Source organism: Okeania sp. SIO2C9 (assembly GCF_010672455.1).
Classification (GTDB): Bacteria; Cyanobacteriota; Cyanobacteriia; order Cyanobacteriales; family Microcoleaceae; genus Okeania.
The window spans coordinates 1-50189 of the sequence record NZ_JAAHGO010000067.1 but is presented as its reverse complement, the minus strand read 5'-3'; the positions used below and the strand labels follow the sequence as shown (position 1 = coordinate 50189).

General features: G+C 37.5%; 31 protein-coding genes. 9 read left to right on the top strand and 22 right to left on the bottom strand.

From position 1 onward, the window contains the following. Positions 1-299 precede the first annotated feature (299 nt). Complete coding sequence (locus F6K23_RS31665) at positions 300-812, top strand: inorganic diphosphatase (RefSeq protein ID WP_293163481.1); 513 nt, start codon at positions 300-302, stop codon at positions 810-812. 574 nt (positions 813-1386) lie between these two features. On the opposite strand, the gene F6K23_RS31660 is transcribed toward F6K23_RS31665, so the two are convergent. The 3 genes from F6K23_RS31660 to F6K23_RS31650 all read right to left on the bottom strand — a co-directional run bounded on the left by F6K23_RS31660 (position 1387) and on the right by F6K23_RS31650 (position 5627). Further along, the gene (locus F6K23_RS31660) at positions 1387-2673 is read right to left on the bottom strand and encodes a glycosyltransferase family 4 protein (protein ID WP_293163478.1); all 1287 of its coding nucleotides are present in this window, start codon (positions 2671-2673) and stop codon (positions 1387-1389) included. Between the two features lie 906 nt (positions 2674-3579). Beyond that, positions 3580-4584, bottom strand: coding sequence for a sugar transferase (locus tag F6K23_RS31655; RefSeq protein WP_293163476.1), 1005 nt, complete (start codon positions 4582-4584; stop codon positions 3580-3582). A gap of 380 nt (positions 4585-4964) precedes the next feature. Next, on the bottom strand, positions 4965-5627 hold the full coding sequence (locus F6K23_RS31650; RefSeq protein WP_293163473.1) for a DUF3318 domain-containing protein: 663 nt from the start codon (positions 5625-5627) through the stop codon (positions 4965-4967). A 911-nt stretch (positions 5628-6538) separates the two neighbouring features. On the opposite strand from F6K23_RS31650, the gene F6K23_RS42330 reads away from it, so the two are divergent. Further along, positions 6539-6634, top strand: a complete 96-nt coding sequence (locus F6K23_RS42330) for a hypothetical protein (protein ID WP_367267878.1) — start codon at positions 6539-6541, stop codon at positions 6632-6634. A 10-nt stretch (positions 6635-6644) separates the two neighbouring features. On the opposite strand, the gene F6K23_RS31645 is transcribed toward F6K23_RS42330, so the two are convergent. The 5 genes from F6K23_RS31645 to bchL form a co-directional block, all read right to left on the bottom strand. Continuing rightward, positions 6645-7100 (bottom strand): DNA cytosine methyltransferase, encoded by a 456-nt coding sequence (locus tag F6K23_RS31645; RefSeq protein ID WP_293163470.1) that lies wholly within the window; start codon positions 7098-7100, stop codon positions 6645-6647. Positions 7101-8510: 1410 nt separating this feature from the next. Continuing rightward, on the bottom strand, positions 8511-9044 hold the full coding sequence (locus F6K23_RS31640; RefSeq protein ID WP_293163467.1) for a cupin domain-containing protein: 534 nt from the start codon (positions 9042-9044) through the stop codon (positions 8511-8513). A gap of 854 nt (positions 9045-9898) precedes the next feature. Further along, positions 9899-11296: a ferredoxin:protochlorophyllide reductase (ATP-dependent) subunit N gene (locus tag F6K23_RS31635; RefSeq protein ID WP_293163464.1), complete on the bottom strand. Its 1398-nt coding sequence runs from the start codon at positions 11294-11296 to the stop codon at positions 9899-9901. A 369-nt stretch (positions 11297-11665) separates the two neighbouring features. After that, a complete protein-coding gene (locus tag F6K23_RS31630; RefSeq protein WP_293163461.1) occupies positions 11666-13006 on the bottom strand; it encodes a DUF5331 domain-containing protein in 1341 nt (446 codons plus the stop codon). 39 nt (positions 13007-13045) lie between these two features. Next, positions 13046-13912, bottom strand: coding sequence for a ferredoxin:protochlorophyllide reductase (ATP-dependent) iron-sulfur ATP-binding protein (gene bchL, locus F6K23_RS31625; RefSeq protein ID WP_202223414.1), 867 nt, complete (start codon positions 13910-13912; stop codon positions 13046-13048). A gap of 718 nt (positions 13913-14630) precedes the next feature. Here bchL and F6K23_RS31620 point away from each other — a divergent pair. Then, complete coding sequence (locus F6K23_RS31620; RefSeq protein WP_293163458.1) at positions 14631-14777, top strand: hypothetical protein; 147 nt, start codon at positions 14631-14633, stop codon at positions 14775-14777. 745 nt (positions 14778-15522) lie between these two features. On the opposite strand, the gene F6K23_RS31615 is transcribed toward F6K23_RS31620, so the two are convergent. Next, positions 15523-17604 carry a ShlB/FhaC/HecB family hemolysin secretion/activation protein gene (locus tag F6K23_RS31615; protein WP_293163455.1) on the bottom strand — a complete coding sequence of 694 codons (2082 nt, stop codon included), beginning with the start codon at positions 17602-17604 and terminating at the stop codon, positions 15523-15525. 758 nt (positions 17605-18362) lie between these two features. Between F6K23_RS31615 and F6K23_RS31610 the strand changes: the two genes are divergently transcribed. From F6K23_RS31610 to F6K23_RS31590, 5 genes are all read left to right on the top strand, one after another. Then, the gene (locus tag F6K23_RS31610; RefSeq protein WP_293163452.1) at positions 18363-20030 is read left to right on the top strand and encodes a transglutaminase family protein; all 1668 of its coding nucleotides are present in this window, start codon (positions 18363-18365) and stop codon (positions 20028-20030) included. Between the two features lie 996 nt (positions 20031-21026). Further along, on the top strand, positions 21027-21164 hold the full coding sequence (locus tag F6K23_RS31605; protein WP_293163449.1) for a hypothetical protein: 138 nt from the start codon (positions 21027-21029) through the stop codon (positions 21162-21164). 1577 nt (positions 21165-22741) lie between these two features. Continuing rightward, positions 22742-27514 (top strand): PAS domain S-box protein, encoded by a 4773-nt coding sequence (locus F6K23_RS31600; protein ID WP_293163446.1) that lies wholly within the window; start codon positions 22742-22744, stop codon positions 27512-27514. After that, positions 27515-29029 carry a diguanylate cyclase domain-containing protein gene (locus F6K23_RS31595; protein ID WP_293163444.1) on the top strand — a complete coding sequence of 505 codons (1515 nt, stop codon included), beginning with the start codon at positions 27515-27517 and terminating at the stop codon, positions 29027-29029. 1877 nt (positions 29030-30906) lie between these two features. After that, entirely contained in the window at positions 30907-32922 is a 2016-nt protein-coding gene (locus tag F6K23_RS31590; protein ID WP_293163441.1) for an adenylate/guanylate cyclase domain-containing protein, read from the top strand. A gap of 860 nt (positions 32923-33782) precedes the next feature. Here F6K23_RS31590 and F6K23_RS31585 read toward each other — a convergent pair. The 13 genes from F6K23_RS31585 to F6K23_RS31535 form a co-directional block, all read right to left on the bottom strand. Then, complete coding sequence (locus tag F6K23_RS31585; protein ID WP_293163438.1) at positions 33783-34883, bottom strand: PRC-barrel domain-containing protein; 1101 nt, start codon at positions 34881-34883, stop codon at positions 33783-33785. A gap of 359 nt (positions 34884-35242) precedes the next feature. Next, positions 35243-35917, bottom strand: a complete 675-nt coding sequence (locus F6K23_RS31580) for a transposase (protein ID WP_293163435.1) — start codon at positions 35915-35917, stop codon at positions 35243-35245. A 200-nt stretch (positions 35918-36117) separates the two neighbouring features. Next, positions 36118-36366, bottom strand: coding sequence for a hypothetical protein (locus tag F6K23_RS31575; RefSeq protein WP_293163433.1), 249 nt, complete (start codon positions 36364-36366; stop codon positions 36118-36120). A 272-nt stretch (positions 36367-36638) separates the two neighbouring features. Then, a complete protein-coding gene (smc, locus tag F6K23_RS31570) occupies positions 36639-40319 on the bottom strand; it encodes a chromosome segregation protein SMC (protein ID WP_293163431.1) in 3681 nt (1226 codons plus the stop codon). Positions 40320-40829: 510 nt separating this feature from the next. Continuing rightward, entirely contained in the window at positions 40830-41210 is a 381-nt protein-coding gene (locus F6K23_RS31565) for a hypothetical protein (protein WP_293163428.1), read from the bottom strand. A 101-nt stretch (positions 41211-41311) separates the two neighbouring features. Next, a complete protein-coding gene (locus F6K23_RS42325) occupies positions 41312-41728 on the bottom strand; it encodes an RNA-guided endonuclease InsQ/TnpB family protein (RefSeq protein ID WP_367267877.1) in 417 nt (138 codons plus the stop codon). Beyond that, positions 41709-42401: an RNA-guided endonuclease InsQ/TnpB family protein gene (locus F6K23_RS42320; RefSeq protein ID WP_367267876.1), complete on the bottom strand. Its 693-nt coding sequence runs from the start codon at positions 42399-42401 to the stop codon at positions 41709-41711. Before F6K23_RS42320 ends, F6K23_RS42325 begins: the two co-directional genes overlap by 20 nt. Further along, a complete protein-coding gene (locus F6K23_RS42315) occupies positions 42388-42483 on the bottom strand; it encodes a helix-turn-helix domain-containing protein (protein ID WP_293124264.1) in 96 nt (31 codons plus the stop codon). Before F6K23_RS42315 ends, F6K23_RS42320 begins: the two co-directional genes overlap by 14 nt. A 1798-nt stretch (positions 42484-44281) precedes the next feature. After that, the gene (locus F6K23_RS31555; protein ID WP_293163425.1) at positions 44282-44419 is read right to left on the bottom strand and encodes a hypothetical protein; all 138 of its coding nucleotides are present in this window, start codon (positions 44417-44419) and stop codon (positions 44282-44284) included. Positions 44420-44568: 149 nt separating this feature from the next. Next, positions 44569-44694: a hypothetical protein gene (locus tag F6K23_RS31550; protein ID WP_293163422.1), complete on the bottom strand. Its 126-nt coding sequence runs from the start codon at positions 44692-44694 to the stop codon at positions 44569-44571. Positions 44695-45388: 694 nt separating this feature from the next. Further along, a complete protein-coding gene (locus F6K23_RS31545; RefSeq protein WP_293163419.1) occupies positions 45389-45538 on the bottom strand; it encodes a hypothetical protein in 150 nt (49 codons plus the stop codon). Between the two features lie 405 nt (positions 45539-45943). Further along, complete coding sequence (locus F6K23_RS31540; protein WP_293163416.1) at positions 45944-46138, bottom strand: hypothetical protein; 195 nt, start codon at positions 46136-46138, stop codon at positions 45944-45946. Beyond that, positions 46135-46431 (bottom strand): zinc ribbon domain-containing protein, encoded by a 297-nt coding sequence (locus F6K23_RS31535; RefSeq protein ID WP_367267875.1) that lies wholly within the window; start codon positions 46429-46431, stop codon positions 46135-46137. Before F6K23_RS31535 ends, F6K23_RS31540 begins: the two co-directional genes overlap by 4 nt. A 193-nt stretch (positions 46432-46624) precedes the next feature. On the opposite strand from F6K23_RS31535, the gene F6K23_RS31530 reads away from it, so the two are divergent. After that, positions 46625-50189 (top strand): SdrD B-like domain-containing protein (locus F6K23_RS31530; RefSeq protein WP_293163414.1); only part of this gene is annotated, 3565 nt, incomplete at its 3' end.

The following is a 50189-nucleotide window of genomic DNA, read 5'->3' as shown; positions in this document are numbered from 1 at the left end:
TTAAGAAAAGGAAAATCAACAGAAATATAACTGGAGACCAAAAGTAGGATAATCAGTAAGTTTTCCTTGTTATTTTTGGCGCTCTACTATTCCATTTACTAGAGATAACGACCGAATTTATATTTCAATAAATAGGGAAAGCCTCCCTAGGAATAAGTGCCTTTTTTCTTAGGGAGGCAGAACTTCCGTACTCTATCTAAATTAAAACTTCGATCAGCTAAGGCGATCGCTTGACTTTCCTACTTCCTTTTAGTTCAGAGTCCTGATATACTTTTTTTTAGTTAAGATGGAGAAATTTTGTGGATTTATCGCTAATTCCAGCCCAACCAAAACCAGGACTAATAAATGTCCTGATAGAAATTCCCGCAGGAAGTAAAAATAAATACGAGTTTGATAAAGATTTACAAGCTTTTGCCCTTGACCGAGTACTTTATTCTTCCGTACAATATCCTTACGATTATGGTTTTGTCCCTAACACCCTAGCAGATGATGGCGACCCCCTTGATGGAATGGTAATTATGGATGAACCAACATTTCCTGGATGCGTTATTGCAGCAAGACCCATCGGAATGTTAGAGATGATTGATGGAGGGGACAGAGATGAAAAAATTCTCTGTGTCCCGGACAAAGACCCGCGCTACACTGAGGTTAAATCTCTCCAAGATATAGCACCTCATCGATTAGAAGAAATAGCAGAATTTTTTAGAACCTACAAAAACTTACAGAAAAAGGTGACAGAAATACTTGGTTGGAAAGATGTTGAACATGTAATGCCATTAGTAGAAAAATTCGTTAAAGCTGCAAGCAAGTAATATTAATTCTAGTATTTTCGGAATTACAAAAAATTTAGGGGTAGGTTTTCTAGAGATTTTGCTCAAATGGAAACCTACCCCTATTTTTTAAAAAGACCTGTTAACTTTTTAAAAATCCTGAATTTATAGCAAAGGAAGAAGGAAGAAGGAAGAAGGAAGAAGGAAGAAGTAGGAAAAAAAGAAGGGTTTAATTAGGGTTTGCTGAAAAAGTCTTTTTGTCAGGGGAGAATCCAGAATTCAGAATCCAAAATTCAGGAGGAATGGGAATTATAGAGGAGGTAGTTGAAAGAATCGTCCCTTAATTTTTCTGTCCTTATCTACCCAAAATACGCTCCTTTTTGAAGCTGTTTTAGGAATGTGAATAAACAAAAATTTTCTTTGTATAGAAAGCATCTTTAAAATTGACTGGGTAAATATTTTTTCCTTGTTTCCTATCCAGAAAAGAGGGAATAGGCAATAGGGAGAAGTAATTCATAACTTATGGATCGGAATAGATTTGATTTTTAATTTTTGGAAATGTCTATAATAATCAACCTTTTTCCTCCTTCCTTCTTCCTTCAAATTTAAAATTTCATCAACCTTCTTCCTCCTTCCTTTTTCCTTCTTCCTTCTTCCTTCCTCCTTCTTCCTTCAAATTTAAAATTTCAGTAAACAAAGCTTCATAACTATTCAAAGCATTTTTTGAACCAAAATTTTCTTCAGCATATTTTCTTCCTTGCTGACCAAGTTGCTGAAGTTTCTCTGGATTTTCATATAACTCTACAATTGCTTGTGCCAAAGCTTGAGAATCTTCCGGAGTAACTACTATTCCACCACCACTTTCAGTAACAACTCTTATTGCCGTACCTGTATCTGGAACAGAAGCTACTATTGGACGACCACTAGCAAGAATAACAGGAATTTTTGAAGGTAAATTAAAGGCAGTAACAGTCTTTTTCTGTATTACTAAACCAATATCAGCAGCAGATAACATTTCTGGTAATTTTTCTCGTGGTACTAAAGGGAGCAAAAGTACATTATCTGCTTGATATTTATCACAACACTCTTTTAACTGTTGACGTGCTTTTTCTTCCCCCAAAATTACGAAACAAATTTCCGATTTTTCCTTGAGACTAACAGCAGCTTTAACTACCGTTTCTAACCCTTGAGTTAGAGCAATATTCCCAGAATAAACAACGACAAATTTATCTTGAAGATTATGTTCCTCTCTAAATTGATTATTTTTATCCAGAGGTCTAATAAAATTCAGGTCTACCCAATTAGGAATACAAACAAGTCGGTCTTGAGAAACCCCTTGTTCAACTAAATTAGTAACAAAATCTTCAGCAATAACGCTAATTTTAGCAGCTTTTAGATAAGCTAATTTTTCTACAGCTTGAGCTATACGTACTATCCAACTATCTTTTTTAACTAACCCAACTCTTACAGCAGCTTCAGAAACAATATCCTGAATATTTAAGACCACAGAAGAATTAGAAAATAATCCATAAAAACTAACTGGTAAAGAAATTAATATAGGAGGAGTCGTTGCAAAAATAACATCAGGTTTCCAACCATTAAAAGCTTGCCAAAGACTAGAAACAATAAAACTACCATCTAACAATAATCGATCTAAAACCCCTGGTTTAGAACCTTTAATATAGATATAACTACGTTGAACTTTTACACCATTTAGTTCCTCAGTTAAAAAAAACTTTCCTTTGTATTCATCATAAATTTTACGTTCAGGATAATTTGGCATACCAGTCACTACACGAACTTGATGACCACGTTTCACAAAACCTTCTGCCAGTTCTGTCATTAAGGGAGCAATACCAATTGGTTCCGGGTAATAATTATAGGAATAAATAAGAATACGCATAGTTTAACTAATTAAGTTAACATTTCGAGTATAACTAATGGAAGATAAAAGCCTGATGAATTGCTATAGCAGTCGAAGGAAAGGTAAGAACATATCAAAAGCTTAAAAATCAGACAACGCAAGATTTTTCTTTCTTCCTTCTCTCCTAGATAACTAAAGCCTTCTTCCTTCTGACTATATTTGAGAATTAACTATATAAAAATCTTTCTTCTTCCTTCTGCTATATTTGAGAATTAACTATATAAAAAGAGGTTGACTGTGAACCTATCTCAGTCATAAGATTTTCACTGAAAAATCTAAATATTTTGAGAGTTAAAAACTAAAAATTAAGTTTTTCAAACATATTTTACTTAAACAAATAAGGCTGTTAAAAATAGTGGGATAGGTTTGTATATGTTTCAATCAAAAAACTTGATTTTTAGTTTCTTTATTTTCTCGTCTTTAGGTATTTAACAAAACTTATTTAGGATAAGTAGGTGTTAAGCTCCTGTTGTCGATCAAAGCAAAAATATCTAATCTAATTAATAGTTAATTATCTCTGTTTATTGATATTGAAGAAGGAGACAGGAGACAGGAGACAGGAGACAGGAGACAGGAGGAAAATTACATGGGGATTCGCTCCCCCAAGTAATTTTGAACACCGTGTAGACGGTGGGGTATTAAACCCACAAAGAAAATGATAAATATACTTGAGGCTAGTTGAGTTTATGATTAAAGTTAGAATCATCAGATTTATCAAGAGATGACTCAACATTATAACTATTTTCAGAATATTTAAGGGTAATACAGATAAAACTTAAATCTATAATCATTTAAACATATTGAGATTTAAAACTAATATATATATTAGTGGAAAAAAGTTATAGATTAAGAAGGATAAGGAAAAAGTATAGTATTTTAATTCTTCTAATAAGCTCCACCACTTTTGTCAAATAAGATTCCCACAGTCTTAATAATTAACTTTATATCGTACATTAAACTCCAATTTTGTTGATACTTTAAGTCCAACCTAATAATATCTTCAAAATTTTTCACTTGAGAACGACCATTAACTTGCCATTCTCCTGTCATACCAGGTTTAACATCTAAACGTTGCCATTGAGGTACTTCATAACGCCCCACTTCATCAGGAGTTGGAGGTCTAGTTCCCACTAAACTCATATCTCCCTTCAGTACATTCCAAAACTGAGGTAACTCATCCAAACTCTTTCGCCTCAAAAATCTACCAACTTTAGTAATTCGCGGATCATTTTCATTCTTAAAAATTGCACCTTGAGCTTTATTTTCGATTTTATCCTTAATTTGTTCTGCATTTTTACACATAGAGCGAAATTTCCACATTAGGAACTTTTTTCCCATCCAACCACATCGTTCTTGACCAAAAAATATCGGACCAGGACTATCAAGCTTAATAAAAATAGCGATGGGAATAAACAAAATACCTGTAATAAATAATCCTACTAAAGAACCGACAATATCAATCAGACGTTTTACCAAAGATTTGACAGAAGGATGAGTAATAGGAAGTTGATTTTCTTCTGGTTGACCATTTGTTTTGATTTTAACTTCTGAATCTGGGGATTGTTCGATGATTAAAATTTTGTCTAGTCCAGTTAAATAAAATACCCCCATAACTAGAGAATTAACACCAGATAACAGAAACTCTATATTTTTTTCCTTTGCTATTTTTAAATTTGTTACTAGAGAACCAATTCCACAACTATCGATAAAATTAGTGTGACTAAAATCAATAATAATTTTGCCTATAGTATTTTCTGATTGGAAAAGTTTTTGGCAAGTTGATTTAAATAATTCTGCCTCTGAGACAGTAAAACGAAGAGGCAAATGAATGACAGGAGTTTTATCCCTAAAAGTGACTTGAATATCTGTTTCTGAGGTTTGGCTGACCATGAAATCTTGGTTCCTATTTTTTATGATTATAGTTTTGTTTCTACAAGAGTTTTTTCTGAGATTTTCTTGGCATAATCAGTTTAAGAATTATGCTCAAACGAGTATATAGAAATTACCTTAATGGTTAGACCATCCTCAAGACTAATGATTAGCAATAGTTCAATACCAATGTATCAACTTAAATATACTAATCTCTGCCAACTACATTCAAGAATAGAACATATTCAGATGGTATCAGCAGAAACCAAACTGCTTTTTCTGTTAATCTAGTTATATCGCCATCATAACACCAAAATAACTAGGAGCAATTTGAGTGGGTTGTTCTCACGACCGAGTCTAGTTTTGATGATTTTACTACTAACCCACTCAAGATTTCCTGTCTAGTTATAGATATTTTCAGAGCGTGAAGTTTCACGACTTCCTTTAACTCTGGCCTTTGCTTTAGTCGCACCGCGTTTGAGAGCTTGAAGCCGTGCTTCATATTTGGCCCTTTGTCGTTTTTTCGGAGTTTGTTCAATTAAAGTTTTCAGAGCGCTGCCCAGACTTTTATAAGCATTGGGAAGAGAGTAACCGAAACGAGTTGCTAAGGCGATCGCCTTATCGTCTGCTTCTATTGCCTCTTTGAGATTACGTTCTCCATTATTCTTCTGATAGAGTCTATACCCAGATACACCACACAAAGCTAAAGCTAGAACTAAAAGTAGACCATCCTGCACCCATAGCTCACCCACAGCACCCCCTAAACCAATAGCAAGGGCAGCCATTTCCCAACCATCCCTGGGAATTGTATCGTTTTGAATTCTGGCCACTTCATGCCAGAATAATAGATTACGTTGGTCTAATGCTAATTGCTCCCAAAGTGTTAGGTCAATGGATATTTCTATTTGGTCTTTGCCTATTTCTTCGCTGCGAATGAGTGGAGGATTAACTTCAATGGACTTTTCTACCATGACCCAACTTTGTAATTCTGGTGGTAGTAAGCCTTTTAGACGCCTAATTTCACTCATTTCCGCTCTGGCAGTGGCAGTAGCATAAGATGTCATAGTTTATTTGAGTCCTATAGATTTTTCAACACATAGTTATCCTTTATTTAAATAGTTTACCGTAAGATTTCAAACAGTATGTTTTCTACTCTTGCTTAGAGATAGCGATACGGTGCTCCGCCACAGTCCGGGAACACCAAAGCTTTATTCCTAATCAGTTGCTATAGTCAGCAGAAAAAACAGAAGCAGCAATACTCCGAGCGCGATCATATTCATCAAATTTTTGTGGCTCAAATTGCCAGAAAATACCACTGAAATCAGCCATAATATTTTTGACAAGCAGATGGTAAAAACTCTAAAATTAACCAGGGTTCTTCTGTGATATTAACAACCTGCTTACCGAATTATTAATGATTAATAATTAATAATTAAATAATTCGCGCCTTGAAGCCTCCCCTTTTAAGGGAAAAAAAAGCGGTCGTTTGCGGAGCAGTCCGTTAGGATGGGATGGCGAGGTCTCGGAGCCATATCCAATCGACTCCTGTGAAGAAATAATATCTCCTTATATTCAATTCCGTAACGGTTTTAACCAGAGGTAATTATCAATTATCCATTATCCATTATCCATTAATAAAATCCATTTATTGTTCACAAATGAATCCCACATTAAGATTGAAATATCCATCTTAATGTGGGAGAATTGGTAAGCTTTCCTAATTGATTTTTGACTCTAATAGTGGTTCTTTTTAAACTATTTCTCAGCTCTGTTTGGCCGAAATTATATATCAATAAACACAGTTCATACTAATACATTTTGTTTTAAGTCTGGTCGATGCAGCTCGAGAATATCCTTTTATAATTAAGATAGGTCTTTCCCTAGTGATGTTTTCACAATTCTGATGATTTTCAGTAGCTTCAATTCGATTATATTCTCAATGTAGTAGACTTAAGGCAAGACTAGTAAAGCTTTTATCTCTGTTAAAGTATTGAATCGCCCAGACCGTCGTTATCAAGCATTGTATGAAACAGCTATTTCAACAGGACTTACGCAAAGGCACTACATATAGTAGATAAAAACTATAGCACTAATGGTATATATAGCTTTTTTGCCAGAAGAATGCGTAAGTCCTGTTCAAATACAAAAAAATCTGATTTTTGTTGACAAATTAATTCTATATAAGCATCTGATAATTTACCATTTTCTCCATTTTTCCTTCGGTTTTTTCCTCCTACTGAAAAGTCAGGACAAGGAGGTCTGCCAATAAATCCGACAAAATCAGAATTTCTCGGAGCATCTTTGACTAATTCTTGTAAATTTGTTTTTCCATTTTCCCCAGTTAAATAAACTAAATCGTCTTCTAAATATCCATACTCTGGCTCAGATATTTCTAATAATTGTGGAGCATAACGATAAGCTGTCATAAAGGGGGAAAAATTTTCGTTGACAAAGACAACTTCAAAGCCAATATTTTCAAAGCCTAAGTCTAGAAAGCCACAGCCTGAAAAAAAGGAAAATATTTTGATTTTTTGCACCGTTTACTACGAATAATTTAGCGATATTAAGGTCTTGTGGATTGATTAATTCTGGCTGAGGTAGTAATTTAACCGAATAATTAATACCATTTCTTAAATCTAAGTTTGAGCTTTGAGGAAATCAAAAATAGGAAACCGAGATGACGTAGAGGAATTTATGATACTATTTTTGGTATTTTGTCAATGTCTATAATTACTCAGGTATTTTTACTTATGTAAAATTTATTTTTTTGAGCTTATCCTTAGCTAGTTGCAAATCGCAATATCTAGAAGATTTTTAACGTAAATACTGGGTTGTAGTTTTGTTGAAAGGAGATTATTTTTGTTTTAGATATAACATTGGCATCATACCTTAATGTTCAGAGTATGATACAAATCTCTGAAACAACGCAAGCTCGTGAAATATTTTGTAATAATTGATAAAAAAAGGTGTTTTTTTGATTTGCAGAAACAATCTTAAAGCTTATTTATATTAGTAAAAATTATCTTTACCCTCTTTGCCTCAAGTTTTGATTTAAAGGGTAGTTTGCGATCGCTCAAAGTCAGAAGTAAAAATTTATTGATTGTTTGATTTATATTTATCAAAAACTTACCCTTGGTCTTCAGAATAATTTGCTCTATTTTCATCCTCTGCTCTATTCCCTATTCATAGTTAAGATGTTCCCTACCAATAATAAGTATTCACCCGTTAGCGCAGCTGCCCTGGAAGGGGCTAGGGTAGCTCCCCCGGAGGGGCACATAATATTACTTTTGAAATTTAGAATGATAATTACCGAAAAGCGACGTTGAAAGCCCCCGTGTTTTAACCGGGGGATGAAAACAAGCGAGTCGTTTAGACAAGACTTCTAAAGTTTTCCTGTGCTATTATCTGGATATACAAACGTTTAGACAAAAGTAAGCAGAAAGCTAGGTTTAGACGCTATGCCGACTGTGTAGGGGCACTTTGACTTGTCCCCAAAGAATATATCTTTGGTCAGCTAAGGAGCAACAAAGCAACATGGATTTATCTTGTTGCGTAGTATCAACTTAGAATCCCCTCGGCAATAGCTGCGGGGAGTAGTCAACTTTGAGCTTCTGAGTCAGAAAAAAGTTAGTAGAGCAGGAAAACTCTCACCTACTATTTTTCTGCCTTAGTCCTAAATATTGGCAAAACTATCGAATTCTTAGCTCTGAGAAAATCTGTGGATGAAATGGGAGTTGGCTTCCAACTAGATTTTTCTTAAATGCTGATAGTCATATTTAAACAAGTTTTGATAAAAATAGGTTTTCAGATTCTAAAAGCAATAAAAGTATTTGGGAAGATAAATAGTATTTTATTGATAATTATAATTAGAGATTCCTGCCACCTCCGAAAAGGAGAGGCGACTGACTGTAATTCTATTACCACATCTTAAAAGACTATTAAATAAGTTAATCTTTTAAGTCAATATCAATGAGAACTGCAATAAAAAGTGCAGGTTCTTTGCCATTATTTACCCATGCGTGATTAGTGCCTCGTTGAACTACAACATCAAATGGTTGTAACTGAACTTCATCATCATCTAGTAACAGAGTCACATCTCCTTTTAGTAAAATAATATAATCTATTGTTTTTGTTTTATGCATTGCAGGATGTCGAGTTGTATCAACTCTTTCTTGAGATGCCCCTATCTTGGCAAAAGCTGTGGCTGTTAACTCCTCAAGTTTTTCCTTTGTTATTCCCTCTGGAGTAGGATTAATTACAAAATACCTAAATTTGGTTCCTCCTTTTGGAGGAGACAAAAGTACATCAGTATCAGCTCTATCAATTTTATCAAGAGTATTTATTTGATTTCCATCAGTATTCCATACTTCAAATAGTCCTCCGACTTCCTCACCTATCGATCTTGCTGGGGGTCCGTCAATCATTACTATTGATTTACCATTAGTATTATTTCCCGTAACAATTCTTCTAAATCCTTCCATAGCTTTTCCTTTTAATAATTAATATACATGTCCAATAATAACAAATAAAATCAATTATCGTAGATAAATCATCAATTATTTACCCCTACTTCCTACTCCCTACTCCCTACTCCCTCTTTTCTGGAGAGGTCTAATAGACTTCTTGCATAAGAATGAAATGAAATGTAAGTTTAGTAAAATTTATATTCAATTGAAATCTATTCTATTGTTCTAACTCAATGCTTAATATAGCGTTTCTCAGGCTAATGAGGTACACCTATCTTTAATTTCCATTTTATTCCCTGTTCCCTGTTCCCTCAAACCGTAGAATTTTGTACCTTACCAGCATGGGAATTGCTATATTGCCAAAATTATCGAAATTTTTTCTGTGATAAAATTTGTGCCTGAAATGGGAGTTGCCTTCTACTTCTTGTAGTGTCTTAGCAGTCAGCTAGAGCGCAAATAATGAATAATTCTTTATAAGCTTAAAAGTTGCGTAATTTGACAGTAACTTTTAATTCTATCCAAATTTCTCAATTGCTTTTACCTCCTTCGATCATCAATAGCTAATAGCTGACTGCTGAATGCTTACCTTGTAGTTGTAAAAATTACTAGAGTTGAAAAATTATCTCCTCCGCTGCTAGTCTAAAAAAATTAGTAAATTCACCAAAGTATCACCAACTATTTTTTTGATAAGGCGGTAAATTTTGCCAAAATTATCGGTATTTTTCTCTGGCAAAATTTATGGATGAAAAGATAATTGTCTCCCACTGCTCCTCGTCAAAAAAAATTAGTAGAGCGAGTAAAACCCACCCTACTATTTCTACAACTAAAGTCTACAATTTAGGATTTTTTCCTACCCAAAAATCTGTAAATTAAACATTAGCTTCTTCCTTGACCAACTTATCCCAACCTAAATCTTTCAAAGCATGATTTCGACGCAACGGACGAGTTACTAACTCCAGAATATCACGAGCATTTGTAAACCCATGAATTTGAGCAAAAGTAAACTCAACAGACCACTTAGTATTAATCCCTCGTGCCTCCAAAGGATTAGCATGAGCCATACCAGTAATTACCAAATCTGGCTGTAATTCATAAATCCTTTGAATCTGATTATAATTATCAGGTTTCTCAATAATCTTTGGCAAAGGCGCACCCATTTCGTTACAAGTTTTTTCTAACATTTCCAACTCAGCTTTTTGATATCTTTTATCCATATAAGGGATACCTATTTCTGGGCAAGTCATCCCACAACGAATCAAAAAACGAGCCAAAGAAATTTCTAGTAAATTATCACCCATAAAGAAGACAGATTTACCACGAATTAACTGAATATAGTCTTCCAAATTATCCCAAATTTGCTTTTCACGTTCTGCTAACCCTTGAGGTTCAATACCAAAAACAGAACAAATCTTCTCAATCCAAGCCCTACTTCCATCAGGTCCGATGGGGAATGGCGCACCAATTAATTTACACTTACGACGACGCATTAAAGTAGTAGCAGTACGACTCAAGAAAGGATTTAAACCTGCCACATAATATCCCTCTTCAACTACTGGTAATTCTGTGTAACGTTTTGCAGGTAACCAACCAGAAACTTTAATTCCTTGCTTCTTCAATTCCAAAGTTAATTGAGTTACAACTGGGTCTGGTAAAGAGCCAAATAAAACTAAAGGTGGATGCTCAACATATTCAGACTCTTCCGCAGCAACTTCCTCTTTTTTCCTGCCAAAACTTAATAGTTTTTGTATCCCACTTCTTTCTTCTTTTTCTGCTTCTAAAACTTGTTTCGGACAACGAGCTGCCATTGCTGCTAAAACAGTATCTTCCCCTTGAGTAAAAGCATAATCCAAACCATTAGCACGAGCAACCACAATCGGAATCCCAATTTCTGACTCTAATTTAGGAGCCAAACCTTCCAAATCCATTTTGATAATTTCAGTGGTACAAGTACCAATCCAAACTATCACACTGGGGTTCCTATCACGCTTAATTTGTAAACATAAACGTTTCAATTCATCATAATCATTTAACTTAGCTGAAATATCACCTTCTTCCAACTCAGCCATTGCATATCGAGGTTCAGCAAAAATCATTACTCCCATGGCATTTTGTAAGAAATAACCACAAGTCTTAGTACCAATTACTAAGAAGAAACTATCTTCAATTTTTTGATAAAGCCAAGCCACACAACTAATCGGACAAAAAGTATGATAATTACCAGTTTCACATTCAAAAGTTAAAGCTTCAGCTTCCACAGTATTAGTCATAAAAAAATACTCCTATTTATCAATAATTTTCTTTGGAAAAATCAATGCTCATGCTAGTAAAAAGTAAACTTTTATAGCAGTACAAAAAAGTGTGAGTATAGTTAGAAAAGTCTATAAGCTTACAGGTAATAGGTAATAGTTTTGAGTTAAGCAGATAACTGATTGCTAATCGCTATGTATTGAAATAGCATTGACAAATTACATTTTTTGTGAAATGTGTTTTTTTTGAGTAAAAGAAACCATGCTTGATGCTAATACCATTTCAACCAGCACAGGCATAGAAATCAATAGTTAATGTAACTTTTATATCTGCTAAAAATCAAAACATAGCAAATAAAACAAACCAGTCAATGTCAATTTTCCTATTGTTTAACCCAACAACCCTTCAAGATCGTCATCATTAGAAGACTTTTTATCTCCTGCTAAAGAATCTAGATCGGCCTCATCCAAATCTAGGTCATCTCCATCCAGATCGAGGTCCAAATCTCCTAAATCATCAGAAGACAAATCATCAAATTGATTATCATCTCCCAAGTCGCTAAGATCCATATCACCTAGCTCATCTAGTCCAGACTCATCCAACTTCGCCGATGTATCTTCAAATGGATCAGGAATATCTTCTGCGACAAAGTCGGAGCTATCTTCTCCAAGCTCGAGATCGTCAGAACTATCTCCATCTAGGTCGCTGAGGTCAAGGCTACCCAAGTCATCTTCTGCTTCTGTTGCTGACTCCATTCCCAAATCCAAATCATCATCCACTTCCGAGTCAGAATCCAGTCCCATATCCAACTCATCCGCTTCTGACTCCATTCCCAAGTCCAAATCATCATCCACTTCCGAGTCAGAATCCAGTCCCATATCCAACTCATCCGCTTCTGACTCCATTCCCAAGTCCAAATCATCATCCACTTCCGAGTCAGAATCCAGTCCCATATCCAACTCATCCGCTTCTGACTCCATTCCCAAGTCCAAATCATCATCCACTTCCGAGTCAGAATCCAGTCCCATATCCAACTCATCCGCTTCTGACTCCATTCCCAAGTCCAAATCATCATCCACTTCCGAGTCAGAATCCAGTCCCATATCCAACTCATCCACTTCTGACTCCATTCCCAAGTCCAAATCATCATCCACTTCCGAGTCAGAATCCAGTCCCATATCCAACTCATCCGCTTCTGACTCCAGGTCTAACTCACTCTGGTCATCATCAAGCAAATCATCAGAGTCCATACCCAATCCAGAAGCTAGTGCAGCAGCTCCACCGACAGCGACAGCTCCACCTACTACTGCAGCAGTACCCCAATTATTAGAATCTTCATTCTGGTCTGGCATAATTGGGGAATAAGATCCTGGTGACTCCTGAGCATCATCACCTGTGGAACTCAAAGATGATATTGATGTTGATTTATCTATAGAAGAATCTGGTTCTTTACCTATGGCAATGTCTGGGTCAAAATTTAACCCTAAAACTTCTATTAAACTATCTGCATCTGCCTTGAGTTTGGAGAAAGGCAACATTAATGCCTCTAACTCTGGTTCCAGGGCATTAAGAATTCCCAAGATAAGGTATGACAGAGGTCTCCTTCCTCCATCAGGAGTCTGGACCGTATTTTCATCTGTCATGTGCAGTACCAACCATGGGCGATTTTTTTGGTAGTAGTGCAGCCATTTTTGTTTGAGGGACGTTGATAATTGTTCAAAGAAAACCATGACTTCTATAATTCCTTATCCTGAGAAGAGCTAAATCTATTAAACCATCATCAGGTCAAGCTTCTCATCCTCTGACATAACTTCAGGCTTACTAGGATTTAAGTAGAAATCAGAGAGTAAGGAGAACAAATCGCGATCGAGAGATTCATTGGGCACTACTCCCTCTGGCAAAGCCAAAATTTGGTCGGCAATATTCAGGTAATAGTTACAAACATATTGGAGTGAAGGATCGTTTTCGGCCATTTCAAATAATGTTTTGCCTTTGACGCGAGAAACTCGAATATCTTCAATTAGTGGTAGGACTTCTAACACTGGCATTGGTACGGCTTCTATATATTTATTAATTAGATCGCGCTTGGATGTACGATTGCCTATTAGGCCTGCCAAACGTAGAGGATGGGTGCGAGCTTTTTCACGGACAGAGGCGGCAATGCGATTAGCTGCAAAGAGGGCATCGAAGCCATTATCTGTGACAATCATGCAGTAGTCTGAATAGTTGAGTGGAGCTGCAAAACCACCACAGACTACGTCACCGAGTACGTCAAATAAGATGACGTCGTATTCGTCAAAGGCATTTAATTCTTTGAGTAGTTTGACTGTTTCACCGACAACGTACCCACCACAACCTGCTCCAGCGGGTGGTCCACCTGCTTCTACGCAGTCTACACCACCGTAACCTTTATATATGACATCTTCTGGCCAGATATCTTCGTAATGGTAGTCCTTTTCTTGTAGGGTGTCAATAATTGTGGGGATGAGAAATCCTGTGAGGGTAAATGTACTGTCGTGTTTTGGGTCGCAACCAATTTGTAGAACTTTTTTACCACGTTTGGCTAAGGCCACTGAGATGTTGCAGCTTGTTGTAGATTTGCCGATGCCGCCTTTTCCATATACTGAGAGTTTCACTTTTTTTCTCCTAGATAATTTTCTAATTTAGATGAGGCTTAAGAATTTTTAATAAGCTCAATTTTTGTTTATTTTTCAGTTTGTCTTTGATTGCAGTTGGCAGTTAGCTTTTTTGTTTCCTTTATGGATATTGAAAAGCTGGCCAATAGCGCTACGCGCAAGTCAGAAGTCATAACTCAGAATTTAGAAGTAATCCCTGACGCTAGTTTGAGTGTTTATAATTGCCCTAACCTATTTCCGTATTGCTATAACTTATGCGCAAACTGCTGGTTATGGAGATCGAGTCCAGATTGATTTAAGGTTGGTCAACCTATTTTTGTGAAGTTTTCTCCCGTTAAATCGGAGATTATAACGGGAGCTTCGTTTCCTGAAGTTTCTTGCGAGTGCTGGCGCAACGCTGCGCGAACACAGGCTGATTAACATCTAAGCCTCCACAAGCATACAAGATGATACCCACCTCGTTTAACCCTTTATTTAATATTTGGGCTTCTCAAAAGAATTATTGTCTAACTTCACTACAAAAAAAAGAGGGGCAATATTTATCAGATGCTGTAAAAATAAGCATTTAGATTGAATACTTTTTAAATTTAATTTTTTACTTTCATTAATTCCTTTTAAGGGAAATTTATCAGCTAATAAATTATTTTTGTAGTTTATTTTTTATAAAAAGTAACAATATTAAAAAAATTAGGTATTGAATAATATCAAGAAAAATTTTATGGCTCAAATCAAGGCTTTCGGAGACTTTGAGATGATAAGGTTTCTCTGGTTTGCTCCAATAATTAGGCGATCGCCCAATAGTAAATTCAATTATTTAGGAACAAAATTGCCCAAGGTTAATTTTTATAACAAAAAATTTGATTAGTCCAAATATATTTCTGTAGGAAATTGGGTAGAAAGCAAAGGGCAGAAGATGAATACTAAAGAGTATTTACCAACTTTTGAGGGGGTTCAGTTAGTCCTCAGGAGTCAGGAGTCAGAATTAATGGCTTCAATTGACTAGGTTATTTATTAGGAGTCAGGAGTTTCGACTTAGTTAACAATTTGTGATACGGAGCGCTATATAATACGCTAGTTCTCACACGCAAGTAGTAACGATGGTGACGCTTTGTATCTTCTGCACTAATCGCTACTTAAACATTTCTGGCAGTCTGTCTATATAGACATAGACCTCAAAAGAAATCCCGCTCCCTACGCTAAAACGGCGCAGTCAGGGTTTGAGGATTTTTTCTGATGTTGATTGACAAAGACTTAAATGTAGGTATAGACTCAACAGATGCGGTCGGATCGACCGTGAATGCCTGTGGATGAGTCACCGCCGACGGCCTCACAAGAAGCAGGTAGGGACGTTGCATGCAACGTCCGTACACATCAATTTGTCACGTTATGTGACGCTTTGTGTCAGTTTTATAGATGCAGTCAGTAGCATTTCAATGATTAAGTAATTAACACTACACTAGCCTGATCACCTTTTTGATAATTAGCACCCGAGGAGCGCATTAATTATTATTATGTTTACTTCTCCTCCCAGTAGGGACGTTGCATGCAACGTCCCTACACTTGGTTTCCCCATCTCCCCATCTCCCCATCCCCCCATCTCCCCATCTCCCCTAAAGTGGCCGGAAAATTACGCTGAAATAAAATCCAGAGTCTTGAGCATTATTGCCACGATCGTCCAGGTCTACCAAAGGGATGCCATAGTCCAAACGCACATCAACCTGTGGCAGTGGTTGCCAAATCAAACCTACACCTGCCCCTGCTAAAAATCTTTGGTCTGGTAAAAATTCATTATTAGGATTACTACCATCATTCCACACAGCTCCAATATCTATAAAAGGAGTAAATTGTATCGATGGTAAACCAGACTCATCCCGATAGACCGTAATCCGGTCTTCAATAGAAAACCGAAAACCATTATCCCCGGAACGTATATTCTGGCGATAGCCCCGTAACGACAAACCACCGCCAATAATAAATTGTTGATATGGCAATAGAGCAATTGAGGATAGTTGCAAATCTCCCTGGACAATCAATAAATGATTAGCACTTAATCTTTGTACCCTTTGCACTTGGCCCAGCCAACTGAAGAAATTTCCATCGGGTTCAGGGTCTTCTCTCTCTGTAGCATCAAATAAATTAGTGCCAATATTAAATTGCGACCGCAAAGCCCAAGCTCCTTGGGGGTCTCGACGAATATAGTCTTGTCCTAACCTAATCACAGTAGTGCTGTTAACACCATCTTCTTCTGGAGTTTGAGGGTCATCAAAAAGTTCATTGTCCAAAAAAGTCTCTGTACGCTGATAGCTCAAACCCACAGAAACAGCTAACTCTTCTCTAGGAGTTCGTAGAACAGGCTGACGGTAACTAAACTCATATACATCTGTTGCGCCACTAATCTTTATACCTTGAAAATCTTGACCAATTCTATTACTGTTGGGTGCTGCTCTAAACTGTAAAGTGCCATTCATAGAGTTGATGGGTAGATTGTAGATAAAGTCAAAGACATCTGATTCATCGTTAAAAAGCCTGGTGGTGTTATAGGATGCCACAAAAAAATCACCCCGCCCTGTCAAGTTGCGATGTAGTATAGTCGAACCTACTCTTTCAGAGCCGACTGTGGGAGGTGAGTAGTTATCAGTATTTATACTAAATTCAAAAGGGTTTGCTTCTGTGACACGAACAATTAGAATACTCTCTCCTGGATTTTCGCTGGCTCGCAAACTAGCTTCAATGTTTTCAAATAAAGGATTACCCCGAAGTAATCGTAGTTGATTTTCTAGTTGAGCAGTGTCCAATGGCTCACCTGCTCCAAGTCGTATCCGATTTTCAATATAAGATTTATGTAATCTTTTTGTACCTTCTATTTGGACTTCTCCCAAAATTCCTTCTATGACTTGAATTCTAACTGCGCCCTCGGTGATAGTTTGGGGTGGTAAAATCGCCCTTGAGGTGATATAGCCACGTTCTAGATAAATTTCGGTAATTTGATCTGCTATTTGCCGAAGTTCTAATAGGGTGACTAAATTTCCTTCTAATGGCCTAGTGAGGGAGTTTATTTCTTCTGGGGTTAAGATTGTACTTCCTAATACTAAAATTCTCTGCACGGGAATTTTTTGAGTAGGCTCATCTGGCAGAGGTTGGGGTGGTGGTGTTTTTTTTAGTTCTTCTTCTTTTGGCTCTTCTGGTTGGGTTGGTTGGGGAAGGGGTTGGAGGAAGCGATCGCGATTTGGATCTGGTCGAGGGTTATCGGGTAAATTTTGTCGTATGTCTTGATTTGTTGGGGTATTTTGGGCATAACTTGGTTGTTTTGAAGTTAAGGTATTAATAATTTGAGGGTGAGTGAGTTTTTGCTGAGTATTGGATAGGTTTTGAATTTGAGTTTGTATTTGTATAATGTTTTTTTGTTGAGGAGAAGTTTTGGAGTTGGCTATTAATTTTAGTCCTTTATTTTTGAGTAATTGAGAGCTTAAAGTTTGTCGTTTAAGGTTTTTATTTCGATATTTATAAATTAGTTTTGGAGTTGATTTTGATGTTAGTTTAAAGTTTTTGGATGATAAACAATGCCATTTTTTTGTTTTTACTGAAGTTTTATCCCATAATTTATCCACATCTGCAGTTTTGGATACAGCTTGATTAGCTAATAGGCAAATAATTATAAATGTAGTAGGAATTAATGTGATAAATTGAAACATTGCAATAGTTATGCTCTAGGTGTAATTTTACTTACCAAAAAAAAGGTGCATTCTGGTTCCTATATTGATCTAATAACGTAAGCATTTCCTGCGGAATGCTGCGCAAACAGTTGTTAGCTATTAGCTAGCTTCCTCAAGAGGAACTGCGGACTTCAGCCATTAATTTTGGGGAAGGTAAAAGCAACCTTTGAAATTGAGTTTGAATAAAAAGTTACTGCCAAGTCCGCCTTCCTAAACCTTAGAAGTAATTATTCATTACTAATTACTGTTAACGTAGTTCCTCAGCAGGAGACTAGCTGACTGCTAATAGACATAGGAGTGAAAATCAAAAATAAAATCAATTATTATTCATAAATTATCAATTATTTTCCCCTGTTCCCTGTTCTCTCTTTTCTGGAGATGTATAATAGCTGAATGCTTACCTAATAACAGCTAAAAAAAAATTATTTCTTGAGAGATAAAATGCGCCTAATTGCCGAATAAAGTATCGGTATTAAGTTTTGCTATGTTTCTTTAATAGGGTATTTATTTTATAAAATATAAGTTTTTTCTGAAGCATTAGCATAAACAATTGAATTTTGTCAATAATTGTATAGTAAACATCAGACGCATTTAGATTTTATGTTCTCTGTTAAGGGTGACTTTTGACAAAGAAATTATATAGTTTCAATACTAAGTAGCTTAGTAAACGAATACTCAAAACCTACTGCGAAAATATTTATTCTGAATTTAACACGAATTTTGAATCAGCTAAAAGTATGCAAAAACAATATTCTGGGCCACGGACTATTAGACCAATTGGAGTTGCCTCACTACATAGTATTGCTTTTTCTAGAGATACTCTCTATGCCATTGACAAAAACCGTGGTTTTCTGCTAGAAATTGACCCAAAAACAGATAATACAATAGTTATCAATCCTTTTCAAACTAATGAATTTATTGATGTTACAGGTATCGCGCTTTGGAAAGATACTCTTTGGTTGACAAGGGAAAATGAAGTTTATTTCTGTCTCAATGCAATTGGTAATTCATCAGAGGGACGCCGAAAATGGCAACATTTTTTCACTTTACCTTATCCTGCTGATGGAATTGCTGTTTGGGAATCAACAGTTTATGTCACTTGTCAAAAACTAGGTAGGATTTTTGTATTAGACAAAAATACTAGACAAAAAATTACAGGGTTTTATGCTCCAGGAATAGGGTTTGAAAATATTACAGTACAAGATGAAGAATTGTGGCTTTGTGACCGCGAGGAGCAAACTGTTTATTGTCTAGAAAGGGCAACGGGTAAAGTTAAGTTTAGTGTACTTACTCCTTTTGAAAGTCCTACGGGGTTAGCATTTTATCTGGATATAAATACAGGGGAAAGACAGCTTTATGTCGCTTATGCTGGTGATGAACTTTATATCAGGGATGACCCAAACTCAGAAAGACAGTATGAGCTGAGTAAGCGCGATCGCTCTTTTATACATCCTCTTTATTTTTATTATAATGAAGAGGAAAAGTATGCTGTGTCTAATGTTTTTTTAATAGAGATGTCTTATGTTGAGGAATTAGAACCATTAGATGAAGTTTTTTTAGAAGATTTAGAATGGCGTATTGCTTTACCATCAGAAACTCATCGCCAAAAAGTTAGGGAAATTTCTCCTATAGGAATACCTTTTACTGAAGAAATTCAAAATGGTGAAAAAGTTGCTGTTTTTCGGTTTAAACCATTGCGTCAAAGTGAAAGGCGTATATTTGGTTGGAAGGCGTTATTAGAAGTCAGGGCAATTAAGTACCAAATTCAACCTTTTAATGTAGAAAATATTCCGGAATTGCCAGAAGGTTTTCAGGAAAAATATCTGGTAGATAATGATAATTTGGCGATGGATAAAGAGATAGTTATCCAGGCAGCAAAAGATGCTATTTTACAAGAAAAAAATCTATTGCGTCAACTTCTCAGTATTCGGAATTATGTCTATGATCGACTTTCTTATGGAGTAACAACTAAGATTGATACTCCAGATATTGTATTAGAAAGAGGTGTTGGTTCTTGTGGAGAATATGTAGGGTTATTGTTAGCTTTGGCACGATTAAATAATATTGCTTGTCGTACAGTGGGTCGCTATAAATGTCCGGCTTTTGCTGATAGAAAAGGTGTGCCTTTAGAGCCAGAATTTAATCATGTTTGGTTAGAATTTTATCTACCTGGTTTTGGTTGGGTGCCTATGGAATCAAACCCTGATGATTTACAAGAAGGAGGACCTTATCCGTTAAGGTTTTTTATGGGTTTAGCTTGGTATCATGTGGAAATTGGTAAAGGAATTAAGTTTGAAACTCTGAAAAATAAGGGGATACCTGTTAATAAGGAAAAAGTTTCTATTGGTAATTTGGCAATTAATCATGTCAGGTTTACTATTTTAGAAGAGTTACCTGGGTTGTAGTTGCAGAAGGAAGAAGTAATATCATGTCCGGTTGAATACTTATAAATAATAATCGAGGAGTCAGGAGTCAGGAGGGAAGAAAGAGGAGGAAAAGGAGAAAGTTTTTTGATCACTAATTATCCGGACATGATATGAGAGGGAATAAGGAAGAAGAGAAAGAACAATTATTTATTACATTCTGTATATGGAAATAATTATTTTGGAGAATGTCTTTATTTGAAATCCTCTCTGGCCTAAAGACGCACAGATTCCTATCGAACCTTAGTTCCTCGGCGAGTTGACGCTTTGCTGACGCAGAGCTGCCACTAACACAGAGTGCTGGACTTACCCCTCTTGCTCCCCTCCCGGGACGGGATGGAGGTGGGTTACGCTTCCCTTCACGTCGGTGCACGAGTTCCCGTTAGCGTTTGCGTAGCATTCCGATAGGAAAGCTCCTGAGGAGGAGACGTGTCTCCCGGCAATTAATAACACTCTATCATATATTCAATTCACTTGCAAATAAAATAAAAAGTCGCCCGCACCTCGGCGAGGCTTTAAACCCAATTTTCTGGTAAATAGAGTTGTTGGTGATTTTGGCTATGATTTTTTTAAATGGCGATCGCCTAAATACTAATTAAAAAGCATTTTATACTTTATAAATTTAGCTTTCATAGCTTGATTCACCAACGCCTAAATAGGGTTTGCGTATGGAAAGTCTTTTGGTAGGGGTAGGAGATAGGAGACAGGAGACAGGAGATAGGAGAAATGGAAATTATAGACGAGGTAGTCGTAAAAATTGTCCCAAGATTGTTCTGCGATAATTATCCCAAAATACTAGCTTTATGCAGCTCTTTAGACCGAAAAGCTTGCACTTTTTAAAGGCAAAAAAAGGCAGCAAACCAATATCAGTAAATGTTTTGACATTTAATCAGCAAGCCCTAAATATAGTTTAGTTACTCTAAAGCATTTTTTTTTGATAAAATTTAAAAGAAAAAATCTAAAATTTGAGGAGGAGTTGTGGAATTAACAGTCGTAAATATTATGGCGATAGTAGCATCAGGACTAATGTTAATTGTTACTGGAGGTGTGGTATATTTAACGGCGGCTGAGTGGCGTGATCGTAGACGTCAACAAAGGGATCAAACCACTCGTTGAAGACATTTTTTTTCTCTACTTTCATTTTTAATCATGGCGATAATTTCATTATCGTCTTTTTTTTGTGACACTTTATCTACTAGTTGTACTCTATTGTACTCCAAAGAATATAATAACAGTTTGATAAATGTTTGCTAAAAATAATAGAGATGAGGATAGGATAGAGAATATATAATGAGCGTGTTTTTGTCGTAGTGTCAATTAGTATAATACCAGTTTCATAAAATATTGCTACAGTAGTTTGGTCTGTTGGTGGAAATCTAGAGATTAATAGTATAACTACCTTTTTTGAATTTGGTATAATTTTATTTGTAAACAATTATTATATGATGTATATCATGTTATAATAGAGATTATTGATAATAACTTACATATTGCTGTTAAAACTTATCGATATAATTAAGCAATAAAACATATCATTTTATTGCTTTTTTTCTTACTTTATCCAACGTAAGTCTTTCCTTATTCCTTACCTAAACAGTTTGTAATACAGCAGTTTTCGAGTTGATAAGGTACAAAATTTTATGCTTTTAGGGAACACCGGATTTGGGAAAAAGGAATGAATCAAAATTGTACATTAATTTTCAACTGTACCTCACTATCCTGAAATTTTCTGTATTCTCTTTTAAAAATAGTAAAACACTTCATCATGCTGATATGAAATATGAAAAATAATACTATGGAAGCTCCTCCCTAACCCCCATTTTTTAGAGTGCAATATATCTTCATTAATTGATAATGGATAATTGATAATTGATAATTACCTCGGGTTTTAACCGTTACGGAATTGAATATAAGGAAATATTATTTCTTCTCTTGGTCGATTGGATATGGCGAGGAGACCAGCTCTTGACAGAGCCGCTCCGAATTGCGCCATCCCACCCAATGGGGAAGCTCCGAAGAGAGAACTCCGTTCCGCTGTCGCGTTTCGCGTCAGCGTTGCGTTACGCCAGTTTTGCGAAGCAAAAGCAAACGACCGCTGTCCTGGTCGATTGGATATGGCTCCCGGACCTCGCCATCCCATCCTAAGGTCATGCTCCGCAAACGACCGCTTTTTTCCCCTTAAAAGGGGAGCCTTCAAGGCGCGAATTATTTAATTATTAATTATTAATTATTCGGTAAAAATTTTATTATTTCATATCAGGGCAAAATATTTTAGTTGAAAGGTAACAGGGAGAAATCACCTCAATATAGCCTTTTTAAATGATTTATCAATCTAGATGGTATTTTTTTTTGAAAAAAAATAGTATTATTTAATCCTTGTTTTCTTTTACCGAAAAATTGTGGGTATGCGCCTCCCCTTTTAAGGGGATAATAAAAAAAAATTTTCATGAATTTGTCAATCCTCTTCAATTCATAGAGAGGTAATTATTCATTATTCATTATTCATTATTCATTGTTGAACTGTTCTCTTTCATTATTGAGTATTGACGACCCAGATAAAAATGCTATATATCACCTCGATAAAATTGGTATATAATTATCTTATAATTAGAAAATATATACTCAATAAAAAATGCAGACAATATCAAATCGTAATTTGTAACTTAAATAATCAATAGAGAAAAAGTCTAATTATGAATAACGATCAAATTACAATTCTCATAGTAGATGATCATCCCCATATTTTATCTTTTCTATCTGAGATGATCGGCTTAAAAGGGTATAAAATAAAACAAGCTAATTCTGGTAAATTAGCATTAAAATATGTAATGGAGAGTAAGACAGATTTAATTTTAATGGATGTAAAAATGCCAGAAATGGATGGCTATCAAGTCTGTAAACAACTTAAAGCAAATCCTAATACTCAGAATATACCAGTAATTTTTCTGAGTGCTTTATCTGATGTTACGGAAAGAGTAAAAGGATTTAAAGCTGGAGGAATAGATTATATTAGTAAGCCTGTTCAGAGTGAAGAAGTATTAGCAAGAATAAAAGCTCAACTGGAAATAAAAAAACTACATCAATTAGAAGAAAAAAATAAGCAACTAGAAAAGGAAATAGAAATCAAACGAAAAACTGAAGATAATTTATCAGCAATTATCACTAATATATCAGAAGGTTTGATGATTATCAACAAAGAAGGTAAAATAGTTTTTGTTAACAAATCAACAGAATTATTATGGGAAAAATCAGCCTCAGAGTTAATCGGCGAAGAAATAGGTTTGCCTCTTGTAAATGGTAATGAAACAGAAATATATATTCGACAGAAATCGGGAAAAGTTTTATTTATAGAAACACATATAGGAGAAATTATTTGGGAAAATGAAACAGCTTATCTTTTAACCCTTAAAAATGTTACAGAACGTCGTCGTGAACAAGAACGTTTAAAACTATTAGAAAGAGCAATATTTACAGCTCCTCAAGGAATTGTAATTAGCGATTTAAGTATAGACGAACACCCAGTAATATATGCTAATTCAGGTTTTGAAAAAACTACAGGTTACTCAATTTCTGAAGTTATTGGTAGAAATTGTCGTTTTTTACAAGGTACTGATACAAATCAACCAGAAATTCAAGAATTGAAACAGGCGATCGCCGCTGAAAAAAAATGTTCGGTAGTGTTGCAAAATACCCGCAAAGATGGTAGCAAATTCTGGAATGAAGTAACAATTTCTCCAGTATATGATGACTTTGGAACTTTAACTCATTATGTAGGAGTCCAGGTAGATGTTACCAAGCGTATAATTGCACAACAGGCAATGCAGGAAAGTGAAGCTCGTTTTCGCTCAATGGCAGATGGTATCGCCGTAATGATCCGTGTGGCAGACACCAATGGTAACAGCACATTTTTTAATCAAACATGGTTAGAATTTACCGGAGACAAGTTATCTGATGCTATAACAAATGAATGGTTAAAATTGGTTCATCCAGACTATAGAGAACACTGTCGGTTAATGTATACACACAGTCACAAAACTTTTGCTGCCTTTCAGATGGAATATCGTCTGCGTCGGTTTGATGGCAAGTATCGATGGGTAGTAGATACAGCTAAACCAAGATTTACTCCTAATGGTACTTTTGCAGGTTACATTAGTGCTGGAATTGATATTACAGAACGTAAAGAGGCAGAAATAGAACTATCCACAGCAAAATGCTCTCTAGAGAGACAAATACAAAGAGCATTAGTACTCAGAGAAATTACTCATCAAATTCGCTCTTGCCTAGAACCAGAACAAGTATACCAAACTGCAGCAAATCAAATAGCCAGAGTTTTACATCCAGACCGCTGCTTGATTCATACTTATTTAGAATTTCCTTTACCACGAATTCCAATAGTTGCTCAGTATCAGAGCTACGGTCTAGAGTTACCCTCCAATATAGAAATTCCCATATTAGGTAATTTTCATGCTGAGTTAATGTTGTCCCAAGACTTAGCAATTGCTACTGATGATGTCTATGTTGAACCTCTGCTGCAAGAATGTTTACCTCTATGTAAGCAATTCAAGCTCAGGTCAATGATGGCAATTAGAACTTCTTATCAAGGAAAAACTAATGGGGCGATCGGCGTACACCAATGTAGTTATACTCGCCATTGGAAAGCAGAAGAAATAGAATTGTTAGAAGCAGTGGCAGCTCAAGTAGGTATTGCGATCGCTCAAGTAAATCTTTTAGCACAAGAAAAACAACAACGACAAGAATTATCCGCACAAAATGAACTATTAGAGCAAGAAATTCAAATTCGCAGACAGGTAGAAGATTCACTCAAAAAAAGTGAAGAACGTTGGCAGTTAGTGTTAAAAGGCAATAATGAAGGGATTTACGACTGGAATATTACAACCAATGAAGCCTTTATGTCACCTCGACTAAAAGCAATATGGGGCTATGAAGACCATGAAATTCAACCCCATTCTGATGAATGGTATAGTCGCATACATCCAGATGACCTTGAAATGGTGATGGAACTGATGCAAAGTCACCTCAAGCAAGAGACTAGCAGTTTTGTTGTCGAGCATCGCATACTTTGCAAAGATGGGAATTATAAGTGGATTTTAGCCAGAGGCCAAGCTCTTTGGGAAAAAGATGGAACACCAGTTAGGATGGTAGGATCTCTGCAGGATATCAATGACCGCAAGCAGATAGAAGAAGCTTTAAGAGAAAGTGAAATTCGTTATCGGGAACTGGTAGAGTCACAGGACAGTGTACTGGTTTGTAGATGGCAGCCAAATGGTGCACTCACATTCGTTAACCAATACTACTGTCAATTTTTTGGCAAGTCTGCAACTGAATTATTAGGCAGTAACTTTTTACAACTAATGCCAGATGGAATAACTCAAGAGCAAGTACAGGAAAATATTCAAGCAATTCAGAAAAAATTATCTCCAACGACTTCAGAATATCAAGTTATTTCTGCTTCTGGGGAAAGGCGCTGGGTTAGTTGGACAAATCAACCAATAATAGATCGAGACCGACATTTAATTGAAATTCAATCTTTTGGTATTGATATCACAGAGAAAAGGGAACGGGAAGAAGCTTTACGTTTGATTGTTGAAGGGACTGCTTCTTATACAGGAGATGATTTTTTCGGTGCTTGTGTTCGGAGTTTGGCTCAAGTGCTACAACTTGATTATGCTTGCATTAATGAATTAGAGGAAGTAGAAAAAAAACTCTATGTCAGGGCATTTTGGAGTGGCAATCAAGTGAGAAAAGACATCAGTTATAATATAATAGGTGCTCCTTGTGAGAAAGTATTAGAGGGGAAAATTTGTTATTATCCACATTCTTTACAACAACTTTTTCCCCAAGATTTCTGGTTAATTGAGTTAGATGTAGAAAGTTATTGGGGTATTCCTCTATATAATTCCCAAGACAAAATTATTGGTTTGTTAATAGTTATGGATGCTGCACCAATGGAGATTAATTCTTCTGATGAGTTAATTTTGAAAATTTTTGCTGCACGGGTGGGAGCAGAATTAGAACGTTTACAAGGAGAAGTTGAACTCAAAAATGCTAAAGAAACTGCGGAAGCTGCTAACCATGCTAAGAGTAATTTTCTTGCTTCTATGACTCACGAATTGCGTACTCCTTTAAATGCCATTTTGGGTTTCAGCCAATTGTTAGTGCGGGATGAATCTTTAAATGAGGAACAGATTGATCAGTTAAACATTATTAATCGCAGTGGAGACCATTTACTGAATTTAATTAATGATATTTTATCTATGTCGAAAATTGAAGCAGGTAGAGTTACATTAAAAGAAAGTTGCTTTGATTTAGATGAACTGCTTCAATCTATAAAAGATATGATGATGCTAAAAGCTAGTAAAAAAGGCTTAGATCTAATCTTTGAAGTAGCCGATGATTTACCTAAGATAATTAAAACTGATGAAGGGAAATTGCGTCAGGTTCTGATTAATATTTTAGGTAACGCAGTCAAGTTTACATCGGAAGGACAAGTCATATTGTCAGTATTTAATCATCACAAAATAGGGAAGATAAAATTTACGATTACAGATACTGGCCCAGGGATTGAAACATCAGAAATAAATAATTTATTTGAGCCTTTTGTACAAACAAAAACTGGTCGAAAATCAATAGAAGGAACTGGTTTAGGTTTACCTATTAGTCGGAAATTTGTTCATTTAATGGGAGGAGATATATCTGTTAGTAGTCAAGTAGGAAAAGGTACAAGTTTTAGTTTTGATATTGTTGCCGAAGTTATAGAAATAGCCAAAACAACAATATTATCCGCTCGACATAAAATTATCGGTTTAGAACCTGATCAACCTGCTTATCGAATTTTAGTAGTGGAAGATGTGCCAGAAAACAGTCAGTTACTAATTCAGTTACTTCAGCCTTTAGGGTTTCAAATTAAGAATGCTGAGAATGGCAAACAAGCTATATCTATTTGGCAAACTTGGCAACCTAATTTAATTCTTATGGATATTATTATGCCAGTTATGAATGGTTATGAAGCAACTAAAATTATTAAGCAAACATCTCTTGGTCAAGCAACTACGGTTATTGCTTTAACTGCTAATGCTTTTGATGAAGATCGTGATGCTATTTTGGCAGCAGGTTGTGATGATTTTATTGCTAAACCTTTTTCAGAAGATGTATTGTTAGAAAAGTTGGCAAGTTATTTGGGAGTACGTTATCTGTATCAAGAAATGATATCAAATTCTACTGCTATCAAACCTCAAATAAAACTTACAAAAGAAGATTTAAGCATTATGCCTCCTGAATGGTTGGAGCAATTACATTTTGCTGCATTATCTGTTAACGATCAAATGATCGGTGAGCTAATGCAGCACATTCCTGAAACAGAAATTGACTTGATTAATTGTTTGACAAATTTAGTAGAAAATTTTCGTTTGGATATCATTCTTGAATTAATAGAAAGTGAGGAATAAATGAACAAAAAAAAATCTCAAGATTTACCAGGAAACATTCTAGTAGTTGATGATGCACCGGAAAATTTGCGATTATTAGCAAGTATGCTTGAACATCATGGATATTATGTGAGAAAAGCTATTAATGGTAGAATTGCAATTAATGGGGCACAGATTTCTCAGCCAGATTTAATATTACTTGATATTAATTTACCGGATATAGATGGCTATGAAGTATGCCAAAGATTAAAAACTTTGGAAAAAACTAAAGAAATACCAGTAATTTTCATTAGTTCTTATAGTCAAGAAGTAGATAAAATCAGAGCATTTGAAGTAGGGGGCAAAGATTATATTACTAAGCCATTTCAACTAAGAGAAGTATTAGCACGAGTTGAAAATCAACTATCTACTTATAAACTACAAATAGAATTGAAAGAGAGAAACTCTAAGCTGGAACAAGAAATTATTGAGCGTCAACGTACTGAAGAACAAATTCGTTTTTTGTTATTAACTACTCAGGCAATTAGTGCTACTTCAGATGTTAATTCAGCACTGGAAGTTACGCTAAATCATATTTGTTCAAATATTAGATGGGATTTTGGTGAAGCTTGGCTGCTTAATTCTGATAGTTCTAAAATTGTATATAGTCAAGCTTGTTATGCTAATGAAAAAGGTTTGTATGAATTCCGAGATTATAGTAAAAAATTAACTTTTACCGATCATAAAAGCTTGCCTGGTAGAGTTTGGCAATCTCAAAATTCAGAATGGATAGAAGATATTTCTCAGATATCACCTGATCTTTTTCAACGTTATGATATGGCTGTTCAAATCGGATTAAAATCTTGTTTTGCTGTACCGATTTTATGGAGCGACCGGGTATTAGGAATTTTGGTGTTATTCAAGAAAGAAGTTACCCCAAAAAATCAACAATTAATTGATTTAGTTAAAGCAGTAGCTAATCATTTAGGAGTAATGATTCAAAGTAGAAAAGCAGAATATACTCTGAAATTAGCTAATCAAAGATTGCATCTACTCGCTACTTTAGATGGTTTGACTCAAGTAGCTAATCGTCGTCATTTTGATGAATATTTCGACCAAGAATGGCAGAGAATGAAACAAGAGAGTCTGCCTTTTTCTCTAATTATTTGTGATGTAGATTATTTCAAATTATACAATGATAATTATGGGCATCAAGCAGGAGATGATTGCCTAAAAAAAATTGCCAAAACTATTCAGAAAATGGTCGATTGCCCTGGTAATTTAGTGGCTCGTTATGGAGGAGAAGAATTTGCAATAATTCTTCCTAATACTGATGCTAAAAATGCTTTTATAATTGCTGAAACTATCCGTTTAGAAGTGCAAAATCTTCAAATTATTCATGCTAAATCTGAAATCAATGAATATGTTACGATTAGTCTTGGTATTTCAAGCATGATTCCTCAAGAAAATCAGTTACCTGCAGAGTTAATTTATCTTGCAGACCAAGCACTTTATCAGGCAAAAAATCAACAACGAAACTGTACTGTTAGCAGATAAAGCTATTTATTCAATCTATAAATAAAAACTGCAAATAAAGTGATCAAAATAAAATTAATACCAAATATCACCCATTTTTGCTACATCTTTTTGAGAGCAAGGAGTGGCGGTGTTACCCTGCGGGGTGCTACAAAGGTCGGAACGAAGCGCTACCTATGGGTGCATTCGCAAGCTGACAAATGTACCTGGTAGTGCACTCGGTGTGAGGGAGTATGTCAATAACGAATAATACCCATTCTCATGCATTAATGCTATACTTAGGTAACATTTCAGTTATTCAGGACTTACGCATTTTCATGGTAAAAACACTATATATACCATAGTGCTATAGTTTTAATTTACTATATATAGTGGCTTTGCGTAAGTCCTGTTATTAAGTAATTAACACTGACTTTATCACCTTTTTACTAATAATTAGGGCTTGCTGATTAATTCTTAAAGTATTGATAAATAAAGGCTAAAGCCTTTTTGGGGTTCAAGGGGGTGCCAGCTTTTCGGTGCAAAAAGCTCATGCATGCTAGTATTTTCGGCTGACTATGGTAGAAAAATCCCAAATTGACAAAACTTAGCTCCTACCTCCTCGCTCCCAAGCCATTTCTTCTGTTTCCTGTCTCCTGTCTCCTGTCTCCTACCTCAGCAAAAAGACTTTCCATACGCAAACCCTAATTAGCAAGTTAATGTTAGAGCTGATTTGTAAACTTAGCTAAAACCCTTATTTCATCTAACTCTCAGGAATTTAGGCATTATATCATGTCCGAAGGCAATCGTTTGTGTAAAAGTTGGCGTGGATATTTGCAGGAAATTTAAGTTTTTTTCTTGCCTTCCGGAGCTGTTGCCTATTTACTATACAAGACCGATGCTACCGGACATGATATTATTGGACTATAACTCCCAAAACCCTTGTATTGCCAGAAATTCAGCCTCTTAATATTTACTTTATAAATCAGCTCTTAATTATTCTTATGTTTACTTCTCTATAGGAACTTTGCATACAACGTCCCTACCCACTCCCCCTAATGGCAGGGCTAATTCTTTGTGTTCACAGAATATTAAGTTAGAAATACATTTAATTGTGCTACTGGAGTGGCACACCTAAAACTGTGCACTCTGATTTTTGTTTCTAGGTGTCTTTTTCTCCCCCTAACCCTACATTCCCCTCCAGGGAGGGGCGCGCAGGTGGATACCTACCTACACTTCCCACACTCCCCACACTTCCCACACTCCCCACACTTCCCCTCTAGGGAGGGGCGCGCGGGCTTGATTTATTACTTAATAACTGAAGTGTTCAATCACTATAGAATTATTTTGAGGAATTAATATAATATTATTAATTATAACTTTAAAAGTCGTTAATTTAACTACTATACTATTTGTATAATGTCAGTAGTAATATATCTAGACTTCATAGCGATCATTATTTAAAATATTACTGAATTATACCAGTTTGAAAAAAGAATTCTATAAAAAGTGCATCTCGACTGGATATGCTTAAGAATGACTTATCCAGTTGATTTAAGATGGTTATATCTATTGTTTTCCCTTTTTTTTTGACATTTTTCCTTCTTCCTTTTTGCTTCTTCCTTCTTTTTGACTTCTACTATTTGTAACAAATGTTGATCAAATTGGTATTATACTGATTACTTAATAACTAAAATCATCAATAACCGTAGCATTATTTTTTTATTTCAAATTAAATAATTTTTAGAGATTGGGAGATAGAGAGAATATATATGAGCGTGTTTTTTTAGTGCTACCGATAGCGATAATTTCATCGGTCGGCAATTATCCAAATATGATATTACAAATTATAAAATTTCAATAGAGCTGTTATACTAAGTTTTAATTAAATTATTACTTATATATTACTTATAGAAAGTATGTCCCTAGACTTAAATACTGTTTTATCAAACTATATACTTATAGTTGATGATGTGCCTATTAATTTAAGACTTTTGTCAATCTTGCTCCAGCGTAACGGCTATAAAGTTAAGGCAGAATTAAGTGGCAAAACTGCTCTAGAGACAATTAGAGCTAATCCTCCTAATTTAATATTACTAGATATAATGATGCCAGAAATGGATGGCTATGAAGTTTGTCAACAACTAAAAACTTTAGATGAACTTTATGATATTCCAGTAATTTTTATTAGTTCTTTAGATCAAACTTTAGATAAAGTTAAAGCTTTTGAAGTAGGAGCCGTTGATTATATTACTAAACCTTTTCAAAGTGAAGAAGTTTTAGCGCGAGTTAAAAATCAATTAACAATTAGTTCCTTACAAGCACAACTACATGAAAAAAACCAAGAATTGACAGACCAGAATCTACAATTACAAGCAGAAATAGCAGAAAAAGAAAGAGCAGAAATAGAAATTAGGTTTTTATTAGAAACAACTCAATCTATCAATAATGCCGATGATTTTCATTCTGCGTTAGGAATTATTCTTAAGTCTTGTTGCCAACTAATTAATTGGGATTTTAGTGAAGCATGGATTCCTAATAATGTTACTAATGTACTTGAATATAGTCAAGTTTGGTATGCTAGAGATCCTAATTTATACCAATTTGGAACTCAAAGTTCAAAGCTAACTTTTAGCTATAATAATAGTTTGCCTGGTAAGATTTGGGCATCCCAAAAACCACAGTGGATAGAAGATTTTTCAACTGAGTCAAAAGTAGCTGCAGAAATGGGATTAAAAGCAGCTTTTGGAGTGCCAATTATTGCGGATAATCAGGCATTAGCAGTCTTGATTTTCTTTAAAAAAAAAGTTATTTCTTTCCCACTTTATCCGATCAAATTAATTCAGGCAGTAGCTACCCAATTAGCCTCTTTAGTCCAACGTAAGCAAGCAGAAGAAGCTCTCCGAATTGCAGAACAACGATACCATGGTATCGTAGAAAATGCTGTTGATGGTATTTTTCAATCCACTCCTAGTGGACGTTTTATTAGTGCAAATATGGCACTAGCAAGAATTTATGGTTATCATTCACCAGAAGAGTTACTCAAAGATATTAAAGATGTTTCTCGGCAGTTATATGTCAAGACTAACCGTAGGCAAGAATTTGTAGCAGCAATTAGAGTAGATAATGCTGTATATAATTTTGAGTCCTTAATATATCGCAAAGATGGTCAGACAATTTGGATTTCTGAAAATGCTCGTGCTGTACATGACTCTCAGGGGAAACTGTTGTATTATGAGGGCACTGTTTCTGATATTACTGAGCGGAAAATGGCGCAGGAAGCTTTGAAGTTTCAGCAAGAACAAATGGAACAGTTGTTGCTAAATATTTTGCCAGCTAAAATTGCTCAACGTCTACAACAAGAGCAAAGGGCGATCGCTGATAGTTTTGATGATGTGAGTGTTTTATTTGCTGACTTGGTGGGGTTTACTGAGTTTTGCTCAAATGTTTCTCCCGTTGAACTTGTAAATTTTCTGAATTTGATTTTTTCTGAGTTTGACCGACTAACTAAAAAACATCGTTTAGAGAAAATCAAAACTATTGGGGATGCTTATATGGTAGTTGGGGGTTTGCTAATTCAGCTAGATAAGCATTTGGAGGCGATCGCTAATATGGGACTAGATATGCAGGTTAGTTTTGATGATCTATGCGATCGGCTAGAAAAACCTTTGACTCTGCGAATTGGTATCCATGTCGGGCCTGTGGTTGCTGGAGTTATTGGTCAAACTAAATTTATCTATGATTTGTGGGGCGATACTGTAAATATTGCATCTAGGATGGAGTCTAGTGGTATTGCTAGTGAAATTCAAGTTACTAATGTTGTATATCAGCGACTCCAGAAAAAATTTGTATTTGAAGAGCGGGGTAAGATATCAATCAAAGGAAAAGGAGGTATGACTACTTATTTTCTTAAGGGCAAAATAGAGGGATGTTAACGCGTGTCAGAAGTCATATCATGTCCGGTAGCATCGGTATTGTATAGCAAAGGTAGGCAACAGCTCCGGAAGGCAACAGCTCCGGAAGGCAACAGCTCCGGAAGGCTTAAGACAAGAAAAAAACTTAAATTCCCTGTAGATATCCACGCTAACTTTTACACAAACGATTGCCTTCGGACATGATATCAGAAGTCAGATAGGGAAGCTGTCGGATTGGGGAGGTACAGAAGTTAACCCACCCCTAGCCCCTCCCCCGACCGTGGAGGGGAAGTAGGGGATTTGAGCAACTCTCCAAAAACCCGATCGCCTTAAAAGGCGGGGTTGCGCGACCCATATTATTTTGATAAATAGACATCTCCAGAAAATAAATCTTTTAACTAGAGCAAGCTAAGGATACGAAAAATTCACCCTAAAAAATCCTTTTTCGTGCCTTTTTCATAAAAATATCTTATATCATGTCCGGATAATTAGTTATAAAAAAACTTTCTCCTTCAACTCCAGTTCTTCCTCTTCCTTCTTCCTTCTTCTTTCTTCTCTCCTGACTCCTGACTCCTGACTCCTGACTCCTCCGTAGTTGTTTATTTATCACTGTTCAACCGGACATGATATTACCTGTTGCCTTCCGGAGCAGATGAGCTGTTGCCTACTTACTATACAAGACCGATGCTACCGGACATGATATAACCGGATTTTATATCATATCTACCTAGTTATATCAGGAGAGAAGAAGAAGGAAGTTGGAAAAATCTTACTTTGCCTAAGTTTTAAGCTTTTAATCTATCCTAACCTTTCCTTCAACTGCTATACCTTAAGTTTTTGCCGATCGCTATTTGCGGATGCTGCAAGCTGGTAAACACTATTTAATAACCACCAGGTTCTTCTTCATATTCTGGCATCTTAGTTTTCTGAGGAATATTTACACGAGGTGCTTGATAGGGTTTTGGAGCCTCATCATCAGCCCAGGCATCTTTTTCTATATCTTCGTCATATTCATATTCTGCAGCAGGTTTATATTCTTTCTGTTCATATTTCTCCTCTTCATACTCATATCCGTCTGACTCTCCCCAATTATCTTCTTCATACTGATCATAAGTAGGTTTTTGTCTTACCTGACGGGCGACTGGTGGTGCAACAACCGCTTCTGTCTCATAATAATCTTCATAAACTGCCTCTCGCTCTAGCTGACGTGGAGGGGGAGCAACTTCTTGTTCATAGTAGTCATCATAAACAGGTTCAGGTTCAACTACTCTAGGTCTTCTGGGTTCTGGCTCTGCCCAATCTTCATCCCATGCTTCTTGAGTTGACGGTGCTACTGTACGAATAGGTTCCTGAGTAGCTGGTTGTCCTGTACCTAATTGATTATCAGGTTTCACAGTGGGAGGATAATATAATCCATCTTCCTCTTTTTGCCAAGGTGCTTCTCCTAAACCTAAACGTTCTAATACTCCCACTGTTAACTGTTTGAGTTTTTCTTCAGAACCTTCAAACACAATCAGCCGATTTGGCCCACTACTAACAATTTCATCAATTGAGAGTTCATAAGTGCTAATAACTTGCTCTGGAATTTGTGGTATACCAATAGAAGCAATAATCAATGACAAAACTTTGCCATCTGTAGTATCAAACTTGAAACCCCGAACTCGGCCTAATAGTTCACCATTTTCTGTCAGGACTTCGCTATTAATTAGACTACTATAAGCTTCAGGATCAATATCTTCTTCCACAACTTCTTCGTCATCTACCAAAATAACATCGCCTATTTCACGGATATTTTCGAGAAACATAAACTTAGGTATTCCAGCTACGGCTAATATATTGTCCCGTAGTCCAATAGCTACTACCTCCCGTCTATCAACGTCTACCCATAACTGGCTTACTACTCCTAGGCGCTTACCTTTATCACGGGTGATTATTTGAGTCCCTAACAGATCGGAGCGTTGCCAAATTTGTTCAAATGTCATTATTGTTTAATCCCGATTATTAATAATAAGTCAAAAGTCAAAAGTCAAAAGTCAAAAGTCAAAAGTTAAAAGTTAAGAACAATTAATAATTTCCATATTGTAATTTATCATTGACATCCTCCCGAAGCTGCTCTCTGAGAAAGCAGTCCAAATTCAAAAGTTAAGATAAATTACTAATTTCTATATTGTAATTTATCGGCCTTGAATCCACAGGAGCTTATTCTCACTGCTGTACAATACCTATACAATTCCGGCACTCATTGGGTAAAACCTGGTAATGCAAGTCTTAGATGTTTGCTTCTTGCTTCAACCTGGGAGGCCGCCCTCTTCCAGTTCACAAGCGTAAATTCGGGTACAGCCTACCCCCTAGCATTCTCATTAACTTCCCCATACTGAGATAACACCAGTGCCGCATTCAAGTCCCGGTCTATTCTCATTCCGCAGTGAGGACAGTTAAAAGTACGGTCTTTTAGCTTTAATTCTTGGTTAATACAACCACAATTATGACAAGTTTTGGATGATGGAAACCACTGGTCAGCTAGCACTACTGTCCCACCAGAGCTTACGATTTTGGTTGTCAATCGTTGTCTAAATTCATAAAATCCAAGCCTTGCTATTGATGCTGCCAATTTACCATTTTGCATCATCCCTTTCACATTTAAACTCTCTAAGCAGACGTGCTTAACTTTACCCACTAATTTTGTAGTAGTTTTCTCTATGAAATCCCTGCGCACGTTCTTCACACGGTCATGGTACTTCGCGAGTTTTTTGTAATATTTAATAGCATTTTTTGAAGGTTGTTTACCTTTACCTCCTAGTTGTTTCTTCCGATTACGCCATTGAAATTTAGCCATTTTTAATTGCTCTAGTTTAATAGAGTCTGGGAGACTTACAACTTCGGAGTCCCTCTTTTCTTGCTTTGCTATACTGGCAAATTGTTTGACCCCAACATCTATACCAAAAGTTTCGTATTGCCGCTCATCTAATAGAGGATGAACTGGCAACTGCTCGGCTTCAATTGCTTTAACTAACAAACCATTTTTCCCCTGTTCTACTAATAGTAAAAGTATGGCTTGCTGTGGTGTAAGGAATTGATTCCCATAATTGAAAAGTTTTAATATGTTGGTATTTTAATTTTTTTACCAGGACTAATAGTTACTTTTCCATTACCGTCATAAACAGTAAAAGATTGTCTGTCTTTTTTCCTTTTCAATTTAGGATATTTACTGGTTCCCTATTTCGGTTTAAATGCTTCACCTAGATGTTGAAAAGCACTTTGGTAAATGCGAGAGGAATAATTATTAGCCCAGGTATATTGTGGTTGCTTTTTTACATAGTTAGTAAAGACTTTTTTAGCTTCTAAAATGCGTAATTTGTAACTCAAGCTAACTTTCTGACCACCCTTGTTAACTTTGGTCATGGCAGAAGTTGCATTAACCATATTGAGGCCATAGTTGTAAACAAAACGGGCACGGGCCAGCACATTGAGCCATTTTTGATTGCTCTTGGTTACTGAGTTTTAATTCGAGTTTTTTGGCGTACAATCAAATCACCTCCAACCACATTGTCAACTATTTTTTTGGCTAAGTCCAAAAAATACCCATCAGATGTGTCAGTTATTACCGGAAATTGCCATAGATATTGATACTAGCAATCAGCTCCTGACTCCTGTAGGGACATTAACGATAGTTGTGTACCAGCAAACCGCTACCCTTGTCTCCTGTCTTCTGTCTCCTGTCTCCTTCTTCAATAGATTTAATCTTTAGTCATTTTAATCCCTAAAACTTGGGTATGAGCGCCCCTAGCTTGGGTAACGCCGATAGTACGATCGGATGATTCCATCATTGGCCTCCGTAGACTGACAACTATAAATTGAGCTTGTTGTGCCTGTTGTTTAATCATTTTAGCTAATCGCTCCACATTTGCCCCATCTAAAAACATATCCACTTCATCAAAGGCATAAAAAGGAGATGGACGATAACGCTGTAAGGCAAATATAAAGCTTAAAGCTGTCAAAGATTTTTCTCCCCCAGACATAGAGGCTAATCTTTGCACTGGTTTTCCTTTGGGGTGGGCTACTAAATTTAACCCACTGTTGAATGGGTCTTCTGTATCATCTAACTGTAGATAACCATCTCCTTCAGAAAGTTGGGCAAAAATGGTCTGAAAATTTTCATTCACAGCATTGAAAGCCTCAAAAAATGAACGTTGTCTCAAAGTAGTAAAGTTTTCTATTCTTAACAACAACTCCGTCCGCTCTCCTTCCAGAGTAGCTAACTTTTGACTTAGCTCTTCTAAACGTTTTTGGGTTTGGTCATATTCTTCCAGGGCCAACATATTTACAGGTTCTAGGGCCTGAAGTTGTTTCTGTAGCGATCGCACCTCCTTATCTAATTCTCCTATTTTAATATTTTCCGGCACTTCTGGCACTTGTTCGGGTAATTCTGCCTTTTGTTCTTCTAACTGAGTCCGCAAAGCCACTAACTGTTCCCGACGTCCTTCCTGAGATTCTTGGAGTTTTTGTAGTTGCCATTCTAATTGCTGTTTAGCTAAATAAAGTTCTCGCAGACTTGCCTCTGCTTGGTCTCTTTTTTGTTTTTCTGTGCCTAATTTTTCTTCTACTTTGGCCATACCTGCTTTAATTTCAGCAATTTGCTCGTCTACAACCGATAATTGACTATTTATATCTTTAATATTTTCCCTAGCTGCTAATTCTTGCTCTTGATATTCTGACTGTCTACGAGAAATAGCTTCTACCTTTTCTTGTAAAAGTCTTTGTTGATTTTCCAACTCCTGAAATTGTTGTTGAGCAGCTCGCCAATTACTCTCCCGCTCTTGCAATACAGTTTCCTGAGACCTAATCATCTCCTGCATTTGTTGCCACTCACTGTGAGTATGAGACTTTTCCAACTCAGCCAAAGTTTGCTTTAACTCTGTTAATTGGACTTCTCGTGCCGGAATTTCTTGGTCTAAGAATGTTAATCTTGTCCGAGCATTGGCCAGTTCTCGTTCATTTTTCTGTAATTGCCCTTGTCCTTGCTCCTGTTGTTTCCTCAATTTTTGCAATTCTGACTCAATTTGCTCCACTTTGAGCTGAGTTTCTCTAAAATACTGCTTCCCTTCCATCAAAGCTTGCGATCGCTCCTTCACATCCTCCTTTCTCTGAGAAATCTCTACCTGACAGCGCTCCAAAACAATATCTATTTCCTGGAGGCGCTGGCGATGAACTTCCATTTCCCCTATTTCTGCCGACTCATTACCATCAACTGTACCAAAATGCAAGCTACCAGAACGACGGGACACACTTCCCCCAGTCATCGCCCCACTGGTCTCCAATATTTCCCCATCCAGAGTAACAATTCGATGTTTACCCAAATACTTCCGAGCATTTGCCAAAGTATCAAATACCACGGTGGAGCCAAACACATAAGCAAAAATATTCTGATAACGAGAGTCGCAGTCAATCAAATTTACCGCATAATCAATAAACCCCGCTGCCCCCCAACGCAAACTATCATCCCGGTTCAGACGAGGAGACCGAATTTTATTCAAAGGTAAAAATGTCATTCTCCCAGCTCTTTGCCGCTTCAAAAATTCAATCCCGGCAGCTCCCACTGCATCATTTTCTACCACCATATTTCCCAGGCGTCCTCCGGCAGCAATTTCTAAAGCCAACTGATATTTTGGTTCTACTCTCCCCAGTTGTGCCACTAAACCACAAATGCCAGAAATACCAGACTGTTGCAGCATTTTTGTGGCATAAGTTCCCGAAGCTTCTTGAACTGCCTGTTGTTGGGCTTCTAATTTATCTAGTTTCCGCTGTCTTTCCCTTTGTTCTTGGAGGAGGCGAGTTTGAGTATCTTGTTGAATTTGCAGGTCTTGTTCTACTGCTGCTAATTGTTTGGTCAAGGATTCTACTTGATAATTGGCGGTCTCTCTTGACTTTTCTATTTTTTTATGGTAAGTATTTTGATTTTCTATTTCTACCGCCAGGGCGGCCATGGACTCTTGCTGTTCTTGGATTTGCTTTTCTAGCTGATGTATTTGTTCCCTAACTCTTGCTTGTTCGGTAAGTTGGGGGTTGAGGGTTTGTTGTAGGGTTTCAATTTGATGATGAAGTTGGGCTTGTTCTTGTATCCAAGCTTCAGCAGTAGAGGCAATGGCACTAGCTGACTCTCGTTGTTGGTTAAGAGTTTCCCGTGCTTGGTTGCGAGTGGTCTCTAGAGATTCGACTTCTTGAGCTTGAACAATTTTGTTTGTGGCTAATATTTCCAGATTTTGTTGATGTTTCTGTATTTCTTGTTGGAGTTGGCTGAGGTTATTGATGGTTTGCTCAATTGTGGTTTCTAATTCTTTATGCTTTTGTTTGAGTTGACGGCGGTCAGCTTCTTGGGTGGCGAGGGTTGATTGTAGGGCTAAAAGTTCTTCTTCTCCCAAAGCTTTTACTTGGACATTGAGTTGGTCTAGCTCGGTTTGGGCCTGTTGAATTTCGGTTTGTTTGGTTTGAATATTTTGGTTAATTTCTGTGGCAGAGCGATCGCCTGATTCTATATTTTCTCTAAGTTTCCATTCTTGTTTTTGGAGATTTTGCCATTTAAGAATTGTTTGCCAGAGACTCTTTTGTTCTAGTTGACCCCGCAATTCTTGATATTTTTGAGCTTTTACGCAGTCTTGAGAAAGACGGTCACATTGTTTTTTCAGTTCTTTTTCTACAATGCCACTCTTTTCTTCTTGTTCTTTCACCAAGTCTAATTTATCTTTGGCCAAGGTAATTTTTCTGTCAAATTGAGCCACACCTGCCATTTCATCAATAATTTCCCGACGTTCGCGAGACTTCATGGAAATAATGCTGGTTACGTCACCCTGAAGCACAACGTTATATCCTTCGGCGTAGACCCGGAGTTGATTTAGTTGTTCGTGGAGTTCGGTCAGGGTGCATGGTTGCTCATTCATATAATAAGTGGAGGTGTAAGTCCCTTGTTTAGTTACTCGGAGGCGGCGGGAAATACTCCACTCACTTAATGAATGAAAAGATGAAGCTATCTCAAATGGATCTTCAGATTCTGGAGTATTTGCTCCATTTTCTATTACTTCTGGTGGATTTTCTGTAGTTGTTTGGGTTTCTGACTGTGAAGGTTCGGGGTCTTCGTACCCATTTAGACTTGTTTCTACATCTTCTAAATCAAAAGTGACTTTAACTATAGTTTCAACAGTTTTGCGTCCTGCTAATTTGTTATTAACTAGGTCTGGTAGGCGTTCGGCTCTCATACCTTTGGAAGTAGATAGGCCCAGGCAGAATAAAAGTGCGTCGAGAATATTGGATTTGCCAGAACCATTAGGCCCAGAAACCACAGTAAATCCAGGCAGCAACGGAATAGTAGTAGTGCCACCGAAAGATTTAAAGTTTGTGAGTTCCAGGCGTTTGATATGAACCATGAAGGCCAGTTTGTGGACTGGATAGATTTTAGGCTTTTAATTATTCTAGACATTATAGACAGGACTTGGGATTTGTGGAATGGGCATCTTGCCCGTTCGAGATATTTTGCCGTTCGAGATATTTGCCCGTTTCAGATATTTTGCCGTTCGAGATATTTGCCCGTTCGAGATATTTTGCCCGTTCGAGATATTTTGCCCGTTCGAGATATTTTGCCGTTCGAGATATTTTGCCCGTTCGAGATATTTTGCCCGTTCGAGATATTTTGCCGTTCGAGATATTTTGCCCGTTCGAGATATTTTGCCGTTCGAGATATTTTGCCGTTTCAGATATTTTGCCGTTCGAGATATTTGCCCGTTTCAGATATTTGCCCGTTTCAGATATTTGCCCGTTCCAGATATTTGCCCGTTCCAGATATTTGCCCGTTCCAGATATTTTGCCGTTTCAGATATTTTGCCGTTTCAGATATTTGCCCGTTCGAGATATTTTGCCGTTCGAGATATTTTGCCGTTTCAGATATTTTGCCGTTTCAGATATTTGCCCGTTTCAGATATTTGCCCGTTCCAGATATTTGCCCGTTCCAGATATTTGCCCGTTCCAGATATTTTGCCGTTCCAAATATTTTGCCGTTCCAGATATTTTGCCGTTCCAAATATTTGCCCGTTCCAGATATTTTGCCGTTCCAAATATTTGCCCGTTCCAGATATTTTGCCGTTCCAAATATTTGCCCGTTCCAGATATTTTGCCGTTCGAGATATTTTGCCGTTCCAAATATTTTGCCGTTCGAGATATTTTGCCGTTCGAGATATTTTGCCGTTCGAGATATTTTCGGGACAGGCAGGATGGAGACAGGCAGGATGCCTGCTCCCACTTAACTTACCACTTATATTCATCCCGCCCTTTAGCAATGCCTGCATTAACTAATTGACATCCTCCCCGGCCTGAAGGCACGGGGGATTCCTACCGAGCCGTAGCTCCTCGGCGAGTTGACGTTTCATTGGCTGCTGCTGCCAGATGCGGTAGTCTTGCGCTTGCCTCCACGTCCGTTTAGCGTCTCGGACTGCCCGCCCGCGACTAATATATTTATTGCTGCATTCTCGTCTCTATCATGTTTTGCACCGCAGTTGAGACACTCCCATTCTCGCACCTTAAGGTCTAGCTTGCCACCTTTAAAGCCACAATTTGAGCAAATTTGAGAAGTAGGCTCCCAACGATTAATTACTCTAAAATCACTACCATATTTTTCTGCTTTTCCTTCTAGGAATGTTCTGAAAGTTCTCCAACCTAAATCAGATATTGCTCTAGATAATTTACGGTTCTTAATCATACCAGAAACGTTTAAATCTTCTAAAACAACTGTTTGGTTTTCACGAATTATTTTAGTAGATAATTTATGTAGAAAATCTGTCAAGCGTATCTTTTAGTTTGGCATGAAATTTAGCTACTCTAACCCGTGCTTTTTCATACCTTTTTGACCCTTTAGTTTTATGAGATAATGACTTACTTAACTTTCTTAATTTCTTAATTCGTTCCTTCAGTGGCTTAGGAGCATCAACCTTTGTACCATCGCTAAATGTAGCAAAAGTTTTAATACCTAAATCTATACCTACTGAATTATCAGTTTTAGGTAAGATTTCTGGTTGTATTTCTACTACAAAACTCAAGAAATATCTATGGGCGGAATCTTTGATTACTGTTACTGATGATGGAGCAGCAGGTAACTCCCTTGACCAAACTATTTTTAGTTTTCCAATCTTAGCTAAATAAACTTTATGCTGACCAATCTTAAAGCCACCCTTTCTAAACCTAGCGGTCTGTTTTGATTTCCTACTTTTAAATTTAGGAGGTTTAACAGGCTTACCTTTTCTCTGGCCTTTTGTTGACTTAAAAAAGTTTTGATAAGCTTGGTTTAAATCATTCAATGATTGCTGCAATGGTATGTTAGAAACCTCTGACAACCATTCTCTTTCTTCAGTCTTTTTAGCTTGAGTAATAAAAAGCTTTTGTAGTTCTGATAAGTCAGATTTCTTTTCTCCTGATTTATACCTCTGTTGGCAGTAAGCTAGACTATCATTCCAAACCACACGGACACAGCCAAATAGCTTGGCGCTCTCGGTATTTTTGTCCCGGGGTTGGATATATACGGTACTTAAATCTAGCTTTCATAACTTGACTTTTGCTCCTAACAAAATGATAGCATATTTATTGAAAAAAAATCAACCCACAATAAAAAGTCGCCCTTCTAGGGCGAGGCTTGAGACCCATTTTTTCGGTCAAAAGTCAGAATTCAAAAGTCAGAAGTAAGAAGTTATTTTTGTAACGGGAATTTGAGCAAGGCTCCAAAAATATTGCGCCTTAAAAGGCAGGGTTTTAGACCCATATTATTTTGATAAGAATTTTTGCTTAGTTTTGATTCAGTGGTTTTATTGCGAATATCGCAATAAGAATTTTTGCTTACTTCTACAACATTTGCTTTTGTTGCGTATGGCGCAATAGGAGTTTTTACTCAAGATTTGCTTTTGTTGCGTATGGCGCAATAGGAGTTTTTACTCAAGATTTGCTTTTGTTGCGTATGGCGCAATAGGAGTTTTTACTCAAGATTTGCTTTTGTTGCGTATGGCGCAATAGGAGTTTTTACTCAAGATTTGCTTTTGTTGCGTATGGCGCAATAGGAGTTTTTACTCAAGATTTGCTTTTGTTGCGTATGGCGCAATAGGAGTTTTTACTCAGAATTTGCTTTTGTTGCGTATGGCGCAATAGAAATTTTTACTCAGAATTTGCTTTTGTTGCGTATGGCGCAATAGGAGTTTTTGCTCAGAATTTGCTTTTGTTGCGTATGGCGCAATAGGAGTTTTTGCTCAACATTATGTGCGGAAACTGCTGTAACTATTGGACAATAGTATAGAACATCAATAATCGCCAAACACAGCGATCGCTAATCAGCACAGCAATAACTATTGGACAATAGATAAATCATCAATCATCGCCAAACACAGCGATCGCTAATCAGCACAGCAATAACTATTGGACAATAGATAAATCATCAATCATCGCCAAACACAGCGATCGCTAATCAGCACAGCAATAACTATTGGACAATAGATAAATCATCAATCATCGCCAAACACAGCGATCGCTAATCAGCACAGCAATAACTATTGGACAATAGATAAATCATCAATCATCGCCAAACACAGCGATCGCTACTCAGCAGAGCAATAACTATTGGACAATAGATCAAACATTAATAATGGCGAAATAGAGCGATCGCTACTCAGCAGAGCAATAACTATTGGACAATAGATAAATCATCAATCATCGCCAAACACAGCGATCGCTAATCAGTAGAGCAATAACTATTGGACAATAGATCAAACATTAATAATGGCGAAATAGAGCGATCGCTACTCAGCAGAGCAATAACTATTGGACAATAGATCAAACATTAATAATGGCGAAATAGAGCGATCGCTACTCAGCAGAGCAATAACTATTGGACAATAGATAAATCATCAATAATCGCCAAACACAGCGATCGCTAATCAGTAGAACAATAACTATTGGACAATAGATCAAACATTAATAATGGCGAAACAGAGCGATCGCTACTCAGCAGAGCAATAACTATTGGACAATAGATCAAACATTAATAATGGCGAAACAGAGCGATCGCTACTCAGCAGAGCAATAACTATTGGACAATAGATAAATCATCAATAATCGCCAAACACAGCGATCGCTAATCAGTAGAACAATAACTATTGGACAATAGATCAAACATTAATAATGGCGAAACAGAGCGATCGCTAATCAGTAGAACAATAACTATTGGACAATAGATCAAACATTAATAATGGCGAAACAGAGCGATATAGCTGCGGCATGGATGTTCTATCGCTACTTCCATGCAACAAAGCCCTATCTTTTTGGCATATTTCCCGCGTAAAAAAAGGCAGGGTAAGGATTAAAAAAAAAAGGCCATGAGAGACTTAGGTGAAAAATTCCTCCCTTTTAACCGATCGCATCCATTCACTTCCCTAGAGGATGTGTTGCGATCGCTCTCAATAACTCGATCACATTTAATTGCTTCCCAACCCACCATTAGTATCTCTAGACTATTCAATAACAGAGTAAGTAAGGGTTTGATAGTCGCGATCACCTTTTAGTCACACAGATAATATTATATACAATATAGCCTAAAAAAAAATCCCCCAACGGCACCGTTCAACTGGTGAATCAATCCATACTGCTCTAGACAATTACAATAATAATGGTCTTTTCTAATTGTATATCTGCTAATTCTTGCTCTTGATATTCTGACTGCTGACGGGAAGAAGCTTCTACCTTTTCTTGTAAAAGCTGTTGTTGATTTTCCAACTCCTGAAGTTGTTGTTGGATACCTCGCTAAGTAGCCTTCCGCTCTTGCAAAACCTAAAAAAATAACGGGAGGAAGTACGCAGCGCCTGTTTTAACGGCTGGTTGAATAACGACACGCGGATTTTAACCCGTAGTAAAAATCTGCTATACATGCTATACTAGATATAGCAAGTAAGAACAAGGTTTGTCGCCATGACATGACCGCGCTTTGCGGTGAAATTCCGGTGGACAGGAGACGGGGAATTAATTTCCTACGACGGCTGAATGCGAGCGCATTCCGCAGGAAAAGCAAGCAGGCAGCTAAAGCAGCGAGAAGATTGCTCCAACCAGCGCGAGTAAAACCACTCGTGAAAGCTAAAAAAAGTAAGCTCACAGCTAGATTTTGGTCTATGCCGAGGAGTTTAGAAGTCTGCCCTTCAGGCTGTAAGCAAATGTGGATTGATCCCATTTGCGGTGGGTAAACCACGGAATCCAGGGTGTTTCAACCCCTGGAGATGTCAATGATTCCTGAGACTGGGTCATATCAAATCAGGTTAAACAGTTACAGATTGGTTAGGTCTTTAGGAGTCAACCCACCCCTCCTGCTCCCAGGAGGGAGAGTCAGGAGTCAGGAAGAGAGAGAATCACAAAGATGAGCGTAGTTATGACGATTCGAGATTTTTTTTATGTCCAATTAAACGAATTTGATATGATATCAAATCCGTTTAATTCGGCACGTAAAAAATGTTCCATCTTCAACCATTACCAAATATTTCTCTATATTCCCCTCCAGGGAGGGGGAGGGGCGAGGGGTGGGTTCCCCATCTCCCCACCTCCCTACCTCCCTATCTCCCCATCTCCCCATCTAATTACACCGATGCTACCGGATTTGATATCAGACCTTGCATCTGCTGCCACTCACTGTGAGTGTGAAATTTTTCTAACTCGGTTGCATCCGCTTTTTCAGTAGTTTTTACTAACTGTGAATCAATAATATTAGGATTTCCAATTTTGGCGTTGGTAAAGCGCGTGTATGATACTAATCTTAATTACTTAGGAGTCAGGAGTCAGTCCTCAGGAGTCAGTCCTCAGGAGTCAGGAGGGAAGAAAGAAGAAGAAACCCCGAGTATAAGGAGAAAGTTTTTTGGTCGGGTAAGCGGAACAGAGTTTTATCGCGCTCTTATCCGGACAGATATCATACCTCTTTTCACCAACGCCCCAATTTTATAAATTCAACAAATAGATGATATCAAATCCGCTCGGGTTCGGTCTAAAAAAATGTTCCACCTGAGCGCCATTGCCAAATCTTTATCTGCTCTATAAAACTGATACAAAGCGTTACATAACGTGACAATTTGATGTTTACTTCCTCCTCATCTGCTTCATAAAACCGATATAAAACGTCATAAAATGACATTTTACTGTTTACTTCCTGCTTCTTGTGAGGCCGTCGGCGGCTACTCATCCACAGGCATTCACGGTCAAGCCGACCGCATCTCTCAAATTAATACTAGCGTTTAAATCTCTATCTATTGACAACCCACACTTCTTGCAATCATAAGTTCTCAGCTCCAAGGGCATATCTTGAACATGACCGCAGTTCGAGCAAGTCTTTGAGGATGGGAAAAATCTATCAATGACTACCAACTCAGATCCGTACCATTGACACTTATATTCTAGCTCCCCACCTTCCCCACAGATGAATCTAATTACACCAATGGATTTGATATAACTTCTGCCATTCTCATAAACCCACAATCATCTGTCAATTACCTCATTATTTGTCTGTTTGTCAATGATCTTGATGAAAATTAATATTATGAAGATTCGATTAAGGGGAAACTCGTATTTATGAAGATTCGATGAAGATTCTATGTTTCATAGCATCTTTATCGAAAACTAGTGATATACCTAAAGAATGAAGACATTTGAGGAATAAAAATAAACAGTCATGGATCAAAATCAGGGTAGTAACAATACGGATGTATATGGACCTTTTTTAACGCCCATTGTCTCAACTGACAAAGAGGATTACGCGCCTGGTGAAACGGCAGTAATTACCGGGAGCGGGTATACGCCTAATTCAGAGGTGATAGTTGAGATTACAGATGACCCGGATGATCCGGGGGATGATGGTGATGTAGATGTGTATGAACCTATCAAAGCCACTGTGGATGAATTTGGTGAATTTACGGCCGAGTGGTTTGTGCCCATTGATAATAATAGTACTGGCAGTGGTCCCCCCGATGCCTTAAATGCGACGTTGAATTTGACAGCAACGGGAGTGGGTGCCGATAGCATATTTTTTACACCTGATGACGAGATAGCATCAACAACCTTTACCGATGCCTTACCCCTAACGCCTCCGGTACAAACTTATTTTGTGCCCCTACGGGAAGACGATGTATTCACGTCTTTTGACACTATCCAACCCAATACCGACGGAGACATCAACACAATCATCTCAGTCGCCATCGCCGCAGATAACACAATTATTTACTACGACCATTGGGAAGACGGTTATGAAGCTGATGTACTAAATCCCGCAGTTCCAGGAACTGGAATAGGAATCTGGGGAGACCAAGATATTACTAACGGAATTTCACCATTAGCAGATACGGATGGTGATGGAATAGTCGATGTTGACAGAAACCAAGACAACGTTTTGGATGCTCTGGATGATGTCCATTTTGGTGGCGATGCAATGGTACTTGAGAATTTCGTACCAATTGTGCGACAAAATCCCGATGGCACAATCAACGGTGACCTAGATCTATATGATGCCAGCGATCGAATTCAGGCCACCTTCCCCATTGCCGTAACCCGTGGTGCTTATCCTGAAATAGCAGGTAGCTTCAACCCAGGTACTGTGCTAGCTGGTGCTGTAGAAGTACTGGATACAGATACCTGGGGTACTGAATTTGTGATGCCAGTGGGTGAGGATGTCCCAGGAACAAGTGGCACCGAAGCATTTGAGTACACAGGCCTCTATGTGATGGCTGGAGAAGACAACACCGAAGTTTTCCTCAACAATGTTTCTCAAGGACTGCTCGACACCGGCGAAAATTTTGTGGTGCGGGTAAATCAAGGAGATCATATAACAACAAGTTCTCCGGTACAAGCAGGCCTAGTGACTGGAGACATTGGCTCAGAGTGGGAAGTGCGCTTTTACTCCCTGGCTCCACTAGCGGATTGGTCAAACGACTACTACACCCCTGTTGGCGATGGTGTTGAGAGCGGTAATGGCAATGATGGTCCAACCCAAGTGTGGTTGTACAACCCAGATACAGACAATGATATTACAGTTTCCTACGACTTCTTCGGTGGTAGTAGCCCTGATGGAACTATTACAGTGCCAGCAGGGAGTACAGCCTTAAGTCCAGCAATCCCCGATGGTTCAGGAGGTCGCTTCTTTACTGCAGGAGGAGAAGACTTTTTCGCTCTCACTCAGACAGACAGTACTGGCGGAACTGATAATAGCGGCAGGACATTTGACTGGGGGCATCCTTTAACCGCGGCTAATCAACTTACCTCCCAAGCTCTGATTGGCTGGGGTTATGGTAATACTCAAAATAACCCCAGTTTTGATAGTTTCAATGTGGTCTGGGTAACTGCCCTCGAAGATGCAACTATTAATATTGATTTCGACGGTGATGGCGTTGTTGACAATACTGTCTCTGTGTCTGCTCTCGAAAGCATTAAGATTGTTGATGATAGCTCTGTTTATTCAGGAGCTGAAGACGATCAGGATATGACGGGGGCGATTATTTTTGCAGCCGATCCTAGTAATGATCTGAGCAATCCCGTTGATATTGCGGTAGCTTGGGGTCAGAGTCCTGCTGACACTGATGGACCAGGCACTGCGGATCAAGGTCGTTCTCTTGATTTAGGTACAGTGATACCTGCCCTACCTATTGTAGAAGCAGGAAAAACTTCTCAACTAGAAACTGATGCTGATGGCGACGGAGAGATTAGTCCTGGGGATACCTTACTATACTCGATCAATATTGTCAATATTGGTCAAGTAGATTTACCTGCTGGGTCTTTCAACGTTCTCGACTTCTTCTCGCCAGTATTTGATGATGCGACCTATGTGCTGAACTCTACTGAGTATGATGACAATGGGGACGGCATTCCAGACTCACCAATTGCTGATGTTGGTAGTACTGCTTTTCCATTAGATGAAAGTGGGTTTACCAACACTGTCGCTTTACCCAAAGGTGGTAACCAAATTATTACCTTCAAGGTGAAGATTGATGAGTTTGGGGACTTGACAGCAGGTACAGACACCATTATCAACCAAGGTGTGTTAAGGCCGCCAGGAGGTGGCGATCCCCTTGATGAGTTTGAAACAGAAGACCCACTGAACTTTGAACCAGCTATAGAAATTCAAAAGACTGTTGCTTCGGGTCATGACAATGGTGCTTCCTTTGGCAGCAGTGGTGAATTAATTACAGGCGCTCCTGGTGCTGAGGTTACCTACTACTTCAAGGTGACTAACACTGGCGCAACTGATCTCAACAGTATTGAAATTGATGATAATGACTTAGGCATAAGCATCAATGACCTAACGCTATTGAGTGGAACTCCTGGAGATGGTTTAGCTCCTGGTGATATGGCAGTCTACTTCTATGAGACTACTATTAATGGTGACTTAATTAATACGGCTACAACAACAGCTAATCCTACCTATGCAGATGGCACCGACTTAGATGTAGATGGCGATGGTCAAGATAACGATGACGTTACTGATGATGACACTGCTGAGGTTGAGGAGATACCCAATGGCTCCATATCCGGTACAGTCTTTGAAGATACTGATAACAATGATACAGGTGATACTCCTCTAGAAGGCGTCACTATAACGTTGCTGGATGACCAGGGCGCTACCGTAGACACTACAACAACTGATGCCAATGGAGACTATATATTCACAGATGTCGCTCCTGGTGACTACCAGGTTGTGGAAACTAATCTACCTGGTTATCAAGATGTGAGTGAGGTAGATGGTGGAAATGACGGTGGTGATGATACAGATGGCGGTAACAACAATATCGTTAACAACATCCCAGTTATTCTCACACCTGGTGAAAATGATACTGGTAACGACTTTGTAGATGAGCAAGTAGGCACCATATCAGGTACAGTTTTTGAAGATACTGATAATGATGGTACAGGTGATACTACTCTAGAAGGTGTAACTGTAACCTTGCTAGATGACCAAGGCCAGACTGTAGACACTACAACTACAGGTTCAGACGGTACATACTCATTTACAGATGTAGAACCTGGTAACTACGAGGTGGTGCAAACAAACCTACCTGGTTATCAAGATGTGAGTGAAGTCGATGGTCAAAATGACGGTGGTGATGACACAGATGGTGGTAGCAACAATATCGCTAACAACATCCCAGTGATCTTAGACCCTGGTGAAAATGATACTGGTAACGACTTTGTGGATGAGCAAGTAGGCACCATATCAGGTACCGTTTTTGAAGATACTGATAACAATGGTA

Excerpts from the sequence above, each read along its gene's own strand:
- F6K23_RS31610 (WP_293163452.1), top strand. The coding sequence starts at position 18,363 with ATGCAAAAACAATATTCTGGGCCACGGACTATTAGACCAATTGGAGTT.
- F6K23_RS31590 (WP_293163441.1), top strand. The coding sequence starts at position 30,907 with ATGTCCCTAGACTTAAATACTGTTTTATCAAACTATATACTTATAGTT.
- F6K23_RS31545 (WP_293163419.1), bottom strand. The coding sequence starts at position 45,538 with ATGGGGAGATGGGGAGATAGGGAGGTAGGGAGGTGGGGAGATGGGGAA.
- F6K23_RS31615 (WP_293163455.1), bottom strand. The coding sequence starts at position 17,604 with ATGTTTCAATTTATCACATTAATTCCTACTACATTTATAATTATTTGC.
- F6K23_RS31565 (WP_293163428.1), bottom strand. The coding sequence starts at position 41,210 with ATGAATATAAGTGGTAAGTTAAGTGGGAGCAGGCATCCTGCCTGTCTC.
- F6K23_RS31630 (WP_293163461.1), bottom strand. The coding sequence starts at position 13,006 with ATGGTTTTCTTTGAACAATTATCAACGTCCCTCAAACAAAAATGGCTG.
- F6K23_RS31540 (WP_293163416.1), bottom strand. The coding sequence starts at position 46,138 with ATGAGTAGCCGCCGACGGCCTCACAAGAAGCAGGAAGTAAACAGTAAA.
- F6K23_RS42315 (WP_293124264.1), bottom strand. The coding sequence starts at position 42,483 with ATGAAAGCTAGATTTAAGTACCGTATATATCCAACCCCGGGACAAAAA.
- F6K23_RS31655 (WP_293163476.1), bottom strand. The coding sequence starts at position 4,584 with ATGGTCAGCCAAACCTCAGAAACAGATATTCAAGTCACTTTTAGGGAT.
- F6K23_RS31585 (WP_293163438.1), bottom strand. The coding sequence starts at position 34,883 with ATGACATTTGAACAAATTTGGCAACGCTCCGATCTGTTAGGGACTCAA.
- F6K23_RS31620 (WP_293163458.1), top strand. The coding sequence starts at position 14,631 with ATGGCTCAAATCAAGGCTTTCGGAGACTTTGAGATGATAAGGTTTCTC.
- smc (WP_293163431.1), bottom strand. The coding sequence starts at position 40,319 with ATGGTTCATATCAAACGCCTGGAACTCACAAACTTTAAATCTTTCGGT.
- F6K23_RS31640 (WP_293163467.1), bottom strand. The coding sequence starts at position 9,044 with ATGGAAGGATTTAGAAGAATTGTTACGGGAAATAATACTAATGGTAAA.
- F6K23_RS31635 (WP_293163464.1), bottom strand. The coding sequence starts at position 11,296 with ATGACTAATACTGTGGAAGCTGAAGCTTTAACTTTTGAATGTGAAACT.
- F6K23_RS31660 (WP_293163478.1), bottom strand. The coding sequence starts at position 2,673 with ATGCGTATTCTTATTTATTCCTATAATTATTACCCGGAACCAATTGGT.
- F6K23_RS31650 (WP_293163473.1), bottom strand. The coding sequence starts at position 5,627 with ATGACATCTTATGCTACTGCCACTGCCAGAGCGGAAATGAGTGAAATT.
- F6K23_RS31555 (WP_293163425.1), bottom strand. The coding sequence starts at position 44,419 with ATGGTGGGTTGGGAAGCAATTAAATGTGATCGAGTTATTGAGAGCGAT.
- F6K23_RS31595 (WP_293163444.1), top strand. The coding sequence starts at position 27,515 with ATGAACAAAAAAAAATCTCAAGATTTACCAGGAAACATTCTAGTAGTT.
- F6K23_RS31600 (WP_293163446.1), top strand. The coding sequence starts at position 22,742 with ATGAATAACGATCAAATTACAATTCTCATAGTAGATGATCATCCCCAT.